The sequence below is a fragment of the Pseudomonas farsensis genome (genome assembly GCF_014268805.2).
Lineage (GTDB): Bacteria > Pseudomonadota > Gammaproteobacteria > Pseudomonadales > Pseudomonadaceae > Aquipseudomonas > Aquipseudomonas farsensis.
The window spans coordinates 1,034,744-1,092,414 of sequence record NZ_JABWRF020000002.1 but is presented as its reverse complement, the minus strand read 5'-3'; the positions used below and the strand labels follow the sequence as shown (position 1 = coordinate 1,092,414).

Here is a 57,671-nt window from a genome sequence, read left to right as displayed (position 1 = left end):
CGGCCAACGGATTTCCGCCAACCAGCTCAGCAGCGCCTCCGGGAAGCTCTGTTCAAGCGCCACCGCCACGCTGCCCACGGCAAACAGCACGGCAAAACGCGCCAGCAGGTCCTGGGCCAGGTGGGTGCGCTCCTGCCACGCCGCGAACAGCCCGAACAACGCCGGCAGCAGCAGGCACACCAGGTGGAAGATCACCGCCGCGTCCTCACGGACCCGGCCGTTATCCCGGTAATAATCGGTCTGTGTATCGAGCAGAAAATAGGCGATGTACACCGTGACCATCAGAAACAGCTCACGCTGACGACGGTAAACAGCGCAATAGGCACCGCCCAGCAGCAGCACCAAGGTGGGCAGCACATTGAACAGCGAGGTGAAGAAGACGCTCAGGTCTCTTACATAGGCTGCTGCAAGCCCCAGCACCAATAGCACAAGCGACGGCAGAAAGTGGCTTGCGCGTACAGCGGATAAACGAAACAAGGGTAATCTCCGACCCGGCAGATCAATAATGGCATTGTGCCCTTAGTTCTTCGTCGGTGCACATGAATAGATAAATATTGACGTCGGTTTAACGGCAGGTGGGGCCGGATGCTTGAGGCGTGTTCGTTACTGAATACGTCTCGGCCGAGGAAATATCCTACATACGGCGCTAATGCCTGAGCGTGCGGGCATTCTTCAGCCGCAAAAAAAACCGCCTGCCGGTGAGGGCAGGCGGTTTTTTGTACAACGCCGAAGTTTAGATCGACAGACCGAAGTCTTCTTCTTTCATGGCCATCAGGTTGTCGGCGCCCGACAGGATCGCCGCCACATGGGTGCGGGTGCGTGGCAGGATGCGCTGGAAGTAGAAACGCGCAGTCTGCAGCTTGGCGGTGTAGAACGCCTCCTCGCTGGTGCCAGCGGCCAGTTTCTCGGCTGCCAGGCGGGCGATATCGGCCCAGAAGTAGGCAAGGCAGGCGTACCCGGAGTACATCAGGTAGTCCACCGATGCCGCGCCGACCTCTTCACGGTCCTTCATGGCGGCCATGCCGATCTTCATGGTCAGCTCGCCCCACTCTTTGTTGATCGCAGCCAGCGGCTCGACGAACTCCCGGGTGGCTTCGTTGCCTTCCTGCCCCTGGCAGAACTTGTGCACGATGCGAGTGAAACCTTTGAGCGCCTCGCCTTGGGTCATCAGCACCTTGCGCCCGAGCAGGTCGAGGGCCTGGATGCCGGTGGTGCCTTCGTACAGCATCGAGATACGGCTGTCGCGCACGTTCTGCTCCATGCCCCACTCGGCAATGAAGCCGTGGCCGCCGTAGATCTGCACACCGTGGTTGGCGGCCTCGAAGCCGACTTCGGTCATGAACGCCTTGGCGATCGGGGTCAGGAAGGCCAGCAGTGCATCGGCCTTTTTGCGCTCTTCTTCGTCCTGGCTGTACTTGACGATGTCGACCTGCTTGGCCGTGAAGTACACCATCGCCCGGTTGCCCTCGGCGAACGCTTTCATGGTCAGCAGCATGCGGCGCACATCGGGGTGCACGATGATTGGGTCAGCGGCTTTGTCCGGGGCTTTAGGGCCGGTCAGGGCGCGCATCTGCAGGCGCTCTCGGGCGTATTTCAAGCCGCCCTGGAACGCCACTTCAGCGTGCGCCAGGCCTTGCAGCGCGGTGCCCAGGCGCGCGGTGTTCATGAAGGTGAACATGCAGTTCAGGCCTTTGTTGGCCGGGCCGATCAGGTAGCCGGTAGCGCCGTCGAAGTTCATCACGCAGGTGGCGTTGCCGTGGATGCCCATCTTGTGTTCCAGCGAGCCACAGATCACGCCATTGCGCTCGCCCACGCCGCCTTCGGCGTTGGGCAGGAACTTGGGCACGATGAACAGCGAAATGCCTTTGGTGCCGGCCGGTGCATCGGGCAGGCGGGCCAGGACGATATGGACGATGTTGTCGGCCATGTCGTGTTCGCCGGCCGAAATGAAGATTTTGGTGCCCGACACTTTGTAGCTGCCATCGGCCTGTGGCTCGGCCTTGGTGCGCAGCATGCCCAGGTCGGTGCCGCAGTGCGGCTCGGTCAGGCACATGGTGCCGGTCCATTCGCCGCTGACCAGCTTGGTCAGGTAGGTGTGCTGCTGCTCGGGGGTGCCGTGCTCGGAGATGGTGTTCATGGCGCCGTGGGACAGGCCTGGGTACATGCCCCACGACCAGTTGGCACCCCCGACCATTTCACTCAGGGTCAGGCCCAGGGACTCAGGCAAGCCTTGGCCGCCGTGCTCCAGGTCGTGCGCCAGGCTCGGCCAGCCGCCTTCGACGAACTGCTTGTAGGCTTCCTTGAAGCCGGTCGGCGTCTTCACGCCCGACTCGCTCCAGGTGCAGCCTTCCTGGTCGCCGACACGGTTCAGCGGTGCCAGTACCTGCTCACAGAACTTCGCGCCTTCTTCCAGGATTGCATCGACCATGTCTGGCGTGGCGTCCTGGCAGCCCGGCAGGCTCTGATAGTGCGCCTCATAGCCAAGCAGTTCGTCGCGCACGAAGCGAATATCACGCAAGGGGGCTTTGTAATCAGGCATTGCGATGAACCTCTGTGATGAGTTCGGTAGGGAGACCGCGCATACCGACCAGCTCTAGGTGGCTTTCGGTCAAACAGTTGTTTGAAACTTACGTTTAGGTGGCTGCAAAGTCAAGGACATGCCATAGCGACATTTATGCCGCCGAACAGGGCATTTACGCCATTGACCGCTAAACGCAACGCGGGGCAAGCGCGCTCCCGCGCAGCTGCTGTACAGGCTGCGCATGGAGCGGGCTTGCCCCGCGTGGGTAAGCGGTTGGATCAGGCGTAGGTGTCGATGAAACGACCGAGCAGTTCGTCGGATGCCTTGGCAACCTTCACGCCCAGTTCGACATCTTGCTTGCCCAGCGCCAGTTGCACGGTGCTGGTGGCGAGGTCCATCTGCTGGCTGCGGTCGACAGCGCGCAGGCGCTCGGACTGGAAGTCGGTGGATTGGCTGGTGGTGCTGGCGATCTGCTGTGCAGCCTGATCGACGCGGTTCTGCCCGGCCTGGATGGCACCGAAGCCCGCGTAGAAGGCGGAGCTGGTGTTGATGTCCATGTCAGTAACTCCGTGACGCTGGATGAATTGGGCCAATTAAAGCAGGCCCCCAGGAAAAAAGCCCGTTTAAATCCCTAATAGCCCTGTGCCACCTGATAGAGCGGGGTGATCTTGCGCGGTGTTTGTAGGAGCGGCCTTGTGTCGCGAAAGGGCCGCAAAGCGGCCCCGGCGACATCAGCTTGAAGCCCCAATCGTGGGGGCGCTACGCACCCCTTTCGCGACACAAGGCCGCTCCTACAGAGAACGCGTCCAGCTGCGAAGTGGCCGTTAGTCCAGCACATCCAGATGCAGATATTCCGCCACCGCTTCGGCGCTGGCTTGCTTGAGCCATGGCACCCGCCCCAGGCACGGCGCCGGCAGGCGTTCGGCCAGGCTGGCAAGGTTCTCCTCGAGCCGCGAGGTGCGTGGGTCGACGATGTTGGCCACCCAGCCAGCCAGCGGCAAGCCATCGCGGGCAATCGCCTCGGCGCTGAGCAGCGCATGGTTGATGCAACCCAACCGCACCCCCACCACCAGAATCACCGGCAGCTTCAGGGCAATCGCCAGGTCCGACAGGTAGGCATGCCCCGACAACGGCACGCGCCAGCCACCAGCGCCTTCAATCAAGGTGAAATCGGCGCGCTGCTCCAGCACCTGGCGCATCAGCCCGAGCAGCACGTTCACTTCAAGTGCCACACCCGCCTCACGCGCCGCTACATGCGGAGCAATGGCCGGCTCGAAGGTGAACGGGTTGACCTGTTCATATGCCAGTTTGATCGAACTCTCATCGATCAGCGCCAGCGCATCGCTGTTACGCAGCCCTTTGGGCGTAGGCTCACACCCGGAAGCCACAGGCTTTGCCGCCAAGGTGCTGAGGTTCTGCAGACGCGCCGCCCGCAGCAGGCCGGCGGCGATGGTGGTCTTGCCGACATCGGTATCGGTGCCGGCAATGAAGTAGGCCTGGCTCATCTCAGCGCCCTTCGCTCATGGGTTTGCGCAACACGCCGTAGACCACCTGATAAGTGGCCGGCAGGCCCTGGGGCTGGCGGAATTGTTCATAGGCCTGCAACAACTGCTGCATGCGCGCCCGCCCAGTGAGCCCGGACGGCCTGCCGGGGTTGAGGTTGTGCGCGCCCAACGCCTTGAGTTCATGGGTGAGGCTGCGCACATCCGGGTAATGCAGCACATGCGGGCGACGCTCAAGGTCGACTACTTCCAGGCCACTGCCAGCGCACAGCCGCTGGTACTCCTCGAAACGGCGAAAGCGGTTGACGTGCACCAAGCCATCGACCGCCTGCCAACTGGCACGCAACTCATCCAGGGTGCCCACGCACAGGCTGCTGAAGGCCATCACCCCGCCAGGGCGCAGCACGCGCCGAGCTTCGCTGAGCACACTGGCAAAGCGCTCGCACCATTGCACGGCCAGGCTGCTGAACAGCAGGTCGACACAGCCGTCACGCAGCGGCAGGCGCTCGGCATCGCCGGCCACATGATGGCGCGCACCACCGGCTTGGCGGGCATGGCGCAGCATGCCTTCGGCGATATCCACCGCCACGCCTTCGGCGCCGGCGAAACGCTCGCCCAGTAAGCGGCTGAAATACCCTGTGCCGCTGCCCAGGTCCAGCCAGCGGCCCACACTGCCAGGGTGTTCGAGCTGGTCAAGCAAGGCCACGCCGACCGCCCGCTGCAAGGCTGCAACGCTGTCGTAACTGGCCGCAGCGCGGGAAAAGGAAGCCGCCACCTGGCGCTTGTCCGGCAGTGCGCCGGGCAGTGTGGGGTGGGAAAGGTCAGTCATCGCCACTCTCATGCAGGAAACTCTTGATGCCCGCCGCCAAATCCTGGGGGTATTCCAGCAGGAAGGCGTGGGAACTGTCTTCGACGAGGCCGACTTCCACGTCCGGCAACAGGTTGCTGAGGGCCTTGGCGGCTTCGGCCGGCACCAAGGCATCGCTGCCGGCGAACAGGTGCAGCTGCGGGCCGCCGTAGTGCTCCAGCGCCTCGCGGGTGTCCAGGGCGCGCAGCACTTCCAGGCCATTGGCCAGGTACAGCGGGTCGGTGTCGGGCACCCCAACCCCCAACTGGCGCAACAAGGTGCGGGGTTGCTGCGCACCGTCACTGCACAGGGTGCGAAAACGCTTGAGGGTCACTTGGGTGTGGCTGCGGCAACCGTCGAGGAAGGTGCCGAAGGTGTCTGGTGCCATCCCGTGGGGCCAGTCACCACGGGCGACGAAGCTTGGGTTGCTGGCCAGGGTCACCAAACCGCAGCAGTGGTCGCCACGCTTGTGGGCCAGGGCGCTGGCGAGCATGCCGCCCAGCGACCAGCCGCCGAGCCACACGTCGGTCGGCAGCTTGCGGTGAAGATAGTCGACCCAGGCTTCGGGGTCGGGCTCGGCAAGTTCGGGCAGCGGCATCAGCTCGACCTGCAAGCGCGGGTCCTGGGCACGCAGGCTGGCGGCCAGCGGTTGCAGAGAGGCAGTGCCCAGGCCCCAGCCTGGCAGAAGGATCATTCGGTTACGCATCGGCAGGCTCCAGCTGTGAATAACACTCGGCCAATGCATTCAACAATAGCTGCACCTGCGCTTCACTGTGCGCGGCGCTCAACGTCACCCGCAGGCGCGCACTGCCCGCAGGCACGGTGGGTGGGCGGATGGCGGTCACCAGCAGGCCACGCTCGCGCAACATTCGCGACAGCGCCATGGCCCGTGCGGCATCGCCCACCAGAATCGGCTGGATGGCGGTGTGGCTGTCCATCAGCGTCAGGCCGAGCTGCTGCGCCCCGCCACGGAACTGCTGGATCAACGCCGCCAGATGCTCGCGGCGCCAGGTTTCATGGCGCAGCAGGGCCAACGCCTTGAGCGTGGCGCAGGCCAGTGCCGGGGGCTGGCTGGTGGTGTAGATGTAGGGCCGGGCGAATTGCACCAGCGCCTCGATCAGTTCTTCACTGCCGGCCACGAATGCCCCGCTGGTGCCGCACGCCTTGCCCAGGGTGCCGATCAGAACCGGCACGTCATCAACGCCAAGCCCATGTTGCTCGACCAGCCCGCCGCCGCTGCGGCCCAGCGTGCCGAACCCGTGGGCGTCGTCGACCATCAACCAGGCGCCGCTGCCCCGTGCCACCTTTGCCAGCGCCGGCAGGTCGGCGCAGTCGCCGTCCATGCTGAACACACCGTCAGTGACCACCAGGGTATTGCCGGTGGCCTTGCTCAAACGGCTGGCCAGGCTTGCCGGGTCATTGTGCAAATAGCGGTTGAAGCGCGCGCCGCTGAGCAGCCCGCCATCGAGCAGGGAGGCGTGGTTGAGGCGGTCTTGCAGCACCGTATCGCCCTGCCCCACCAGCGCAGTGATGGCGCCCAGATTGGCCATGTAGCCGGTGGAAAACAGCAGCGCCCGCGGGCGCCCGGTGAGTTCGGCAAGCGCCTCTTCCACCTGATGGTGCGGCGTGCTGTGGCCGACGACCAGGTGCGAGGCGCCGCCGCCGACACCCCAGCGTTCAGCGCCCTCGCACCAGGCCTTGACCACCTCGGGGTGGTTGGCCAGGCCCAGGTAATCGTTGCTGCAAAAGGCCAGCAGCGCCTTGCCATCGACCACCACCTGCGGCCCTTGCGGGCTCTGCAGCAGTGGCCGCTGGCGGTACAGGTCGGCGGCGCGCCGTTCGGCCAGCCGCGCGGCAAGGTCGAAGGCCATGCTCAGGCCGAGGCTGCGTCGTAGAACAGCTCGCTGCTGCGTTGCTCGACCAGCGCCTGCTCGATGGCCGCCTGGTGCACTTCATCGGCGTGCTCTTCACGGGCCTCAGGCTGGATGCCCAGACGGGCGAACAACTGCATGTCCTTGTCGGCCTGCGGGTTGGCGGTGGTCAGCAGTTTCTCGCCGTAGAAGATCGAGTTGGCGCCCGCCATGAAGGCCAGGGCCTGCATCTGTTCGTTCATCTGCTCGCGGCCTGCAGACAGGCGCACATGGGACTTAGGCATCAGGATGCGGGCCACCGCCAGCATGCGGATGAAATCGAACGGGTCGACGTCTTCTTCTTCGGCAAGCGGGGTGCCCGCCACTTTGACCAGCATGTTGATCGGCACCGACTCGGGGTGCTCGGGCAGGTTGGCCAACTGGATCAGCAGCCCGGCGCGGTCGTCCAGCGACTCGCCCATGCCCAGGATGCCGCCCGAGCAGATTTTCATGCCGGCATCGCGCACATAGGCCAGGGTTTGCAGGCGCTCGCCGTAGGTGCGGGTGGTGATGATGCTGCCGTAGAACTCCGGCGAGGTGTCGAGGTTGTGGTTGTAGTAGTCCAGGCCGGCCTGGGCCAGCGCTGCGGTCTGCTCCTGATCGAGCTTGCCCAGGGTCATGCAGGTTTCCAGGCCCAAGGCCTTGACCCCTTTGACCATCTGCAGCACGTAGGGCATGTCCTTGGCGGACGGGTGCTTCCAGGCCGCGCCCATGCAGAAGCGGGTCGAGCCGATGGCTTTGGCGCGGGCGGCCTCTTCCAGCACTTTCTGCACTTCCATCAGCTTCTGTTTTTCAAGCCCGGTGTTGTAGTGGCCGGACTGCGGACAATATTTGCAATCCTCGGGGCAAGCGCCGGTCTTGATCGACAGCAGCGTCGACACCTGCACGCGGTTGGGGTCGAAATGCGCGCGATGCACGGTCTGCGCCTGGAACAACAGGTCATTGAACGGCTGCTGGAACAGCGCCTTGACCTCGGCCAGGGACCAGTCGTGACGTGTTGTTGCAATTGTGCTGGCGCTCATCGGCGTTTCCTTATCTAGGGTCTGACTGACGCCGGGGCAGCCATCACCCTCGTGCGCATCACGGATAGCTCGCATATTTACGGAAGGCCCATGACCTGTCAACCAAGCCTTAGATCACTGGTTTACAAGTGGCTAAATAACAACCAAACGTGTTTATTGTGCGACGCACCAGCAGGCCAGCCATGGCCACTGTGCCTGGCCTGTGAACATGAACTGCCCTGGCTCGACGAACAATGCCGGCGCTGCGCGGTACCCATGCCACTGGACGGCCTCACCTGCCCACGCTGCAAGCGGCGCTCTCCGGCGTTTCGGCGGGTGATTGCACCATGGCATTACGGCTTCCCCATCGATGCGCTGGTCAGCCGCTTCAAGCACAACAGCCAATGGCCCCTGGGGCGGCTGCTGGCAACCCTGCTTGGCCAGGCGTTGGAACATCGCTACCACGAGGGCCTGGCGCGCCCTCACCTGCTGTTGCCAGTGCCGCTGGCCAAAGGTCGACTGCGCCAGCGCGGCTTCAACCAGGCCGGCATGCTGGCGCGCTGGCTGGCTAGCCACCTGCAGTTGCCTTGCAACGAGCAGCTGCTGCTGCGCACGCGCGATACCCAGGCGCAGCAGGCACTGGGCGCCGGGGCGCGTTTGCGCAACTTGCACCAGGCGTTCGCGCTTAGCCGCTCGGCAGACGTCCAGGGCCTGCACCTGGCCGTGGTCGATGATGTGCTGACTACCGGTGCCACCGCCCAGGCCATCGCCGCCCTGCTGCGCAAGCACGGTGCGCGGCGTGTGGATGTGTATTGCCTGGCGCGCACGCCCCGCCTTGGCCAGGCTTGACTTGGCCGCACTGTGGCGGCAACGTCGGGCCACGTTCACAGCCCTGATACCCGCGCCATGTCCCTGCCCGCCCCGCTCACCCAGCACATCGCCCGCCGCCCGCAGCGCATCGCCCTGCTGCAGCATGTTGCCGAACAAGGCTCGATCACCCGCGCAGCCAAGGCTGCCGGCATCAGCTACAAGGCCGCCTGGGATGCCATCGACGAGCTCAACAACCTGGCCACGCAACCGCTGGTCGAGCGCAGCACTGGCGGGCGAGGCGGCGGCGGGGCGCGGCTGTCCGCCGAAGGTGAACGGGTGCTGCGCCTGTACCAGCGCCTGCAAGCCTTGCAGGCCGAGTTGCTTGAAGCCGCCGAGCACAGCAGCGACCTCGACCTGCTTGGCCGCCTGATGCTGCGCACCAGCGCACGCAACCAGTTGCAGGGCGAGGTCAATGGCGTGCACCGCGAAGGCCGTCACGACCGGGTCAGCCTGGCCCTTGGTGGCGGGTTGCAGATCGATGCCTTGATCACCCCCGACAGCACCGAGCGCCTGGGCCTGAGCGTTGGCAGCACGGTGGCGGCCTTGCTCAAGGCTGGCTGGGTGCACCTGCTGGCGCCCAGCGATACCCCGCCTGTGGGCAGCAATTGCCTGGCGGCGACCGTCAGCGAGGTACTGCCCAGCGCCGAGGGGCCGCACGAGGTGCGCCTGAGCCTGGGCAATGGCCAGACCTTGTGCGCGTTCGCCGATGCGGACTGGCTGGCGCAGCATGGCGTGAATACAGCAAGCCAGGTGCGCGTGCATTTTTTGCCGTCGTTCGTGCTACTGGGGGTGCCGGCGTAGGTCGCATTCCTTTCACGGTGATCGCCGAAAAGTCGTCAGCGCCCATGAGATCGGGCGCCACTTGCGCGTCGCATCGCGGGGCAAGCCCGCTCCCACGGCCGCGCTCAACAGCACATTGCTGGTTGGACCCAATCCCGTGGGAAATGATAGAGAGTTGTGGTGAGCGGGCTTGTCCCGCGTTGGGCTGCGTAGCAGTCCTGAGGTTTACCCTTGGGCTTTCAGGGGCTGCTGCGCAGCCCAACGCGGGGCAAGCCCGCTCGCCACAAGGAGATGTGTCTGGCGAGAACAGGCTTGCACAAAACCATGGAATCTCCCCCGCGCATGGCCTAGGGGGCGCAACACCTCGACAGCAACGTGCGGCAGTCAAGTGACATTGTTGAAGATACCGGTGACCGGCGAAATATCGCCGCCGTAAGGCACCGAGGTGCCGGCCGCCTTGGCGATGGTCGACCAGATCCGCTGCATGTCGACATACTTGCCACCGGTCCAGTGCGAGCGGTCGCCCTGGCTTCTGATGTTGAGATAGCGCCCATTGCCGGAGCCATTGCGTAGCAGGCCGCTGGCGCCGCCCATCAGCAACAGCGGCATATTGAGCATATGCTCAGGCGCGCCGTCGGCCATCTCGCTGGTCAGTACCACCAGGGTGTGCTGCAGCAACTTGTCGCCCGGTACATCAGGGTCGTCATAACGCGCCAGCTCGTCCATGAACAGCTTGGCCTGGCGCACGTACCACTGCCGCGAGCCCTTCCAGACCTCCTCTCCGGCATAGCGATGCGCACAGTCATGGGGGTTGGTCGCCGCGCTGACATCAAGAATGTTCAGCGACTCCGCCGAGCGCCCGACCTGAACCGTGGCCACCCGCGTTACCCCACAGCCCAGCGCCGCCGCGACCACCTTGTGGTGGCTGGCCTGGACCTGGTTGCGGTACTGCGCCGAGCTGATCGGGTGGTCGTCCAGCGCCAGCGGCTCACACACCGAGGGCACTGCGCTCTCCAGATCCTGGGCAACCTGCTCCAAGGCATCCAGGTGGGTCACCAGCTTCTCGCGCTGGGCACCGCCTACCCGCGAGCGCAGCTCGGCAATATCGGCGCGGATCGGGTCGAACACATGGGCATTGCGCACCAGCCCCTGGCGCGACGCACGTGTTGCGCCGCCGAACACCGACTCGTACAACCGCACCGGGTTTTGCTGCGGTGTCCGAATGGCACCGCCTTCCCACGACACATACCACGGCGTGCCGTCCACCCCGGCATGGGGGCCTGCAAACAGGCTGCGGTGGGTCGGCTGGTTGCCGGGCAACGCATCGCCAAGTACCCGGTCAATCGAACTCATGCTGCCCTGGCTGTCGCGCAGCGCGTACATCCAGCCGTTATGGCCGCCAGTGCCAGTGGCCAGGATCAGGCCTTGCAAGTACAGCGACTGGCTGCGGTACGCGGCAAGCTCCTGGCTGACCTCGTTAAGTTCGAAGGTGGTGGTGTCTTCGCCCTGGGCCCTTGGAAACCACAACCCGTTGCCGTTGTGTTGTACCGGGTCGCTGTAGGAATCCACCGCAAGCCCGTCAGGAATGATGAAAAATACGACTTTCAGGCGCGCCGCCGCTTGCTCGGGCTGCAGCAGAAACTGCGCAAGCCCGCTACCGCTGAGCGGCACCAGCGCACCCGCTGCTGCCAGTTGCATCAAAAAGCGCCGACGACTTTTCAGCAGGTCCATGTCAGTTCTCCTCTTGCCGGTTGAGAAACACCGGAGATGTCGTCATGTCGCGGATCATCTGGATCAGCGAGCCGTTGGCATTGAGCGCCTCTGAGGCGGATTTGAGCGTGCTCACCGAGCCTGCCGAAACCTTGTTGCCGAACATGAAGCGGAAGTAGCTGTCGGCCATGCAGGTCTGCGCCGTGGCATTGCCGGGCAACAACTCGGCAACATCACGCAGGTTGTTGACCTGTGCCCAGTTTTCCAGCCCGGTATTGCTGATGAACGGCCCGGCCGCGTTGATCGGCATGTTGACCGGGTACTGCGCGTGGTTGTACGCCTGCTCGACCTCGCGATAACGGCCAGAGGCGTCGTAGTTCTCCATGCTCGACCCGGTGTCGTTCATGTACTGGTGGCACTGCCAGCAGCGCCCTTCGGAGGCGTTCTGGCCGTTCACCAGGTCCCAGCGCTCGCGGGTGGTGATGGCCCTTGGCGGGTACGCAGGCTCGTTCGGGTCGGCTTCCACCGGCGCGCCAAACTCGCGGCACAGCAACTGCTCGCGGATCATGATGCCGCGCTTGACCAGCGACGTGGCTTGGTAATCGGAGTTGACCGCCTGGGTCATCCCCAAGTGCAGCAGCCCACCGCGGCGCGGGTCGACGCTGACCTTGCGCATGCTGTCACCACTCACGCCAGCAATGGCGTAATGCTGGGCCAGACGCTGGTCGAGGAAGGTGTAGCCGGGGTTGAACAAGGCATTGAACGAGCCGCCGTCGCGCAGCACCTGGCCCACCAGTTGCGCCTGCTCCTGCACCATACTGTCGATAACCGCTGGTGTCAGGCCTGGCTTTTCCTGGGCGCCGCGATAGGTCTTGAGGTAGTAGCTGATGAAGCGGTTGAACTGCGCCTGGCCCTGCTCGCTGAGCAGCATGCGTTGGGCAGCAGCGCCGATCTGCTCGGGTGTCTGCAGTTGGCCCTGCTCGGCCTGCAGCAACAGCTCTTCACTTGGCGTGGTGCCTAGCAGGCTGTACGACAGCGCCGTGGCGCGCTCACTGGCGCTGAGCTGATAGATGTCGCCCTCGGCCGGCGCTTCACCGAGCTCGGAGCGGTAAAGGAAGTTGGGCGACAATAGCAATGCTGCTACCAGCGCATTGGCCCCGTCCTTTGTCCTCAGCGCATCGTAACGCTGCACTTCGCTGGCGGTGAGCGCGCGGCGGAAGACCCGGCGCCCCAGTTGCGCCGTCGGCTGGGCATCGAGCCAGGCTGTATCGACCTCTTCAGCCACTTGCCAAGCCACGTCGTACAGGGCTTTGAGGTCCTCGGCCTGGATTACGCCAGCATCGGCGTCGCCGGGGTACTTGAAATGGCCCTTGGATTTGTCGGCCGGCAGCGCGTCCTGCTTGACCGCAACGCTGAACAGGTCGCGCACGCTATTGGCGTACTCGTCGCGGGTCAGCAGGCGCAGTTGGCGCTTGCCATAGGCCTGCTTGGGGTCAAGGTAGCCAGCCCACAGGTCGTTGTAGAAGTAGTCGGCGATCTGGCTTGAACATGAGCTGTCGCACTGGCCACGCACCGTCATGCCGAGTATTTGCTGCACCAACGCTTCCTTGCCTGCCAGGCTCCAGTTGATGGCCCGGTTGGCATCCTGGAAATACTGCACGGTGTGGCAAGCCGCGCAGGTGGTAGCAACCACCTCTTGGCCGAGTGCCGGCGTATGCCGGTAACTCATCTGCAATGTGATTGGCTCGTTGCTCAGTTCATCGACGCTGACCTTACGCTGGGTCGGTTCCGGCAGCTCGCCCGGATAGTAGGGGTAGTTGAATACGTGCTCGCCGGCTCCCAGCAAGATCATCTGGCTACCGCCCCAAGGCACCTTGACCTGCGAGGTTTTACCCTCCGACAGGTGAGTGACCTCCCAGTACTCAGGCGCGCCGCCGGCAAATGCGGGTTTTTGCGGAGCAACCAGCGTCGCCTTCACCGGCTCGATAGGAGGCCGTTCCATGTAGCCCAGCTCGACCGTCTGATCATTCGTCGACGCACTCAGCGTTACCTGCTGCTGGCGCACCTTGGGGATAAAGTCTCCAATGTTATCCAGCGCGACGGTGTAGGTGCCTTCATCCAACGCCCGAATAATCAGTGGTGTCTGCCCCCATGCGACATCGAAACGGCGGGTACGCCCCTGGCTATCAGTGAGCGTGCCGCTGAACATGGTCGGGGCCAATTCTGGCACTGGCGCCGCGGTGGGTTGCAACCTCAAGGTGGTCTTGTCGATATTCACTGGGTCGAAGGTGAACCTGTAGATCACCCCCGCCACGTCATCGGAGACCAGTATCGAGTTGTCAGCCAGCTCAAGTATGCCGGCAGGCCGACCCAGGCAAGAGCCATCCAGGCAATACACGTTGAAGTCGCCCGGCCCGCCGCTCCAGCCGGTCGCCAACGGTATCTGGCTGACTACCCGAACGCCGTCCTCGATAGTCAGCATGCGCAACTCCATGCCCGGCGATGCTTGCGTGCCGGTCCCGTGCACAGCTACCAACAGGCGGGCGAGATCACCGGGTTCGTTGTGGAAACCTTTCCAGAACGCGATGCCAAGCGGCGCGGTATTGCTGCCCAGCTCATAGGCCGGCGCCTGGTAGTTCTCTGGTTTGATCTGGTTCAGTGGCAGATCCGAGACGATCGCGCCTGGCAACAATGGCGGAGCGATGTTCCCGGGCTGGGTGTACTCCTCCTGGGTAAAGCCCAGGGTGTCACGGCCATAAAGGTAGGGTACCCCGAAGTGCATTTGCTTGCCGGTGGCGCCTTTGGCGATCCGGTTCACTTCATCACTGTTGAGAAAGCCCTGGCGGTTGTTGTCACTGAACCACAGGTCGCCATTGCTGGCCCACGCCAGGCCAACCGCATTGCGTACCCCTTTGGCCAGGATGCGTGATTCACGCGTTTTCAGGTCGTAGCTCAGTACAGTGCCATAGCGCTCGTCCTTGGTAACCATGCAGTGATTGCAGGGGATGCCCACGGCGGTGTAAAGCGCCTGATCTGCCGCATCGAACGGGTTGAAGCTCAGCGGATGCTTCTGGTGCCAGACCCTATGCGAGCCGTTTGGCAGCCGAAACTGGTCCTGATCAGGCGGGAAGTCCAGGACGACCTCGGGGCGCGGGTCACGGTAGGTTTGATCGACATTCGCAACCCGGTACAACTTGCCGGTGGTCGAGTAATACAGGTCCCCATCGCGATAGGCTACGCCGTGCGGCTCTTCTTCCCCAGAGGTGATCAGATGGATGCCGGTGGGCCGTCCAGCCTGGTCAAGCGGGATCGCATAAATGAAACTTGCGATACGGGCATTATAGGAATAATTGGGGATAGCACTGGAGCCGACGTAGAGCACGTTGTTGCCCATGACCATCTGCCGAGGCTGGGACAACCCGGTAGCAAACAGCTCGACCTTCACCCCAGGTAAAGTCAGCAGTTGAGTCAAGTCCAAAGGCTGGCGGTACTTGACCTCAAGGCTCAGCTTCTGCGATTGGCCGTGCATGAACTCGACCACGGTCGGCGTGGTGAGCGGCAAGTAGCCTTGCGCAGCATCCATGATCACCGCGTATTTGCAGGGTGCCAGGTCGGTGAGCGTGAGCACTTGGTCGGACCGGCCGGAGAACGGGATGGCCTGCGCGTTGCACCGCAGTACGCCGCTGACCTCAAGGTCGCGCCGCGCCTGAGGGCCGACGCCCCGGCTAGCGGTAGTAAACGGCACTTTGCCGCTCACCGTACTGAACGACAGCTCCAAGGTATTGGTCTGTGGCGTTGCGCCGCACTCGCCAAGGTCATCCCAGGCTTCCTTCCAGAATTCAGCCCCGTTGAAGGGTTTGCCCGGTTCATACTCCGCAAGGTTGCACCAGGCCTGGCCCGGGCCGGGCTTGCAAGCGTAGGCATGACCGACGTTGGTGACCAGTGAGCCGGCCTGGTAAGACTGGTTCAGCGCATAGGCAGGCGCCTGGCACTGCTCAGGCGTAGCCGCGCGGATGGCTGCCGGGAGGCCGGCCTTGACGCTGGCGGTAGACAACTCATAAGCCACTGCCAATCCGGCAATCAACAGCACTGCCAGGCAACACGCAACGAGACGGCGCATGGGGTTTCTCCCTGTCTGGCCCACCGAAACCCGGTGGGGTCAGGCTCGATGCAAACTTCTGCGAGCCACTTGACCGTTCGAACGCCACTGCCGATATGCGCGAGCGATTGCCTCGTACGCTATGCCTGAATCGCTGTGGCCGGTACTGGCAAAAATGTCAGGTAGCCGGCAGACCTTGCACCCTGCCACCGATTGCGGGACGCTAACGGCCTTGTACGGCGGGCTTCACCGCCCAAGCGCCCCGGAGCCTCCATGTCCCACCCGTTCTCCACCCTCACCCCCGACCTTGTGCTGGACGCCGTCGAAAGCCTTGGCTTTTTAAGCGATGCCCGGGTGCTGGCGCTCAACAGCTACGAAAACCGCGTGTACCAGGTGGGTATCGAAGATGGCCAGCCGCTGATCGCCAAGTTCTATCGCCCCGGCCGCTGGAGCGATGCGGCCATTCTCGAAGAACACGCTTTCAGTGCAGAACTGGCCGATTGCGAAGTGCCGGTGGTTGCGCCAATGCAGCACCAAGGCCGTTCGCTGTTCGAGCACGCAGGCTTTCGTTTTGCGCTGTTCCCGCGCCGTGGCGGCCATGCGCCGGAGCCTGGCAACCTCGACCAGTTGTATCGCCTGGGCCAACTGCTCGGGCGCCTGCACGCGGTGGGCGCAACCCGCCCGTTCGAGCACCGCGAAGCCCTGACTGTGGATAACTTCGGCCATGCCTCGCTGCAGACGCTGCTGGACGGCGGCTTCGTGCCGCGCGAGTTGCTGCCGGCATTCGAGTCGGTGGCCCGCGACCTGCTCAAGCGGGTCGAGGCCATCTATGCCCGCTCCCCGCATCAGGTGATCCGCCTGCATGGCGACCTGCACCCCGGCAACCTGATGCACCGCGACGACGCCTACCACATGGTCGACCTCGACGACTGCCGCACCGGCCCCGCCGTGCAAGACCTGTGGATGATGCTGGCCGGCAGCCGCGAGGAACGCCTTGGCCAACTGGCCGAACTGATCGACGGCTATAACGAATTCCACGATTTCGACCCGCGCGAACTGGCCCTGATCGAGCCGCTGCGCGCACTGCGCCAGTTACACTACAGCGCCTGGCTGGCGCGGCGCTGGGATGACCCAGCGTTCCCGCCGAGCTTCCCCTGGTTTGGCCAGCCGCGGTATTGGGGCGATCAGATCCTCGCCCTGCGTGAACAGATTTCTGCACTGGATGAACAGCCGCTGAAATTGTTCTAAAAGTGTTGCAAGCAGTGTCTACAATGGGGGCCGCTTCGTTCGCTTCCCAAGCAAGGATTCTCCATGCACGCCGCCAACCCGCGCCGCGGGTACATTCTGGGCCTCGGCGCCTACATCATCTGGGGCCTGTTCCCCCTCTACTTCAAAGCCATCCAGAGCGTCCCCGCGGTGGAAATCATCGTCCACCGGGTGCTCTGGTCGGCGCTGTTCGGCTCATTGCTGCTACTTATGTGGAAGCACCCAGGCTGGTGGCGCGAGCTGCGCGACAACCCGCGGCGCCTAGCCATCCTGGCCCTCAGTGGCACGCTGATCGCCGGCAACTGGCTGACCTACGTATGGGCGGTGAACAACGGGCGCATGCTCGAAGCCAGCCTGGGCTACTACATCAACCCGTTGATCAACGTGCTGCTCGGCATGCTGCTGGGCGAGCGCCTGCGCCGCCTGCAATGGCTGGCGGTGGCGCTGGCGGCGCTGGGCGTGGCGCAGCAGGTGTGGCAAGTGGGCAGCCTGCCGTGGGTGTCGCTGGCACTGGCGCTGACGTTCGGCTTCTATGGGCTGATCCGCAAACAGGCGCCGGTCGCGGCGCTGCCGGGGCTGGTGGTGGAAACCTGGATGCTGGTGCCGCTGGCCATCGGCTGGTTGCTGCTGCACCCCGCCGCCAACAGCGCCAACCTGGCGTTTTTCAGCAGCAGCGAAGCGCTCTGGCTGATCGCCGCCGGCCCCGTGACGCTGGTACCGCTGGTGTGCTTCAACGCCGCCGCCCGGCACCTGCCCTACACCACGCTGGGCTTCTTGCAATACCTGGCGCCCACCTTGGTATTGCTGCAGGCGGTGCTGCTGTTCGACGAGCACCTGACGTCGAGCAACGTGCTGGCGTTCGCCTGTATCTGGGCGGGCCTGGCGCTGTACAGCGTCGATGCCTGGATGTCGCTGCGCAAGCGCACCTGATCACTTATTGATCAATACGCTACAGGCCTTGTTGTGCGTGGCCTGTAGCGATGTCTCCAGAGGTTATCCACACCCCCATCCCCGGCGTTTGTGCACAAGCCGCCGCTGACTGAGCGTTTTTTGCTCAATAGCCGCCGGGCCTTGCCAGCGCTGGGCTGGCGCGGTACACCCCCAGGTTATCCACAGGGGCATCCCCGTTAAACCGGGATAACCTGAGAAGGCGCTCAACCCTCGGGGCGCAGGTGCAGTTCCACCATCAGGTCATCGGCCAGGCTCTCAAGGCTCTGCTGCAAAACCTCCAGCGACAACTCCGACGGCACCGCCAGCAATGCCTCGGCATGGAACAGCGGCTCGCTGCTCATCGGTGCCGGGCGCACCTCGGTGGTGAAGCGTTCAAGGTTGACCCCTTGCCCCGCCAGCAAGCGGGTGATATCACGGACGATGCCTGGCCGGTCGTTGCCCACCAGTTCCATGGCAATCGGCTGCCAGGTACTGGCAGGCTCGCTGCCGCCTTCGGCAATCAGCACGCGGATGCCGAAGGCGACGAGATTTTGCAGCGACACCACCAGGTCACCGTACTGCTCCGCCGGCACCGCCACACGCAAGATGCCGGCGAACTGGCCGGCCAGGCGCGACATACGGCTTTCAAGCCAGTTGCCGTCATGCTCGGCAATGCATTGCGCGATACGTTCGACCTGCCCGGCCTGGTCGGGGGCGATCACGGTCAGTACGAGATGATCCACAGCGGGCTCCTTGTGATGCCGCAACACGCGAATCACATGAGTATAGGCAAGGCGTGGCAACCTGCCGCAGGGGCAGTCGCGCAATCTATCGTGTACCGTTTCAAGATTTATCTGGAACAATCCACAGGTTTTTTGCGAACATACCGTTTCCCAGCGTGACCCCATGCGACCGTTTGGTCGCGCGGCGACGCTTTTAGTCTGATATTCCCGCGCCTGCTGCTTCATGTAGTATGCGTCGGCGCAGACTACAAAACGTCGTCAGGATGTCTGCCAAGGCGCCTGTGCAAAAACAAGACTCGCCGCCAGCCCGTCTGGCGCGCTGCACCCAGCCGCCCACCCTGCGTGGGCACGCACTGGTGCCGTGTTTAGTGAAGCGCCACAGGCTTAATACAGAAGAGCGAAGCGAAATAGCTGAGCAGAGGTGAGGCAAGCAATGACTGGATACGTTCAAGTCGGTGGCCTTCAGGTCGCCAAGGCCCTGTACGACTTCGTCAACGACGAAGCGATCCCAGGTACCGGCATCAAGGCCGATGCATTCTGGGCAGGGGCAGAGAAGATCATCAATGACCTCGCTCCCAAGAACCACGCCCTGCTCGCCAAGCGCGACCAGCTGCAAGCGCAGATCGACGCCTGGCACCAGGCCCGCCAAGGCCAGGCCCATGACGCCGCCGCCTACAAGGCATTCCTGCAAGAAATCGGCTACCTGCTGCCGCAAGTCGACGATTTCCAGGCCAGCACGCAAAACGTCGATGAAGAAATCGCCCAGATGGCCGGCCCGCAGTTGGTCGTGCCGGTGATGAACGCACGCTTCGCCCTCAACGCCGCCAACGCCCGCTGGGGCTCGCTGTACGACGCGCTGTATGGCACCGATGCCATCAGCGAGGAAGGCGGCGCCGAAAAAGGCCCAGGCTACAACAAGGTGCGTGGCGACAAAGTCATCGCCTTTGCCCGCGCCTTCCTCGATGAAGCCGCGCCCCTGGCTGCCGGCTCGCATGTAGATTCCACTGGCTACCGCATCGAGGCTGGCAAGCTGGTGGTTGCTCTCAAAGGCGGCAGCAACAGCGGCCTGCGCGACGACGCCCAACTGATCGGCTTCGTTGGCGATGCCGCAGCGCCCACTGGCGTGCTGCTCAAGCACAACGGCCTGCACTTCGAAATCCAGGTCGATGCCTCGACGCCTGTGGGCAGCACCGACGCTGCCGGGGTGAAAGACATCCTGATGGAATCGGCACTGACCACCATCATGGACTGCGAAGACTCGGTCGCCGCCGTGGATGCCGACGACAAGGTAATCGTCTATCGCAACTGGCTGGGCCTGATGAAAGGCGACCTGGCCGAAAGCGTCAGCAAAGGCGGCAAGACCTTTACCCGCACCATGAACCCGGACCGCGAGTACAGCGCCCCTGACGGCGGCAGCGTGACCCTGCACGGCCGTTCGCTGCTGTTCGTGCGCAACGTCGGCCACCTGATGACCAACCCGGCCATCCTTGACGCCCAGGGCAACGAAATCCCCGAAGGTATCCAGGACGGCCTGTTCACCAACCTGGTCGCCCTGCACAACCTCAACGGCAACACCAGCCGCAAGAACACCCGCAGCGGCAGCGTGTACATCGTCAAGCCGAAGATGCATGGCCCTGAAGAAGTGGCCTTCGCCGCCGAAATCTTCAGCCGTGTCGAAGACCTGCTGGGCATGCCGCGCAACACCGTCAAGGTCGGCATCATGGACGAGGAGCGCCGCACCACGGTCAACCTCAAGGCCTGTATCAAGGCGGCTGCCGAGCGCGTGGCGTTCATCAACACCGGTTTCCTCGACCGCACTGGCGATGAAATCCACACCTCGATGGAGGCCGGCGCCGTAGTGCGCAAAGGCGCCATGAAGAACGAGAAGTGGATCGGCGCCTACGAAAACAACAACGTCGACGTGGGCCTGGCCACCGGCCTGCAAGGCCGCGCGCAGATCGGCAAAGGCATGTGGGCCATGCCTGACCTGATGGCAGCGATGCTGGAGCAGAAAATCGCCCACCCGCTGGCCGGTGCCAACACCGCCTGGGTGCCGTCACCGACTGCCGCCACCCTGCATGCCCTGCACTACCACAAGGTCGACGTGCAGGCCCGTCAGCGCGAGCTGGCCTCGCGTACGCCGGCCTCGGTCGACGATATCCTGGCCATCCCGCTGGCGGCCAACACCAACTGGTCGGCGGAGGAGATCCGCAACGAACTGGACAACAACGCCCAGGGCATCCTGGGCTATGTGGTGCGCTGGATCGATCACGGCGTGGGTTGCTCGAAGGTGCCGGACATCAACGATGTCGGCCTGATGGAAGACCGCGCCACGCTGCGTATTTCGGCCCAGTTGCTGGCCAACTGGCTGCGCCATGGCGTGGTCAGCCAGGAGCAGGTGCTCGAAAGCCTCAAGCGCATGGCTGCAGTGGTCGACAAGCAGAACGCAGGTGACGCGCAGTACCGCGCCATGGCGCCGAATTTCGATGACAACATCGCGTTCCAGGCGGCAGTGGAGTTGGTACTTGAAGGTGCCAAGCAGCCAAACGGCTACACCGAGCCGGTGCTGCACCGCCGTCGTCGCGAGTTCAAGGCGCGCAACGGGTTGTAATTTGCCGTAAACGCATCGCGGGGCAAGCCCGCTCCCACAAAGCAGTGTTCATGCATGTGGGAGCGGGCTTGCCCCGCGATCGTTTTCAGCCTTGCTCCAGCCTCAGCTCCCGCTTCACCAGTTCCAGCAGCTTCCCCAGATCCACCGGCTTCAGCAAAAAATCCACCACCCCTAGGTGCATCACGTCCACCGCCTCCTTCACATCGGTGTCGCCCGACACCACGATGATAGGAAGAGCTGCCCGCTCGGTGTGGCGAACCTTGTCGATCAGGCCATGGCCATCCACCGGCCGCATGCGCAGATCGGTGATGATCAGCGCGATACGCGGCTCCCAATCCAGCTTGAACAGCGCCTCCTCGGCTCCGTCAGCCTCCATGCACTCGACCCGATGGCTTTTCAGGTACAAACACAAGGCCTGGCGGTTGACCGGGTTGTCGTCTACTACCAACACCACTGGCCGTGCCGCCACCGGCGCAGTCACCATGGCCAACGCTGCACGCTCGGCGTCAGTCAGAATATCTTCATGTTCAACCATGGTCTTCTCGTTATAAATCTCTCGCTCACGCGGTTGGACCGCAAGAACCGGGCTATCCGGCTGACCTTTCGTCGGCTTTTTGACAACGTTTTCTAGACTTACGTCCAATGGGCACCACCGCACGGCCAGCCGACCATGGGGCCCGAGAACAACAAAGCCGAACCCTATAGATAGATATATATAGTTCGGCGTAGCGATACGGTCAGTTGCATGAGCAAAAAGGACGCCTATACCCAGGCCGGAAGGACTGCGGTACTACAGAACATTCAGGGCACGCTGCAGTTCTTGCAGCGTTTCCCGCCGTTCAATCAGATGGAACAGGGCCACCTGGCGTACCTGGTGGAACAGTGCCAACTGCGTTTCTACGCCGCCGGCGAGAGCATCATCAAACCGGCTGACGGCCCGGTGGAGCACTTCTATATCGTCAAGCAGGGCCGGGTGATCGGCGAGCGCCAGCACGTCACCCGGCCCGGTACCGAAACCACGTTCGAAATCGCCGGTGGCGAGTGCTTCCCGCTGGCGGCCCTGCTGGGCGAGCGGGCGACCCGCACCGAGCACCTGGCGGGCGAAGACACCTTCTGCCTGCAACTGAACAAAGCCGCGTTCATCCGTGTGTTTTCGATGTCCGACGTCTTCCGCGACTTTGCCCTGCGCGGGGTGAGCAGCCTGCTTGACCAGGTCAACCAGCAGGTGCGCCAGCGCGCCGTGGAAACCCTCGGCACCCAGTATTCGCTGAACACACCGTTGGGCGAGCTGGCGTTGCGCCACCCCGTGGTGTGCAGCCCGGCCACACCGCTGCGCGAGGCGGTCGCGGTGATGCATGAACAGCAAGTGGGCAGCATCGTCATTGTCGATGAGCTGCGCGCGCCGCTGGGCATCTTCACCCTGCGTGACCTGCGCCAGGTGGTGGCCGACCCCGGCGCCGAACTGACCGCGCCGGTCGAGCGCTACATGACCGCCCGGCCCTTCCACCTGAGCCCCCAGGCCAGCGCCTTCGACGCCGCCATGGCAATGACCGAACGGCATATCGCCCACGTGTGCCTGGTGGACAACGGCCGCCTGTGCGGGGTGATTTCCGAACGCGACTTGTTCTCGCTGCAACGGGTCGACCTGGTGCACCTGGCGCGGACCATCCGCCACGCGCCGCGCCTGGACAACCTGGTGGCGCTGCGCGGCGAGATCGGCCAATTGGTCGAACGCATGCTGGCCCACGGCGCGTCGTCGACGCAGATCACCCAGATCATCACCCTGCTCAACGACCACACCGTGTGCCGGGTCATCGAGCTGGCCATCGCCGAACGCGGCGACCCCGGCGTGCCGTTCAGCTGGCTGTGTTTCGGCAGCGAAGGCCGCCGCGAGCAGACCCTGCACACCGACCAGGACAACGGCATCCTGTTCGAGGCCCAGAACAGCGCCGAGGCCGAGACCATTCGCGCCCGCCTGTTGCCGCTGGCGCAGTACATCAACCACAACCTGGCGCAATGCGGCTTTACCCTGTGCAAGGGCAACGTGATGGCCGGCAACCCCGAGCTGTGCCTGTCGCGCAGCGAGTGGGCGCGGCGCTTTGCAGGCTTTGTGCGCGAGGCCAGCCCGGAAAACCTGCTGGGTTCGAGCATCTATTTCGACCTGCGGGTGGTCTGGGGCGACGAGCAGGGCTGCGAACAACTGCGCCGTGGGCTGCTGGAGCAGGTCGCCGACAACCGCATCTTCCAGCGCATGCTGGCCGACAACGCCCTGCGCCAGCGCCCACCGGTGGGCCGCCTGCGCGAGTTCGTGCTGACCCGCCAAGGCGACGACAAAGCGGCCACCCTGGACCTGAAAGTGCAGGGCCTGACGCCCTTCGTGGACGGGGCTCGACTGTTGGCTCTGGCCCACGGTATTGGCGCCTGCAATACCCTGGAGCGCCTGCGCGAGCTGGTGGCCAAAGGCGTGATAGACGCACTCGACGGCGCCGCTTATGAAGAGGCCTATCACTTCATCCAGCAGACGCGCATGCAGCAGCACCAGCGCCAGACCCGGGACAACCTGCCGTATTCCAACCGTGTCGACCCCGACAGCCTCAACCACCTCGACCGGCGCATCCTGCGCGAGTCGTTGCGCCAGGCCCAGCGCCTGCAAGCGAGCCTGGCGCAGCGGTACCAGTTATGAACCTGCTGGCCTGGCTACGCCCGCATGCGCCCGAACTGGGCGCCAATCTGCGCCAGCGCATGGCCGCCTTGCCGGCGCCTGCACCACTGGGCGTATGCTCCCTGCGTGAACAGCGCTGGGTGGTGCTGGACCTTGAAACCAGTGGCCTTAACCTGAACCGCGATCAGGTGCTGTCGATTGGCGCGGTGGCCATAGAAGACGGCGCTATCAACCTTGGCCAGCCGTTCGAACGCACCCTGCACCGCCCCGAGCAGAAGACCAACGCCAGCGTGCTGATCCATGGCCTGGGCCCCAGCGCCCTGGCCGCAGGTTGCGACCCGGCCGAGGCGCTGCTGGACCTGATGGCGTTCATTGGCGACAGCCCGGTGCTGGCGTTTCACGCGCCATTCGACCAACGCATGCTCACCCGCGCCCTCAAGGACAGCCTGGGCCTGCGCCTGCAACATGACTTTATCGACGTGGCCGAGCTGGCACCGCTGCTCAACCCCGACACGGTGTTGCGCGAAGCTGGGCTGGACGACTGGATCGCGCGTTTTGGCCTGCAAGTGCAGGCCCGCCACCACGCCGTCGCCGACGCCCAGGTGACCGCCGAGCTTGCGCTGATCCTGTTCAGCCAAGCCCGGCGCCAGCAGTTGGACAGCCCACTGCAACTGGCGCAACGGCTCAAGCAATGGCGCCGGCGCAAGGCGCAGGGCCATGGCCTTTGAGGCACGAGGGAGATCACCCAGCCCTTCCGGGCTGCGCGGTAGCGAAGAGAACTGGGCAGCGTGGGAGATTCTATGGTTTTGTACAAACCTGTTCCCGCCAGACATATCTCCTTGTGGCGAGCGGGCTTGTCCCGCGTTGGGCTGCGCAGCAGCAGCCCCTAGGGTTTTCAGGGCTGCTGCGCAGCCCAACGCGGGACAAGCCCGCTCGCCACGACTCCCTATTGAGCACGGCCCGCTCCCACGTTTTTTTAGTTAACTCAAACAACCGCAAACCGATAAGCGTCAATTGCACCCGCCCCGCGCCTCTGCCACAATCGCGAATAATTATCGTTAGTTAACGCATTCTTTTCAGGGGACGTTCCTTGGCGCCTGCGCAGAGCCCACATGCCCATCTGGTCGGCGCGCTGTACCGCGACCACCGCGGCTGGCTGCTGGCCTGGCTGCAACGCAGTACCGCCTGCCGCCAGCGCGCCGAAGACCTGAGCCAGGACACGTTCGTGCGCCTGCTGGGCCGCGAGCGTCTGGACACCCCGCGTGAACCGCGTGCTTTTCTCGCCGCTGTGGCCAAAGGCCTACTGTTCGACCATTTCCGCCGCGCAGCCCTGGAGCAAGCCTACCTCTCGGAGCTGGCGCTGATGCCCGAGGCCGAACAGCCGTCGCCTGAGCAGCAACTGCTGATTCTCGAAGACCTCAAGGCCATCGACCGTTTGCTCGGCAAGCTGTCGAGCAAAGCGCGCGCCGCCTTCCTGCACAACCGCCTGGACGGCATGGGCCACGCCGAAATCGCCGAGCGCCTCGGCGTGTCGGTATCGCGGGTACGCCAGTACCTGGCCCAGGGCATGCGCCAGTGCTACATCGCCCTGTACGGTCAGCCCACATGAACAACGCCCCGGTTTCCAGCTCGGTGCTCGAGGCTGCCATTACCTGGAAGCTGTGCCTGGACCAGGGCAGCGGCACGCCCGATGAACGCAACGCGTTCATGCGCTGGCACGCCGCCCACGAAGAACACGCCCGTGCCTGGCTGCAACTGGGCCTGCTCGACCAGCGCGTCACCGCCGCTGCCGGCCCTGCCCGGCATGCCCTGCAACAGTCGCGCAGCAGCATGCGCCAGCGCCTCGGCGGGCTCGCCGGCATGCTGGTGTTGGGTGGTTTGCTGGCCTGGGCTGGGCTGCCGAGCCTGTCGGCAAGTTACTGGCTGGCCGACCAGCGCACCAGCACCGGCGAACTGCGCACGTTGCGCCTTGAGGACGGCACGCTGCTGAGCCTGAATACCGGCACTGCGGTCGATATCGACTTCCACGGCAGCGAACGGGTGATCGTGCTGCATCAGGGCGAAATTTCCGTCGAAACCGGGCATGAAGACACCCGGCCACTGCTGGTGCAAACCGACGATGGCCGGCTACGGCCGCTGGGTACACGCTTTTTGGTCAAGCGCGAGGCCGCAGGCACACGCCTTGAGGTGTTGCAGGCACAGGTTGCGGCCAAACCGCGCAACAGCGGCGATGAGCAGGTGCTGGCCGAAGGCCGTCAGGTGTTGATGAGCGCCGATGGGCTGGGGCCGGTAGAGGCGGTCGCGGTGGGCGCCGACGCCTGGACCCGCGGCATGCTGGTGGTGGACAACGTGCGCCTGGCAGACCTGGTGGCCACCCTAGGCCAGTACCGCAGTGGCCACTTGGGTGTGGCGGACGAGGTTGCCGACCTGCGCATCAGCGGCAGCTTCCCACTGACCGACACCAACCTGGCACTGGCCTCGCTGCTGCCGGCCCTGCCGGTGAAAATCGAACAACACACGCCATGGTGGGTGACTATCAGCGCCAAGTAATCCGGGCTGCCGCCCGAGGGCATCTGTGGGAGATTCTATGGTTTTGTACAAGCCTTTTCTCGCCAGACACATCTCCTTGTGGCGAGCTCCGTTGTGGCGAGCGGGCTTGTCCCGCGTTGGGCTGCACAGCAGCCCCTGGGGTTTTCAGGGCTGCTGCGCAGCCCAACGCGGGACAAGCCCGCTCGCCACAACTAACTATCGTTTCCCACAGGATTGGGGCCAGCCAGCAATGTTGCGGTTGGGCACTACCTCCGTGGGGCGATAGCCTGCGATGAGGCCATGAAGGCTTTATCCATCACCGGCAAGAATATTTTTCATCCACCCCTGTCACTTTCTCAATCTCGCTCGGCAAGGAAGCAATTAGCACCCTTTTTGTCGAGGAGCCGCTGCATGTCCCGCGCTGTTGATGCTTTGCTTCGCCCCCGCCTGATGGCCCTGGCCATCAGCCTGGCCGCGCCATTGGCCAGCCCAGCCCTGTTCGCTGCCGAGCAGTCCGCCGTGCGCGCCTATGACGTACCGGCCGGCCCCTTGGCCAGCACCCTGAACCAGATCGCCAGCCAGGCCGGCATCGCCCTGGCACTGGACCCGGCACTGGCCAGCGGTCGCACCTCGGCACCGGTTAACGGCCAGTACAACGGCGTCGGCGCCTTGCAGGCCGCCCTGCTGGGGACCGGCCTGCAACTGCAGCAAGGCAGCGCCGGCAGTTACAGCCTGGTGGCAGTCGAGAACAACGCAATCGCCTTGCCCACTACCGACATCAACGCAAGCAGCGACAGTGAAAGCGCCTGGGGCCCGGTGAATGGTTACCTGGCCAACCGCACCGCCGTCGGCAGCAAGACCGACACCGCGCTGGTCGAAGCCCCACGCTCGATCTCCGTCGCCACTCGCCAGCAAATGGACGACCGCAGCGTGCATAGCCTGGACGACGCAGTGCGCTACATGCCCGGTATCGTCTCCGCCAGCTTCGGCAGCGATACGCGCTACGACTGGATGCGCGTACGTGGCTTCGAGCCCACGCACTTCCTCGATGGCCTGCCACTGCCGCGCGGCGTTTATGCCAACCCCAAACCCGAGACCTGGAACCTGGACCGCCTCGCCCTGCTTCGCGGCCCGGCATCCTCGGTGTACGGCCAGACGCCACCTGGCGGCCTGTTGGATATCGTCAGCCGCAGGCCGCAAGCCGAAAGCGCCCACGAGATCCAGGTGCAGTACGGCAGCGACAACCACCGCCAGATCAATTTTGCCAGCACCGGCAAGATCGATGACCAAGGCCAATTTCTGTATGGCTTGAGCGGGGTGGTCCGCGACAGCGGCACGCAAATCGATCACGTCGAGAACAAGCGCTACAACATCGCCCCCAGCCTGACCTGGAACATCGACGACGACACATCGTTGACCTTGTTGACCCAGTTCACCCGCGACGATACCGGCGTCACCAGCCAGTTCTACCCGCTGCAAGGCACCAAGATCGACATGCCCTTCGGCAAGGTCTCGCGCCACAAGAACCTCGGTGACCCGGACTACGACTACTACGACCGCACCTACTACGCGCTGGGCTACACCTTCGAACACCGCCTGAACGACACCTGGCAGTTGCGCCAGAACCTGCGCTACACCAAGTCCGACCTGTCGTTCCAGACGGTCACCGTCAACAGCTATTACCCGAGCATTGGCTACGTCGTGGACGATCAGGGCAATACCGGCCGTGGTACCACCAATGTTGATGAAGACATCAGCCAGTTCGCGGTCGACAACAACCTGCAAGGCAACTTCGACACAGGCGCCATCAGCCATACCCTGCTGCTCGGCCTGGACCACCAGCGCATGAACAACAACTTCCTGGCGATCTTCGGCACCGCGCCGCCCATCAACGTCAACAACCCGGTGCACGGCTTGCCCATCACCCGCCCGCCTCGCGCCGATGCCCTCTACGACTACAACCAGAAAACCCGCCAGACCGGCGTGTACATCCAGGACCAGATGGCCCTCGATAAATGGCGCCTGACCCTGGGCGGTCGTCAGGACTGGGTGCACACCGACACCGAGTTCCACAAGAACAACACCAATAGCACCCAGCGCAATCGCAAGTTCAGCGGCAATGCCGCCCTCAGCTATGTGTTCGACTCAGGCCTGGTGCCTTACCTGTCCTACGCCGAGTCATTCCAGCCGGCCAGCAAATCCGACGTCACTGCCACCAACTCGCTCAAGCCTACCGAGGGGCAACAGTGGGAGCTGGGCATCAAGTACCAGCCGCCCGGCTCGAATACCCTGCTGACGGCTGCGGTGTATGAGCTGACCCAGAAGAACGTCTCGGTTACCAACAACGTCGGCAACGTACCGGTCACCAGCCAGACCGGCGAAGTGAAAGTACAGGGTCTGGAGCTTGAAGCCGTTTCCGAGGTGAACGAAAACCTCAAGGTGACCGCGGCCTACACCCTGGCCAAGTCCGAAGTGCAGGACGGCCTGTATAAAGGCAACCGCCTGCAATTGATGCCCAATCAGCAGGCGTCGCTATGGGCCGACTACACCTGGCGCACCGGTGCGCTGGACGGCTTTGGTATCGGCCTGGGCGCACGCTATACCGGCAACACCTACGGCGATCAGGGCAATACCTGGCTTGGCAAGGCCGATGCCTACACCGTGTTCGATGCGGCGGTGCACTACGACCTCGGGCGCCTGGACAACAGCCTCAAGGGTGCTTCGGTGGCAATCAACGCCACCAATCTGCTGAACAAGGACTACATCTCCACCTGCGACGGCTACTACTGCTACTTCGGTGACCAACGCAGCGTCGTCGCCAGTGCGACCTACAAGTGGTGAGCATCCCAGGTCGCAGAACAAAGGCTGAACCGTGAAAAGCCAAACCATCCGCCGCTGGTCGTTCATCCACACCTGGAGCAGCCTGGTCTGCACGCTGTTCCTGTTGCTGCTGGCCCTGACCGGCCTGCCGCTGATCTTCCATCACGAGCTTGAACACCTGCTCGGCGATGCCCCGCAGCTGCGCCAGATGCCCGCTGACACCCCGCATCTGGGCCTGCAGCAACTGGTGCTCAAGGCCGAACAGCACCGCCCAGGCGAGGTCATGCAGTACTTCGGCTACGACGAAGACGAAGCCAACGGCGTGGTCGCTATCACGGCCGCCACCGCCGCTACCGAGCCCAATTCATCGCACACGTTCATGCTCGACGCGCGCACCGGCGAAGCGGTGGCGATGCCTGCGGCCAATGGCGGCCTGATGATGACGCTGCTGCGCCTGCATGTGGACATGTTCGCCGGGCTGCCGGGCAAACTGCTGCTGGCGTTCATGGGGGTGCTGTTCATCGTCGCTATCGTTTCAGGCACCGTGCTGTACGCACCGTTCATGCGCCGGCTGAAATTTGCCAGCGTGCGCCACGACAAATCGCCCAGGCTGCGCTGGCTCGACCTGCACAACCTGATCGGCATCGTGACCCTCAGCTGGGCGCTGGTGGTCGGTGTTACCGGGGTGATCAGCGCGCTGTCCGACGTGGTGATCGCTGCCTGGCGCAACGACAGCCTCGCGGCCATGGTCGCGCCCTACCGTGATGCCCCGCCGCTCACCGAGCGGGCGCCAGCCACGCACCTGCTCAGCATTGCGGCGCAGGCTGCGCCCGGCATGCGCCCTGACTTCATCGCCTTCCCAGGCACCCGGTTTTCCAGCGAACACCACTATGCGGTGTTCATGAAAGGCGCCAGCCACCTGACCTCGCACCTGCTCACCCCGGTACTGATCGATGCCCGCACCCTGCAGGTCACCGCAGTCGGTGAGCGGCCCTGGTACATGGACGCCATGGGCCTGTCGCAACCGCTGCATTTTGGTGACTACGGCGGGCGGCCCATGCAGATTCTCTGGGCGCTGCTCGATGTGCTGACCATCATCGTGCTCGGCAGCGGGCTGTACCTGTGGTGGGGCAAGCAACGCAAAGCCCGGCAGGTGAGCCAATGAGCCATAAATCCCAAGGCACGCTACGTATCTTCGCCTGGCCAGCGTTGCTCGCCGTGCTGGGCCTGGCCGGGCTGTTCGCCGCGCTGCTCGGTGATGGCGCCTGGGATGCGCTGGCCTGGCTGGGGCTGGGGCTATCGGCGGCCATCGGTTTTTCCGGGTTCAGGCGCTAGCCGACTACCTCCTGCGCAGCGCGTTATTACCCGAGGCTCCCTCTCCCTGCACAGGAGCCTCAACATGACCCCACTGGAACAACTCGAAGCACTCGATACCCGGCTTGCCGACCTGCAGCGCGGGTTTCCGACCCTGCAAGCCGGGCTCGCCCCTCTGCCCATGCGCCAGCAATTGTTCGGCGACCTGGCGCAGTTCTGGGCAAGCACCGACGACAATGGACGCACCCAGCAGCAGGCGTTGCGCCAACTGCGCCACGAGCAACTGCTGGCCCAGCTTGAACTGCGTCTGGCCGACCAGACCTTGGGCAACGAGCATGTGTTCCTGCTGCGCACCTGCCTGGAATTGCCGTTGTCCTGGCAACGCCAGCACTTGCCTGGCGAACAGCGGGCGCAGGCCTATCGGCTGCTGTTCAGTACTACCTCGCCCAACCGCCGGCTGTACCTGCCAGGCGCCTTCGTGCTGATTGCCGACGGCCCGCAAGGCAGCGACGCGGTGCCCGGCGAGGCCCTCGGCAAGGCCATGATGTGCAGCCTCAGTTACGGTATCGAAACCTTCGACAGCCTGGCTGAACTGCATAACGAGCTGTGTGAACGCATCGACGACCCACTGCAGAGCCGCCCGATCCTCAACCTGCTGGCAGACCCTGAAGATGCCTCGCTGATCCAGCGCGCCGACCGGCTGCGCTACGACTGGTACGCCGATGACATGGTCGAATATCAGGTCAGCAGCATGATCGACACCCAGCGCAAGCGCCTGCACCGCGCCTGGCCGCAGGCAACCGCCGCGGACGACAACATGGTCAGCAAGGCTTTGGACCTGGTCGGCAGCATGGGCAGCCCGCCGGTGCTGGCCACCCGCTACGCCCTGTTGCTGGAAAAGCACATGCCGGGATGGATGCGCAGTGCCCCGGCCCAGGCCATCACCCACATCCTGCAAACCATGCAGGAGTTGGGCAGCGCGGTGGAACGGGCGCGCGCCCCCGGCATTCCCGACCTTGCCCAGTTCAGCCAGCGCCACACCTTGCTCGGCTGGGTTCGCCAACGCCTGGCCGAGCGCCTGCAACGGGACCTGCGGGTGGCCACAGCGCCCCAGGACATCCGCATCAGCGTCACCCTGGCGCGGCGCATAGGCCCACTGCTCGACCCACTCAACCCCTCCAGCTACATTGCCGTGGCCAGCCGGCCGCAAGTCGGTGACACCATCGAGATGGTGCCGGTCAGCTACCAGTTGGACGAGCTGGCCCTGCTCAACGTGGCGTGGTTCGATGTCGATTACTGGCTCACCGCACGGGTGCAGCACGCCGACGGCAGCCTGATCGATGGCCTGGGGCCGGATCAGGTCAAGGCTATGGTCCGCGAGCTGGATGCCGGCGCCAGCTACAGCCAGTTCGTGCGCAAGCACCTGCTGCAAAGCGCCGAGGCGCGCTGGCGCATGGAAGCCCACGGGCGCATCAACCGCGCCCGGATGCGGGCCGAACTGGCCAAGGCGCGCTACGCCAGGCACCTGCTCCAAGACCCGTTCGAACGCGGCTACACCTGGGCGAAAACCGTGCTCGACCACCCGGACAGCGCGCAGCGTGCCAGCCTGGAACAACACCCTTTCGCGGTGCGCCAGGTCGTCATCGAAGGCCACACCCTGCAAGGTGTATTGCTGATCAACAGTTCCGTAGCCAACATCGACTCGCTCATGCTCTACACCCCGGATGCCCCAGACCGTCGCGCCTGGCGCGAATGGCACAACGCCCGGGCGTTGCTACGCGAGATCCGCAGAAACACGCCGCTGCGCACTTACCTCAAGGGGCGGGCCCCGGCAGCCAGCGCGGCGCGCCTGGAACAGCTGCTGGTCAAAGGCGGACTTAGCCCGCACCTGCGCCTGGATAGCATCGAGGGCAACCTGTTCGACGCCTGCTACCGCGCCGAGGTGCACGCCCTGATCGCCGAGGCCGACGCCAGTACCCGCAGCAATAGCGAACTGCTGGGCGAGTTCGGCCTGAACACCTTGCGGGTGATTCTCGACCTAGTAAGCCTCGTGTTGCCGGCGCCCGCCATGACCGCACTGGCCTTCGGCAGAATGGCAATCTCGATCTGGGATGGCCTTGAGGCCATGCACAAGGACGACCGCGAGGCAGCGCTGCACCACGCTATCGCGGCCATCAGCCATGCCACTGACGGTATCAACAGCTTCGCCGGCTCAGCCGTCATCCGTCGTGCCATGCGTGGCTTGCCACCGACCCCACCCAAGCCACTGCCGGCCAGCCATCAGGTGGAAGCGGAACTGGCCCGCTTGCGTTACCGCATCGACGGCGTCCATGACGCCAAGGTCTACGAGCAGGTCAACAGTGGGCCCGGGCCAGACCGCTATTTCATCCGCGACCTGCAAGGCCGCTTCTACCATGTCGAATTCGATGGCCAGCGCTGGCGGGCCGTCGACCCCAGGCAGCCGAGCGCTTACAGCCAACTGCCGGTCAAGCAACTAAGCAGCGGCGAATGGGTGGTGGATTCACCCGTGCTGTGGCACGACGGGCTGCCAGACTTGCAGGCACTGTTGGACGACTGCCAGCTTGAGCCCGCGCGGGAAGGCGAGGCTCTCCCCGAGGAAGAAGGGCTGTTCGATGCCGACGGCGAACTTTACCTGCGACTGCACAACTGGCAGTTGCCCGTACGCCGGCATTTGCTGGCAGGCCATTACCACTTGCAGTTGACTGAGGCCCGCGCCCCGGCCTGGGCGGTGTTGCGCCTGCAGCAAGGGCAGTGGCGCATCCGCGTGCGCCAGCCAGGCCTGAGCAGCGACTGGCTGGCGCTGCCACAGGCTGGGCGCGGTTAGTCGGCCAGGCGTGGCAGACGCTGGTCCAGGCGCTGATACAGCGCGCTGCTGCTCGGCCAGTTGCGCAGCAACCGGGCACGGTCACGGGCAAACGCTTTGGCAAAGCTCATCTGGGTGGCGTGCTGGCACATGGCGTCGAGGTCGATCAGCGACCAGCGCCCATCCACCCAGAACAGGTTGTGGCCTTTGAAGTCGCCGTGGCTGATGCGCTCGCGGATCAGCTGCTGCATCAGTTGCGCCAGAGCGTCGACCTGCTCGTCCGGGGCCTCGCCGCTTTCGACGAACGGGGCAAAGCACGCGGTCAGGTCCGGGCCGTCGATGTACTCGGTCAGCAGGTAGGCGCGGTTGCGCAGGCCAAGGGTGCGGGTTTCCAGCAGCGCCAGCGGGCGGGGCGTGGCGATGTCGAGGAACATCAGGCGATGGCCCTCGATCCAGGAGTGCCAGGCCCGGCTGGGGCGCCAGAAGCGTTTGAACCAGTGCGCGGTGTTCTTGATGTTGTAGCGTTTGAGCACCAACGGGCGACCGTCGACATCAATGCGCGCCACGCTGGCGGCGCCGCCGGTCTTGTACAGGTGGCCCTGATCCAGGTAGGTGTCGGCCTGCTCCAGCACCGGGGCCAGTGCCTGCACTTCACTGCGGCAGATGGCCCGCAGCCCCGACAGGCTGCGCTCGACACTGAACAGCGTGCACTCGCGCCCGGCCTTGTCCAGGTAATCTTTCAGGCGCCAGCTGCGCACCTTGTCGACCTGCTTGAGCAACGCTTCCAGCGGCAGCGCATGCTCGGCATTGGCCAGCAGGTAATGCACCAGCGCTTCCTCGATGAAGGGCTCCAGGCGCTTGGGCAACTGCGCGAAGAACACCCCGAGGTTTTCCAGCACGCGCTGGCGCGACAACTGCTGGCCTGGGGTTTCAGCCTTGATGCCGGCGCCGTCGATCAGGTACAGCTGGCCGCCTTGACGCAGCAGGTTGTCCAGGTGCAGGTCTTGCTGCCACAGGCCTTTGGCATGCATTTGCGCAACCGCCGTCAACGCCTCGCCGAGCACCAGGTGCTGCTCATCGGCAAGCATGGGCAAGTGCTCGACCGCGGCCCAGGCGTCGCCCAGGCTTTCGGCGTTTTCTATGAACTCGAACAACAGCCAGCCGCCTTCGCCTTCTTTCAGGCCATCGGCCAGCAGGCGTGGCGTGGTCAGGCCCTGGGCCGCCATCAGCCGGGCGCCGTCCAGCTCACGCTGGAAGTGGCGCGCAGCGTTGCCGCCGACCAGCAGCTTGGCCAGCACCTTGGTGCCCCGCCAGATACCCGCGCCCACGTAGCGTTGGCCAGGCAATACGCGCAGCAGGCTGAGCAGTTGCAAGTCTGCGGCGCCAGCGGCATCGGCCAGGGTGATGGTCAGCGGCACTTGCGGGCTGCGCCCGGCGGCTTTCAGTTCGGACAGGCGCATCAGCGGCCCTCCTTGTGGCGGCGGCGTTGCGTCAGGCGTTGCAGCCAGGTGTCGAGCACAGCGCTGCCTTCGGGCTGGGCCAGATAGGCGGCCAGCAGTACCCGTATATCAGCGTCGCTCCAGATACTGGCGCGGCGCAGCAGCGGCTCCAGGTCCTTGACCCGGTCGCGCATGCCGAACAGCAGCGGGCGGGTTTTCTCGAGGTCGATCAGTTGCGCCTGCCAGCCTTCGCGGCGCTCGCGCAGGAAGATGTGCTTGGGATAGAAACACCCGTGCATCTGCCCGGCAGCGTGCAGCGTGCGCGCCAACTGGCCGCATCCTTGCAGAATGCCGTGGCGCTGCGCCGGGACGAGCTGCGGCCACTGCGCCAGCAGGCGGTCAAGGTCGGTCCATTCGTCCAGCGCACGGGTCATCAGCACTGCGCGGTGCTGGCCGGCCTGCTTGCGCTCGCCGTAGAACACCGCCTGCAAGGCCGGGATGCCCAGCTTCTGGTAGCGGGTGATGTTGCGAAACTCACGGGCGAAGGTGGGCTCGCCAAACGGACGGTGCAGGCTGCGGGTAAAATAGTTGCTCTGGCGCTTGAGGTAGTAGCCCTTGCCTTCGAGTTCCAGGCGGAACACGCTGCTGAAACCGCCACGGCCGGTGTTCGGCTCGTCCACGGCCTCCAGTTGCAACGCCCACAACGCCTCGAAGTCGCTCAGGCCATGGCGCTTGAGCAGCGCCTGGTCGGCGCTGGCCAGGTAATCGGTCATTCCCTTCCCTCGAAAAAGCTCAGTACCTGGCGAACCCGGCGTTTATCCCGAGCGGTCAGGCGATCGTGCTGGCGGTACTGCAGGTAGAAGCGCAGGCGCTGCGTGGCCGACAGGTGATATTTGGCGACCTTGTCCAGGCACGCCAGGTCCTTGATCAGGCGGTGGCGCAGCATGAAGCCACGCCAGAAATCACCCGTTGGGCAATCGATGAAGAACAGCGTGCCCTGGTCATCCACCAGCAGGTTGCGCCACTTCAGGTCATTGTGGGCGAAGTGGTGGTCATGCATCTGCCGGGTATGCCGCGCCAGCTGGCGGCTCAGGTGGTCGACCCAGGCCCGGTCGCGCAGGCGCGGGTCGTTGCGCTCGGCCAGTGCCGAAAGGTCTTCGGTATTCGGCAGCTCACGGGTGATCATCGCCCCACGGCCAAACGCCAGGCCGTGGCGTTCAAGGCCCCAGGCCACCACTTCTGCCGTGGGAATGCCCCACTTGGCGAACTGCTTGAGGTTCTGCCACTCGGCCTTGATACGCGGGCGGCCAAGGTAGCGACGCATGTGCTTGCCGGCGCCGGTGTAGCGCTTGACGTAGTAGTTGACCCCATCACGCTCGACACGCACGACCTCGCTCAACGGGTCGCGGGTCAGGCGCTCGCCCTGCAGGGCAAACACCGCCTCGAGGCTGCCGAAGTCTGCTGCCAGGGCCTCATAGCCCGGCGCCAGTGTCCAACCCGCCATCAGAGTGCGTCCCCATAGCGTTGCTTGCGGTCGTAGAGTTTCTGCGCCTTGCGCTCAAGCCAGGCGAGCAGTGCCGCTTCGTCCTTGAGCACCTGGCGCAGCGGCTGCTGGAAGTAACCGCGCAAGAAGCGCAGTTTGTCGCGGCGGGTGAGGCCGATGTCCAGCGCCGAGAAATACAACGCCGCCAGGTCTTTGTCACGCCAGCGGCGGGTTATACGCGCGCGGGTTTGTGCGCGGTGCAGGTCGATCACCGACAGCCTGAAGTCGTCTGCGGTGACCGGGCGGTCGGTGTGCAGCAGGAAGTGGCAGATGTAGCAGTCACGGTGGTTGACCCCCGCACGGTGCATACTGCCGGTCATCTTCGCCACTTCGGCAATCAGCGCGTGCTTCAGGCGCGGTGCTGGCGGCTGCTTGACCCAGTCCAGGCTGAAGTCTTCCAGGCTGACGGTGGGCGCCAGCTCTTCGGTGACGATGAACGAATGCTGGGTCGCCGGGTTGCTGCCCCGCTCGCCGTAGGCCACGGCGGTCATGGTCGGCACACCGACCTGGTGCAGGCGCTCGATGGCGCGCCATTCCTGGCCGGCGCCGAGCACTGGCAGCTTGGCGCTGAACAGGTTCTTGAAAATCTCGCCCCAGCCAATGCCGCGGTGAATCTTGACGAAGAAACCTGCGCCCTCGACTTCGGTACGCAGCGTGCGGCGGCCTTCAAGCTCGCGGTACACCTCGCCCTGCAACTGCTCGACGGCGTCGAACGGGTCGCGCCCGGCCCACAAGCGCTTGAACGGCTCGGCCAGTATCAGCTTCATGCCTGCTCTCCAGCCAGAATCACGTCGGCGGCATGCTGCGGCATGCTGTACAGGTCGGCCGTGTCGGCAAACGCCACGCCGTTGTGCGACCACGCAGCGCGGGCCGCGTCGTCTTCGAGCATGCGTTGCAGGTAGCTGTTGAGCTGCTCCTGGGCGAACGGATCATCCAGCACCAGGCCGCAATCGGCCTCGGCGATGTAATGGGCATAGCCGCACACTTTCGAAACCAGCACCGGCAAGCCTGCGACCAGCGCCTCAAGCAGCACCGTGCCGGTGTTTTCGTTGTACGCCGGGTGGATCAGCAGGTCGGCGCCGAGCAGGAAGCGCGGGATATCGCTGCGGCCCTTGAGGAACTGCACCTGATCGCCCAGGCCCAAAGCTGCGCTCTGTACCTGGAACAGCTTGGGGTCGTCCTGGCCGATTACCATCAACCGGGTGCGCTTGCGCAGGTGGGCCGGCAGCGCAGCCACAGCCTTGATGCTGCGGTCCACGCCCTTGGTCTTGAATCCCGAGCCGATCTGCACCAGCAGCAGCTCGTCATCGGCCAGGCCGAACTCACGGCGAAACTCGGCGCGAATGGCATCTGCGTCAGCCGGGCGGCGACGGTCCGGGGAAATACCAGGCGGCAACAGGTGGAAGCGCGCCTCGGGCGTGCCGTAATGCTTGATGAACAGCGGCTGCTGGACCTCGGAGATCATCAGCACCTCGGTGCGAGCATCCTTGGCGAATACGGCGCGCTCGTAGTCGGCAAAGTGGCGATAGCGGCCCCAGCGCCGGTACAGGCCGCCGCGCAAGGTCTGGGCTTTGTCTTCGAAGCAGCCGTCGGCGGCATAGTAGACATCCAACCCTGGCATTTTGTTGAAGCCGATCAGGCGGTCGACCGGGCGCTTGGCAAGGTCGGCCTGCATCCAGGCGGTGAGCTTTTCGTTGCGTCGATGGTTGAACAGCGCCTTGACCGGCGCCACCAGCACTTCGAAGCCCGGCGGAATGTCGCCTTCCCAGATCAGCGTATACACGCGGATCTGGTGGCCACGCCGTTGGCATTCGAGGGCGATGCGCATGAAGTCGCGCTGCAGCCCGCCAAACGGGAAATATTTATAGAGCACAAAAGCCAATTGCATCAACGCACATCCTCAGCCAGCAGCAGCGCGCTCAAGCGGCCCGCAACATGCTCGGGATTCAAGCGAGTGAAGCACAGCGGCCACTCGCGTTTGAGATCGAACCGGCGCAGATCCTCGGCGCTCGGTTTATAGGTGCACTTCTTCTGCAAGCACGGGGCGCAGGGGAAGTTGCTTGCCTGGTGGATCTGGGCGCGTCCGTAGGCACCGGTCAAACCAGGGTTGGTAGGGCCAAACAGCGAAATGGTCGGCACATCCAGGGCGGCGGCCAGATGGCCCAGCCCGGTGTCCACCGCCACGCAGGCCTTGGCCGCTGCCAGTACACGGGCAACACCCGCCAGGTTCAGCTTGGGCAGCACCTGGCAGTTGCCCAGGCCTTGGGCAATACGCTCGGCCCGGGCCTTTTCTGCGGGGTTGCCCCAAGGCAGCATCACCTGCAGATTGCGCCGGCCCATCCGCTCGGCCAGCTCGCGCCAGTAGGCCTCGGGCCAGTGTTTGGTGGCCCAGGTGGTGCCATGCAGAAACACCACATAAGGCGCGGCAGGCGGCAGTTGCAGGCGGTTCAGGTCAAGGCCGTAATCGCCCAGCCCTTCGGGCAGGTCGTAGGCCAGGGCCAGGGCGAACAGCTGGCGAACACGCTCCACGGCATGCTGGCCAACGGCGACCGACAGGCGCCGGTCATAGAAACGGCTGGCCCAGCCTTCACGGGCCGAATAGCGGTCAAGGCCCGCGACCGGCGCCTTGACGTAGCGGGTCAGCCAGGCCGACTTGACCAGGCCCTGGGCGTCGATCACCAGGTCGTACTTGCGCTCGCGCACACGCTGCTTGAACGCCTTCCACTCACCGCTCTTGATGGTTTGCCAGATGTTCTTGCGCCAGCGCCGGATCGCCACCGGGATAACCTGGTCGACCGCCGGGTGCCAGCTTGGGATTTCGGCAAAGCCCTCCTCCACCACCCAGTCGAAACGGATGCCGGGGATGGCCTGTGCGGCGTCGGTAATGGCCGGAAGGGTGTGAATGACGTCGCCCAACGACGACGTCTTGATGATCAGTACCCGCACTCAGTCGACCTCGGCCACGGTGTCGATCAGGCTCGGCCCGCCCAGGCTGTGCAGGGCGGCGATGACTTTTTGCGGCTCCAGCAGGCGCAGGCAGTTGTAGTGGCCGAAGCGGCAGGTGCGGTCAAAGCACGGGCTGCATTCGATACCGGTACGCACCACCTCGACCTGGTCGGCCAACGGCGGGGTGAAGCCGGGCGAGGTCGAGCCGTACACCGCCACCAGCGGGCGGTTGAGCGCCGCAGCAACGTGCATCAGGCCCGAATCGTTGGACACCACGGCGCTGGCGCAGGACATCAGGTCGATGGCTTCAGCCAGCGAGGTTTCGCCCGCCAGGTTGACCGACTCTTCGCGCAGCCCCGGGATCAGCCGCTCGCGAATCTGCTCGCCCACCGGGTGGTCGTTTTTCGAGCCGAACAGCCACACTTGCCAGCCTTGGCGGACCATGGCATCGGCCACCTCGGCATAGTGCTCGGCCGGCCAGCGCTTGGCCTCGCCGAACTCGGCGCCGGGGCACAGGGCCAACACCGGGCGGTCCAGGGCCAGCTCGAACTTGGCCAGCGCCGCGTCGCGGCTGGCGGCTTCGATCTGCAGGGTCGGCCGTGGGTAGGGCTGCGGCAGTTCAGTGCCCGGCGCATAGGCCAGGGCCATGAAACGCTCGATCATCAGCGGGTAGCGCGCCTTGTCGAGCTTGCGCACGTCGTTGAGCAGCAGGTAGCGCATCTCGCCGCGCCAGCCGGTGCGCTTGGGGATACCGGCAAAGTACGGCACCAACGCCGACTTGAGCGAGTTGGGCAGCAGGATCGCCTGGTCGTACTGGCCAGCCAGCGATTTGCCGATGCGCCGGCGCGTGGCCAGTTCGAGCGCGCCATGGCCGAGCGGGAAGCTCAAGGCCTGGCGCACTTCGGGCATGCGTTCGAGGATCGGCCGGCTCCACTCGGGTGCCAGCACATCGATCACGCAGTCGCGATGCTGTTGTTTCAGGCACTGGAACAAGGTCTGCGCCATCACCATGTCGCCGACCCAGCTGGGGCCAATGATCAGTATTCTCATGCTTTATCCAGAAACATTCGGGGAGGCTGCAGGCTGATCTGCAACCTGGCCTCCCCTCTTTATATTCAGGCTATGTGGCCGACAGTGTACCACTGGGGTCCAGATCGCGGTGCAAGCCCCACGCCGAGGTTGTCGGGCATGGTTGCGCGCAGGCTTGTTGCGCCCTCATCGCAGGCTGTCGCCAGCTCCCACAGGGCTCTGGGCCAAACCGCAATAATGCGGCTGTGCGCGGTCTCTGTGGGAGCTGGCGACAGCCTGCGATGAGGCCCGGACAGGCATGTAATCTCCCACGAGCCACGACGCCTTAACTCAGCCCCAATTCACCCCAAATCCGCCGTACTTGGCCACGCTCGTCGACAAATTGCGCAGCGTCGATAACCCCGGCCTGCTTCTGCAACGCCTGGCGGTGCGAGGCGGCGCGGAATGCCTTGTACACCTCACGCAGCAGCACGGCATCGCTTGCAGGCAGCAAACCGGCTTGTTCGAGTTCTTCGAGGATGCGGATGTTATCGGTCCAGCGCAGTAGCTCTGGGTGCTCGTGGGACCAAGCCAAAGCCGCGTATTGCACCATAAATTCGAGGTCCACGATACCGCCGGCATCCTGCTTGATGTCGAACGGCTGGCCGGCGTCAAAGGCATTGGCGGCGGTGCCTGCAGCGGTGCCCTTGGTGCCGAGGTTATCGCGCATCTTGGCGCGCATCTCGCTCACCTCGGTGCGCAACGTGGCAAGGTCGCGGGCCTTGCCCAGCACCCGCGCGCGCACGCCTTCGAACGCACTGCCCACCTGCTTGCAGCCCACCAGCACGCGGGCGCGTACCAGCGCCTGGTGCTCCCAGGTCCAGGCCTCGCTTTGCTGATAGCGCTCGAACGCGCCCAGCGAACTCACCAGCAGGCCCGCAGCGCCGGACGGGCGCAGGCGCATGTCGACGTCATACAGCTGGCCCGAGTTGGTCTGGGTAGTCAGCAGGTGAATGATGCGCTGGCCCAGGCGGGTGAAGAACTGCGCGCCGTCGATGGGCTTGGCGCCGTCGGTCTCGGCATTCGGGTCGCCGTCGTGGATGAACACCAGGTCCAGGTCCGAGCCGTGGCCCAGTTCGATGCCGCCCACCTTGCCGTAGCCGACAATAATGAACCCGGGGTCGCACAGGCTACCGTCGCTGCGCTGCGGTTGGCCGTGGCGGGCGACGGTCTGGCGCCAGGCCAGGGCCAGCACCTGATCGAGGATCGCCTCGGCCAGCCAGGTCAGGTAGTCGCTGACCTTCATCAGTGGCAGGTTGCCGGTGATCTCGGACGCGGCCACCCGCAGGCTGTGGGCCAGCTTGAAATGGCGCAGGGCTTCCATTTGCTGCTCAAGGTCATCCTCGGGGATGCGCGTCAGGCGTTCACGCAGCTCGGCGGCAAGCTCCGGGGCCAGCGGCGGGCTGAACAGCCGGCCTTCGTTGAGCAGTTCGTCGAGCAGCAGCGGGTAGCGGGCGATCTGTTCGGCAATCCACGGGCTGGCCGCACATAACGTCAGCAGCCGGCGCAGGGCGCCGGGGTTTTCGGTCAGCAGCACCAGGTATGCCGAACGCCGGGCCACCGCCTCGACCAACGGCAGCACCCGCTCCAGCACCAGGTCAGGGTCGTCGTGCTCGACGGCTTGGGCCAGCAGGCGCGGAATGAACGCATCCAGCCGTTCACGGCCGATACGCTGGATCGAGCGCAGCGACGGGCTGGTGCGCAAGCCGTTGAGCCGGCGCAGCGCATCGGCCGGCTTTTTGAAGCCGGCTTCTTCAAGCTGCCGGCAGGCGGCCTCTTCATCCTGGGCCTGTTCCCACAGCGGCGACCACTCACCGCCCACCACCAGTTCACCCTCGGCATCATCTTCGTCTGGGTCGGCGATCACCTGGCGGAAGTGCCAGTCGATGCGCCCGCGCCAGTGCATCAACTGCTCGTGGAAGCTGGCCCAGCCGCTGAAACCGAGCATATAGGCGATACGCTCGCGGTCGGTAGCGTCGTCCGGCAGCATCTGCGTCTGGCGGTCGGCGATGGCCTGGATGGCGTGCTCGGTGTAACGCAGGAATTGGTAGCCTTCGCGCAGTTCAGTGACCACTGCCGGCGGCAGGTAGCCCTGCCCTTCCAGGGTGGCCAGCACTTTCAGCAAGGGCCGCTGTTGCAGGCTGAGGTCGCGCCCGCCGTGGATCAGCTGGAAGGCCTGGGCGATGAACTCGACCTCGCGAATACCGCCAGCGCCCAACTTGATGTTGTCGGCCATGCCTTTGCGCCGCACTTCCTGCTGGATCAACTGCTTCATGGTGCGCAGCGCTTCGATGGCCGAGAAGTCCAGGTAACGCCGGTAGACGAACGGGCGCAGCATTTCCTGCAATTGCGCGCCGGCAGCCTGGTCGCCGGCCACCACACGCGCCTTGATCATCGCGTAGCGTTCCCAGTCGCGGCCTTGGTCCTGGTAGTACTGCTCCAGGGCATTGAAGCTCAGCACCAGCGCACCGGCCGAGCCATAGGGGCGCAGGCGCATGTCGACGCGGAACACGAAGCCATCGACGGTCACCGGGTCCAGCGCCTTGATCAGGCGCTGCCCCAGGCGGGTGAAGAACTCCTGGTTTTCCAGCGAGCGCTTGACCCCCTCGGTTTCGCCGCCTTCGGGGAAGGCGAAGATCAGGTCGATGTCCGACGACAGGTTCAGCTCCACGGCGCCCAGCTTGCCCATACCCAGCACCACCATGTGCTGCGGCTGGCCGCTGCGCTGGCCGATGGGGGTGCCGAACTGCTGGCAATGGCGCGGGTACAGCCATTGATAGGCTTCGTCGATGGCCGCATCGGCCAGGTCCGAGAGGTCGCGGCAGGTTTCGCCCAGCGCCGCCTGGCGGGTGATGTCGCGCCAGATGATGCGCAGTTGCTGGCGATTGCGCTCGCGGCGCAGGTTGCGCGCCAGTTCATCCTCGCTCTGCGCCGCTTGCGCCACGGCGCTGACGTGCCCGCGCAACTCGCCGGGGGCGTAGGCGCGGTCCATCTGGCCGCTGCCCAGCAGCTCGAACAGCACCGCCGGCTCACGCTGGGCGTGGGTGAGCACGAACTCGCTGGCCGCCGCCACCTGATCGAACTGGCGGCGGTGCTCGGCGCTCAGGCTATCGAGTTGCAGATCAGGGTGGCCGGCCAATGCCTCGCGAAGGAACTGTTGGTTACGGGCGACCAGTGGTTGCAGGGCTGCGGGCAGATCGGACGGCAAAGGCAGGCGCATGGTCTATCCTTGATCGGCGTGAAAGAGAGAGGTTGGGGTAGAAAAAACACTCATGGCTGACGGTTGGACTGTCGTACAAAAGTTGTAAATAGCTGAAAAAGCCACATTCATGGTTGAAAACATCACGTTTTACCTGCTCGTGGCACACAGCCAACCAACATGAACGATTTTCTCCACAACCCGGAGTGCGACCAAACGTCGCATTTGTGTAGTTTTACTACTACCCATGGCGCGCAAAAGCATGAAATGCGAATCCATTTGTAGTAAAACTACACCGCGCCGGATGACTGTCCGGTATTCCAAGAATTCACGACGTCTGCCCATAAGGCCAGTCGCAAACTCAGGCCATCGATTCTGGTGGCCTTTCCGCCCTGGAGCAAGCCATGCAAGACCTCGATCCAATCGAAACCCAGGAATGGCTGGATGCCCTGGAGTCGGTCCTCGACAAAGAAGGCGAAGACCGCGCTCATTACCTGATGACCCGTATGGGCGAGCTGGCCACCCGTAGTGGTTCGCAGCTGCCATATGCCATCACCACGCCATACCGCAACACCATCCCTGTCACCCACGAAGCACGCATGCCTGGCGACCTGTTCATGGAACGCCGCATCCGCTCGCTGGTGCGTTGGAACGCCTTGGCCATGGTCATGCGCACCAACCTGAAAGACTCGGACCTGGGCGGCCACATCTCGAGCTTCGCCTCCAGCGCCACGCTATACGATATCGGCTTCAACTACTTCTTCCAGGCCCCGACCGAAGAACACGGCGGCGACCTGGTGTTCTTCCAGGGCCACGCCTCGCCTGGCGTCTACGCCCGCGCCTTCATGGAGGGCCGCATCAGCGAAGACCAGATGAACAACTTCCGCCAGGAAGTGGACGGTAACGGCCTGTCGTCGTACCCGCACCCTTGGCTGATGCCTGACTTCTGGCAGTTCCCGACCGTCTCGATGGGCCTTGGCCCGATCCAGGCGATCTACCAGGCCCGCTTCATGAAGTACCTCGAAGCGCGCGGCTACATCCCGGCCGGCAAGCAGAAGGTCTGGTGCTTCATGGGCGACGGCGAGTGCGACGAGCCGGAATCCCTGGGCGCGATCTCCCTGGCTGGCCGCGAGAAGCTGGACAACCTGATCTTCGTCATCAACTGCAACCTGCAGCGCCTCGACGGCCCGGTTCGCGGCAACGGCAAGATCATCCAGGAACTCGAAGGCGTGTTCCGTGGCGGTGGCTGGAACGTCAACAAAGTCGTCTGGGGCCGTTTCTGGGACCCACTGCTGGCCAAGGACACCAACGGTGCCCTGCAGCGCCGCATGGACGAAGTCATCGACGGCGAGTACCAGAACTACAAAGCCAAAGACGGCGCGTACGTTCGTGAGAACTTCTTCAACACCCCGGAACTCAAGGCCATGGTCGAAGACCTGTCCGACGACGAGATCTGGAAGCTCAACCGTGGCGGCCACGACCCGTACAAGGTCTACGCGGCGTATCACCAGGCGGTCAACCACAAAGACCAGCCAACCGTGATTCTGGCCAAGACCATCAAGGGTTACGGCACCGGTGCTGGCGAAGCCAAGAACACCGCGCACAACACCAAGAAGGTCGACGTCGACAGCCTGCGTCACTTCCGTGACCGCTTCGACATCCCGGTCAAGGATGCCGACCTCGAAAACCTGCCGTTCTTCAAGCCAGAAGAAGGCTCCGCCGAAGCCAAGTACCTGGCCGAGCGCCGTGCTGCCCTGGGCGGTTTCGTGCCTCAGCGCCGTGCCAAGAGCTTCAGCATCCCGACCCCGCCACTGGAAACCCTCAAGGCAATCCTGGACGGCTCGGGCGACCGTGAAATCTCCACCACCATGGCTTTCGTGCGCATCCTGGCGCAGTTGGTCAAGGACAAGGAAATCGGCCAGCGCATCGTCCCGATCATCCCGGACGAAGCCCGTACCTTCGGTATGGAAGGCATGTTCCGCCAGTTGGGCATCTACTCGTCGGTCGGCCAGCTCTACGAGCCAGTCGATAAAGACCAGGTGATGTTCTACCGCGAAGACAAGAAGGGCCAGATCCTCGAAGAAGGCATCAACGAAGCCGGCGCCATGTCGTCGTTCATCGCTGCCGGTACTTCGTACAGCTGCCACAACCAGCCGATGCTGCCGTTCTACATCTTCTACTCGATGTTCGGTTTCCAGCGTATCGGTGACCTGGCCTGGGCCGCTGGCGACAGCCGCACCCGTGGCTTCCTGATCGGCGGTACCGCCGGCCGTACCACGCTGAACGGCGAAGGCCTGCAGCACGAAGACGGTCACAGCCACATGATGGCGGGCACCATCCCGAACTGCCGCACCTATGATCCGACCTACGGCTACGAGCTGGCGGTGATCATCCAGGACGGCATGAAGAAGATGACCGAAGAGCAACAGGACATCTTCTACTACATCACCGTGATGAACGAATCCTACCAGCAGCCAGCCATGCCGGCCGGTGTCGAGGAAGGCATCATCAAGGGCATGTACCTGCTCGAAGAAGACACCAAGGAAGCGGCGCACCACGTCCAGCTGATGGGCTCCGGCACCATCCTGCGTGAAGTCCGCGAAGCGGCGAAGATCCTGCGTGAAGAGTTCAACGTCGGTGCCGACGTGTGGAGCGTCACCAGCTTCAACGAACTGCGTCGCGACGGCCTGGCCGTAGAGCGCGCCAACCGCCTCAAGCCTGGTCAGAAGCCTCAGCAGAGCTATGTTGAAGAGTGCCTGACCGGCCGCAAAGGTCCGGTTATCGCGTCCACCGACTACATGAAGCTGTTCGCCGAACAGATTCGCCAGTGGGTGCCGAGCAAAGAGTTCAAAGTCCTGGGTACCGACGGTTACGGTCGCAGCGACAGCCGCAAGAAGCTGCGTCACTTCTTCGAAGTCGACCGCCACTTCGTGGTGCTGGCTGCCCTGGAAGCCCTGGCTGACCGTGGCGAGATCGAACCCAAGGTTGTGGCTGACGCCATCGTCAAGTTCGGCATCGACCCGGACAAGCGCAACCCACTGGACTGCTGAGGAGTATTTTTAAGTGAGCGAACTCATTCGCGTACCTGACATCGGCAGCGGTGAAGGTGAAATCATCGAGCTGTTCGTCAAGGTCGGTGACCGTATCGAGGCCGACCAGAGCCTGCTGACCCTGGAGTCCGACAAGGCCTCCATGGAGATCCCGGCGCCCAAGGCCGGTATCGTCAAGGAACTGAAGGTCAAGCTGGGCGACCGCCTGAAAGAAGGCGACGAGCTGCTGGTTCTGGAAGCGGAGGGCGCTTCGGCGTCCGAAGCGCCGGCTGCTGAAGCCGCGCCTGCCCAGGCTGCTGCACCTGCACCTGCCGCCGAAGCCGCACCGGCCCCAGCACCTGCTGCAGCCCCGGCTGCTGCCAGCGTGCAGGACATCCACGTGCCGGACATCGGCTCGTCGGGCAAGGCCAAGATCATCGAAGTGCTGGTCAAGGCCGGCGACACCGTCGAAGCCGACCAGTCGCTGATCACCCTGGAGTCCGACAAGGCCTCCATGGAGATCCCGTCGCCTGCCGCTGGCGTGGTGAAGGAAGTGATCTGCAAGCTGGACGACGAAGTCGGCACCGGCGACCTGATCCTCAAGCTGGAAATCGCAGGTGCTGCACCTGCTGCTGCCCCGGCTCCGGCCGCTGCTGCCGCTCCGGCCAAGGCTGAAGCTGCGGCACCTGCCGCTGCTGCCCCGGCTGCCCCGGCTGCTGCTCCGGCTGCAACCGCGCCGGCTGCTGGCAACAACGCCAAGGTGCACGCCGGCCCAGCCGTGCGTCAGCTGGCCCGTGAATTCGGCGTCGAACTGGGTGCTGTGTCGGCCACTGGCCCGCACGGTCGCATCCTCAAGGAAGACGTGCAGGTTTACGTCAAAGCCATGATGCAAAAGGCCTCGGCCGCACCGGCAGCTGCCGGCGCAACCGGCGGCGCTGGCATCCCGCCGATTCCGGTGGTCGACTTCAGCAAGTTCGGCGAAGTCGAAGAAGTGGCCATGACCCGCCTGATGCAGGTCGGCGCCGCCAACCTGCACCGCAGCTGGCTGAACGTGCCACACGTTACCCAGTTCGACTCGGCTGACATCACTGAGCTGGAAGCTTTCCGCGTTGCCCAGAAAGCCGTTGCAGAGAAGGCCGGCGTCAAGCTGACCGTCCTGCCACTGCTGCTCAAGGCCTGCGCCTTCCTGCTCAAGGAACTGCCAGACTTCAACAGCTCGCTGGCACCAAGCGGCAAAGCTGTCATCCGCAAGAAGTACGTGCACATCGGCTTTGCCGTGGACACCCCGGATGGTCTGCTGGTCCCGGTGATCAAGAACGTCGACCAGAAGAGCCTGCTGCAACTGGCTGCCGAAGCTGCGGCGCTGGCTGAAAAAGCCCGCACCAAGAAACTCTCGGCCGATGACATGCAGGGCGCCTGCTTCACCATCTCCAGCCTCGGCCACATTGGCGGCACCGGCTTCACGCCGATCGTCAACGCGCCGGAAGTGGCGATCCTCGGTGTTTCCAAGGCAACCATCCAGCCAGTCTGGGATGGCAAGGCCTTCCAGCCCAAGCTGATGCTGCCGCTGTCGCTGTCGTACGATCACCGTGTGATCAACGGCGCCGCCGCCGCACGCTTCACCAAGCGCCTGGGCGATGTGCTGACCGACATCCGCACCATGCTGCTGTAACCAGCAGCCAACCGGCCTGCCACTGCGCAGGCCGGTCCTGTTTCGAGCTGCCACGCTCGTACCTCAACCCCGCCAATTGGCGGGGCTTTTTTTGCCTGCCGCTTTCACGCCCGCAGCGCAGCCTAAAACCCCGCGCACGAACTACAGATGTCGCCCACTTGGCCGACAACCTGTTCACAGCATCCCTCATGGCCGCTTGCCAGCGCTGGGGGACATGATGCACCCTTGCCCAAAGCGCCGCCGCATAGCCCGTGGCCCGCCGCGCCAACCGCCTTGTTCAAGCGAGTCTTCGATGAAAAGCCAACCCGATGCCGCCAGCCGAGTGGCGGCCGAGGTCGTCACGCAGCTCCCCGTGCCCTCGCGGCTCGGCATGCTGCGTTTCGAACGGCTCAACGAAGCCAGCTGGGCCATGCTTTACGTCGACCCGAACTGCGAACGGCAATTCGGCCTGGCCGCTGCCGAACTGTGCAACCTGATCAATGCACCGTACGCCAGCCTCATGGAGCCCGAGGCGCGCTACAAGCTGCACGATGACATCCAGTCGCAACTGGCGCAGCGCAACCACTATCGGGTGCGCTACACCCTGCACTGCGGCCCCGAGCCGCTGCGCCTGCTCGAAGTCGGCGAGAGCTACAAGCAGCATAATCGGCAACTGCTGCGCGGCTACCTGACGGTGCTCGACGACCAGCCGATGGACGGCCCGCAACTCGACGCCAACGACCTGGAATCGCGCAACAGCCGCCTGCAACTGGCCCTGCAGCTCAACCAGCATGCGCAGCAGGAACAACTGGAGCACCTTGAGCGGGTACGGGCGCAGCAGGACCTGATCCTGCGCCTGGCGCGCCAGCGCTACAGTGTCGGCAACTCGTTGCTTGAGGCCGCACAGTTGATCACCCGCAGCGCCTGCGAAATCTACAACGTCGATTGCGCGAGCATCTGGTACCTGAACGAGCAGCGGCTGGAGCCGATCAGCGCCTGGTACCGCATCGAACAGCAGCACCGCCTGCCCGAGGCGATCGACGCCAGCCGCTTCCCTGATTACCTCGAAGCCCTGCACGCCAGCCGCGCCATCGACGCGCACAACGCCAGCCACGACCCGCGCACCCGCGAGATGTCCGAGCTGCTGCACGGCGACATCGACAACGCCATGCTCGATGCCAGTATCCGCATCGATGGCCAAGTGGTTGGCGTGCTGTGCCTGGAGCAGTCGGGCAAGGCCCGCGCCTGGCAGTCCGACGAAATTGCCTTTGCCGGCGAGCTGGCCGACCAGTTTGCCCAGGTCATCAACAACCACAACCGGCGCACGGCCGCCAGCGCCCTGCACCTGTTCCAGCGTGCGGTCGAGCAAAGCGCCAGTGCGTTCTTGCTGGTCAATTGCGACGGCGTGGTGGAATACGTCAACCCAAGCTTCACCGCCATCACCCAGTACAGCACCGACGAGGTCCAGGGCCACCACCTGGCCGAGCTGCCGGCGCTGGAAAACCTCAGCGAGCTGCTGTTCGATTCGCCGTCGAGCCTGGCCATGGGCAACAGCTGGCAGGGCGAATTCAAAAGCCGGCGCAAAAACCTCGAACCCTACTGGGGGCAACTGTCGATTTCCAAGGTGTATGGCGACAACCGCGAGTTGACCCATTACATCGGCATCTACGAAGACATCACCCAGAGCAAGCTGGCCCAGCAGCGCATCGAGCGCCTGGCCTATACCGACAACCTGACCACCCTGGGCAACCGCCCGGCGTTCATCAGAAGCCTCGACGAACGCTTTGCCCGCGACAGCGCCAGCCCCATCTGCCTGCTGCTGGTGGACATCGACAATTTCAAGCGCATCAACGACAGCCTTGGCCACCAGACCGGCGACAAGCTGTTGATCAGCCTGGCCCGGCGCCTGCGCAACAGCCTGAACAGCGGCGGCAGCCTGGCGCGCTTTGCCAGTAACGAATTTGCCGTGCTGCTCGATGACACCACCTTGGAAGACGGCCAGCGTGTTGCCCAGCAACTGCTGCGCACACTCGACAAACCGATGTTCGTCGACAACCAGCTGATCAACGTCACCGCCTCCGTGGGCCTTGCGTGCGCCCCGCTGCACGGCGCCGACCCGGCCACGCTGATGAAAAACGCAGGCCTGGCCCTGCACAAGGCCAAGGCCAACGGCAAGCATCAGGTGCAGGTGTTCACCGAGGTGCTCAATGCCGAGGCCAGCTACAAGCTGTTCGTCGAGAACAACCTGCGCCGCGCGCTGACCCAGAACGAGCTGGAAGTCTTCTACCAGCCCAAGCTGTGCCTGCGCAGTGGTCGCCTGCTGGGGCTGGAGGCGCTGCTGCGCTGGAACCACCCGGAGCGCGGCATGATCCGCCCCGACCAGTTCATCAGCGTGGCCGAAGAAACCGGGCTGATCATCCCCATTGGCAAATGGGTGGTGCGCCAGGCCTGCCGCATGAGCCAGCAACTGCGCGAGGACGGCCTGGGCAACCTGCACGTGGCGATCAACCTGTCGCCCAAGCAGTTCTCCGACCCGGAGCTGGTGAATTCCATTGGCAGCATCCTCAAGGAAGAAGCCCTGCCGCCGCACCTGCTGGAGCTTGAGCTCACCGAAGGGCTGCTGCTTGAGGCCAGCGAAGACACCCACCGCCAGCTCGACGAGCTCAAGGCACTGGGGCTGACCCTGGCGATGGACGATTTTGGTACTGGCTACTCGTCGCTGAGCTATCTGAAAAAGTTTCCGATCGACATCATCAAGATCGACCGCAGCTTCATCAACGAGATCCCGGACAACCAGGACGACATGGAGATCACCTCGGCGGTGGTGGCCATGGCCCACAACCTCAAGCTCAAGGTGGTTGCAGAAGGCATCGAGACGCCGGCGCAACTGGCCTTCCTGCGCCGGCACCGCTGCGATGTGGGCCAGGGGTATCTGTTCGACCGGCCAATTCCGGGGCGTGAGCTGAGCGAGAAGCTGCGCCGCTATCCGCGCGGGCCTCTGGCCTGACAGCGGCGTAAAGCTCGGGCACTATAGACACCATCACTTGCTGTCTGGGGCTGCTATGCAGCCCTATCGCAGGCTGGCGCCAGCTCCACAGGGACCGCGGCGCCCCTGTAGGAGCTGGCGCCAGCCTGCGATAGGGCCGCACAGCGGCCCCAGGTTCTTGAATATCAAACAGAGGAACGGCCATGGTCCTGCGTTCGGAAATCCTGGTGAACAAAAACGTCATGCCTACTGCGGAGCAAGCTTTGCCTGGCCGCGAAACGCCAATGACGCTGCCCGAGTTCCACTACGTGTTCAAAGACACCCCGCTGCTGGGCCCATTCTTTGAAGGCAGCGTCGACTTCGCGATCTTCGGCCTGGGCTGCTTCTGGGGCGCCGAGCGCCGCTTCTGGCAGCGTGAAGGCGTGGTCAGCACCGTGGTGGGCTATGCCGGCGGCTTTACCCCTAACCCCACCTACGAAGAAGTCTGCTCGGGCCTGACCGGCCACACCGAAGTGGTGCTGGTGGTGTTCGACAAGGACAAAGTCAGCTACCGCGAGCTGCTGGCGATGTTCTGGGAGCTGCACAACCCAACCCAAGGCATGCGCCAGGGCAACGACGTCGGCACCCAGTACCGCTCGGCCATCTACTGCACCTCGCCTGAGCAACTGGCAGAAGCCAAGGCCAGCCGCGATGCCTTCCAGGCCGAGCTGAGCAAAGCCGGCTTCGGCGAAATCACCACCGAAATCGACCAGGCGCCAACGGTGTACTTCGCCGAGGCGTACCACCAGCAGTACCTGGCCAAGAACCCCAACGGCTATTGCGGCATCGGCGGCCTGGGCGTGTGCCTGCCGCCCAGCCTGCAAGGGAACTGAGCCATGATCCTGTTCCATTCGCCCTTGTCGCCGTTTGTGCGCAAGGTAATGGTGGTGCTGCACGAGACCGGCCAACTCGACCGGGTCACCCTGCAGGCGGTTAACATCAGCCCGGTCAACGGTGACGAGCAGCTCAACCAGGGCAACCCGATCGGCAAGATCCCTGCCCTGCGCCTGCAGGACGGCAGCGTGCTGCACGACAGCCGGGTGATCTGCGAGTACCTCGACACCCAGCACGTCGGCGACCCGTTGCTGCCGCGCGAAGGCTCGGCGCGCTGGCGCCGGCTGACGCTGGCCTCCCAAGCCGATGCGATCATGGATGCAGCCGTGGGTACACGGTACGAAACCTTCCTGCGCCCTGCCGACAAGCAGTGGGACGGCTGGGTGGCGGCGCAGAGCGAGAAGATCCGCCGCAGCCTGGCCAACCTCGAACAGGAGCACCTTGCCGAGCTGGCGTCGGGGTTTGACCTGGCCGCCATCGGGGTGGCCTGTGCGCTGGGTTACCTGGACTTGCGTCAGCCTGAGTTCGGCTGGCGTGAGCGCCAGCCGGGGTTGGCGGCATGGTATGCCGAGGTGAGCCAGCGGGCGTCGATGCTGGCGACCTTGCCGCAGACCTGAAGGCGCTCTTCGCGGGGCTTGCAAGAGAACCTGTGGGATCTATGGTTTCTCTATGGTTTTGTGCAAGCTGGTGGTGGCCTCATCGCAGGCTGTCGCCAGCTCCCACAGGTTCAAGGCAAGGCCTCGATGTTGCGACTGTGCGCGGTCTCTGTGGGAGCTGGCGCCAGCCTGCGATGAGGCCGGTGCAGCGGGCACATAACCGCCGTGAGCTGCATCGCCCCGCGATGGCGTCAACTGGCCCTTACCGGAAACAACTGCCCAATCCTCAGCGCCAACCAGCGCCCCAGTTCGCGATCCTCCCTCATACCCCCCTCCCCACGCGCGACCAGTCCAGACGGCGGGTCAGCACCATGAACACACCCAACAGGCCGAAGCACAGCAGCGAGCCCATCAACAGCGCGTAATCCTCGGCGCTAAGCAAGCCGTAGAGCATGGCGTACAACGCCGATAGCCCCGCGGCAAAGCCCACCCCTCGGCCGACACTGTGCAGCACATGGCTCAGGTAGAAGCCCAGCAACAGCACACAGGCCGATGCTGACAAGCCATACGCCAGGGCAAAGCCCAGGTGCTCGGACAGCGACAGCAACAGCAGGTAGAAGAACGCCAGGGCGGCGCCGACCAGGATGTACTGCACCGCATGCACGCTCAGGCTTTTGAGCACCTCGAACAGGAAGAAGCCGGCAAAGGTAAGGGCAATGAACAGCAGCGCGTATTTGATTGCCCGCTCGCTCTTCAGGTATTGGTCCACCGGGTCGACGAAGCTCACGCCAAAGGTGGTGCCCAGGTAGGTGTTGCACGCCTCCGGGCTTACGCAGCGGCTCAGTGCGTCTTCCAGGTTGGTGGCAAAGAACGAGGTCTGCCAGTGGGCGCTGAAGCCAGTTTCGTCAATGGCGCGACGGGTAGGCAGGTACCTGCCGATGAAGCTTGGGTGCGGCCAGTTGGCGCGCATGGCCACGGTGCTGCTGCGGCCTACCGGCAGCACATGCAGTTGGCCGGTGCCTTGCAGCGCCAGGTCAAAACCGTAGTTGAATTCATGCGCCTGCTTGCCGTCGAGTTGTGGCAGCGCCACGTGGACACCACCGCGCATCCAGTCCAGGCCGGTGCCGGCTTCGAAAGCCAGGCGCTGGTCGTCGATGGTCAGTTCAGGGGTGTTTTCGATGCCACGGATGTCACTGATACCCACCACCAGGTACGGCTTGTCGAAGCGGTAGTCGTCGAAGTCCTTCTCGATGCCCCAGCGCTCGGGCAGCTTGAAGCGGCCCTTGAGGTGGCCCTTGGCGTGGAACAGCCGGGCCTGATAAATGCCCCGGGCGCGCAGTTCGGTCTCGATGCCGAGGTCGGCATCGAAGGTTTCTGGCAGGAAGTACAGGTTGCCGTTGAGGGTGTAGGTTTCCTGGGTGCTCTGGCCGTCCTTTTCGATCCAGCGGCGTTCGTATTTGCGGTAGGGCACGACCAGCATCGGGCCGCTGATCTGTTGCTCGAAGCTTGAGCTGCGGGCGATGTCGCGCACTACGTCGTCGCGTAGTTGCTGGCGTTCATCGATCACCCCGGCAATCATCATCAGCGGGATCAGCAGCAACAACATCAGCACGGCGATGGTGCCGAGCTTGAAACCCAAGGTCTTGTTCATTGGTGAGGCTCCATGTGCGATGCCGGGCAGTGTCTGCCGGCTGCGTGGAGCCAGTGAGGCGGGTTTGTGTGGATTGTGTGGAGAATTTACACCGCTCTGGCCCTATCGCAGGCTAGCGCCAGCTCCCACAGAGCTCGCCCATTCCCATATCAATGCCGTCTACTCGGTCAATGTAGGAGCGGCCTTGTGTCGCGAAAGGGCTGCGAAGCAGCCCCAGCGATTCTGGTGGGAGCTCAGATCCTGGGGCTGCTTCGCAGCCCTTTCGCGACACAAGGCCGCTCCTACACAATCAAAAGCGACTTGCCCGAAACCATAGAATCTCCCACAGAGATCGCACACAGTCGCAAAATTGAGGCCTTGCCCAGTTCACTGTAGGAGCTGGCGCTAGCCTGCAATAGGGCCAGAACCGGCTAGCTCAGCCGCCGCGCAGGCAACCACAGGCGTACGCGCACCCCGCCTTCGACGTTTTCCACCGCCAGCGCCCCGCCGTGCAGCTGCATCACTTCGGCGACAAAGTTCAGCCCAAGCCCGGTGCTCTTACGCCCGGTGCCGGGCCTTGGCAGCGAATAGAAGCGCTCGCTCACCCGCGCCAGCGCATAGTCCGGGATCGCCGGCCCCTCGTTGTACACACTCAATGCCACCCGCTCCCCGGCAGGCTCCAGTGCAATGCGCAGCGCCCCTGCCGGCGGGGTGAAGTCCAGCGCATTGTCGAGCAGGTTGGCCAGCGCCTGGCGCATCAAAAACGGGTCGCACAGCAGTTGCGTGCCTGCTGGCACCTGCTGGCTGACCCGCACCCCGGCAGTGTCGATACGCGCTCCGTGGGCGGCCAATAACTCATCTGCCAGCACCGCCAGTGCCACCTGCTGCTCATCTTCCAGCGCCTGCATCTGTTCGACCCTGGCCAGGTTGAGCAGCCGCTCGATCATCTGCTGCAAGCGCTCGCTCTCGCGCTCGATATTGCCGGCAAAACGCGCCCGCTGTTCGGCCGGCATGTCCCCTTGCAGCAGTTCGGAGGCGCCGCGAATCGCCGCCAGTGGGCTCTTCAGCTCGTGGGTGAGCGTGTGCACGTATCGCTCGACATAGGCTTTGCCTTCAAGCTGGGTACGCATGCGTTCAACGGCGTTGGCCAAGTGCGCAAGCTCGCCACCTTTGTAATAGGGCACTGCCGCCCGCTCACCTTCGCTGACCGCCTGGGCATAGCGCGCCAGGCGCCGCAGCGAGCGCACCAGCCACCAGGACAATGCGGCGCCGACCAACAGGCCCATGCCGATCAAACCCAGACCAAGGTTCAGCAGGCGTTGCTCGGAGCGGTCGATATAGGGCTGTAGCGAGCTGTTGGGCTTGGCCACGGTCACAACGCCGATGATCTTGCCGTCATCGGTGATCGGCGCGGCCACGTGCATCACCGAGGTGCTCTCGTCGTCGGCAACGCTGCGGGTTGAGCGCGCGCCGTATTGGCCGCGCAGGGTCAGGTAGACGTCATTCCACCGCGAATAATCCTTACCGACCGCCTCGCCGTTGGAGTCGAGCAGCACCATGCCATTGGCGTCGGTGACATAGATGCGGTGGCTGACCTGGTGCTTGGCCAGGCCCCAGATCTGCGCGCCGGGGCTGCGCAGGCCGTAGGCCTTGAGCACGCGCGGCAACTGGCTTTGCGCCAGGGTACCGGCCTTGACGTCGTCATGCAGAATCTCGGCCAGCAGGTTGGCGGTGTCGACCAGGGTTTCTTCGGAGGACTGGCGCACCACCGGACGGATCTGTTCGCGCACGGTATTGAGCAAAAAGTAACCTGCCAACCCGACAAACAGGAAGTACACCAGGAAGATGCGAATGCCTAAGCGCATCAGGCGTGTTCCGGGCTGTAGCTATAGCCAAGGCCGCGGTGGGTCTGGATGGGCTCGGCATCGGCGGCAATCAGGCGCAGCTTGGCGCGCAGGCTCTTGATATGGCTGTCGATGGTGCGCTCGTAGCCCACGTCCGAGGCCACGCCCAGGCCATCGAGCAACTGCTCGCGGCTGAACACCCGCCGCGGCTGCTCCAGCAAGCACTGCAGCAGGCGGAATTCGTGGCGGGTCAGGTTAAGCGGCTGGCCCCGGTAGGCGATGCGCATGGCCAGGGTGTCGAGCTGGAACGGCGTGCTTTCAGCCACAGGTTCCAGCCGCGGCGCCATGCGCTTGAGGATGGCGCGCACCCGAGCGGCCACTTCACGCGGGCTGAAGGGTTTGACGACATAGTCGTCGGCGCCGATTTCCAGCCCCAGCACCCGGTCGATTTCAGCGTCGCGGGCGCTGAGGAACATCACCGGCACCTCGCTGAAGCGGCGCAACTGGCGGCAGGTTTCGAAACCGCTGATATCGGGCAGGCCGATATCGAGGATGACGAGGTCTGCCGGGCGCAGGCGATGCTGCTCGACGGCAGCGCTGCCCAGGCTCACCCATTCGGTGCTGTGGCCGTCGGCCTGCAGGGCATAGACCAGCGTGTCGGCGATGGAAGTTTCGTCTTCGACGATGAGAATGTGGGGCATGGCGTCCGGCCTTGCTGGGGCAAAGGCTGGACTTTGAAGCAAGTGAGCTGGCCTGTGCAAATTTTGCTGCAGGCCCGGCCCCGAGGCTGCTGCGAACGGGCGCAAAGCGCCCCCCGACAATCTCAAGCCAAGCGCAATCAGCAGCCCGGCTTGCCCGCGGTGTACTTCTGCGCGGGGTCCACAGCGGCCTTGAATTCTTTCAACGCCTTGGAGCCCACCAGCAGCGGGTAATTGAAGCTGCTGCGGTCAACCAGGTTGACCTCCACGGTACGTTTCACATCACCCAGGCACAGCTCCAGGTCCACTACCGGGCGGTGCGAAAGCTCGGGCGCATCGCCCTCCTCGTCCTCTTCGGCGCGGTTCTTGATTTTGCTGATACGCGACACCTGGTGCTCGTAGACCTTGCCATCGGCGTCCTTGGTCGCCAGACGAAAGCGCACCCACTCCTCGCCATCGCGCTTGAACAGCTCGATGTCCTTGGCCGACAGCGAAGCGGTGTAGGCGCCGGTGTCCATCTTGGCCTTGAGCGTCTCGCCAAGCTCCGGCAGCTTGATGCGCTCGTAACGGCCATACAGGGTTGGGTCGGCGGCCATGACCGGCAGCGCCAGAAGGGACAACAGGGCTAGCAGAGGTTTCACGGGGCAGGCGTCCTTGAAAAGAGTCAGTGCTTAGACTGCGCGGGCAGCATAGGTTCGTTGTCACAGGTTAAACAACACAATGTGAAACATTTGTCCCATCCAGCGGGCACTGGACGTTTGGCGTAGGCCACCGGCGTGCTTATCATTGCCACCTGTATCTTTCACACAACAAGAGTTTCCCTATGCGTCGCCTGCTGACCGGCATCCTTACCTTGACCCTGCTGCTGCTCAACACGTTGGTGATGATCGGCCCGCTGCTGGCCTTCGCCCTGCTCAAGCTGGTGCTGCCCGGCCGCTGGCGCGACCAGGCCTCGGCGGCGGTCATGTGGATCGCCGAAGCCTGGTCGGAAGTCGACAAGGCCATCTTCGCCCTGTGCATTCCCACGCAATGGGACATTCGCGGCGCCGAAAACCTGGGCAAGCACACCTCGTACCTATGCGTCAGCAACCACCAGAGCTGGGTGGACATTCCTGCGCTGATCGAAAGCCTCAACCGCCGCGTGCCGTTCTTCAAGTTCTTCCTCAAGAAAGAGCTGATCTGGGTACCGCTGCTGGGCCTGGCCTGGTGGGGCCTGGACTACCCGTTCAT

Annotated in this window: 43 protein-coding genes (2 of these 43 running past the window's edge); 19 read left to right on the top strand and 24 right to left on the bottom strand. The window is 64.1% G+C overall.

Features of this window, described 5'->3' with window-relative positions; all coding sequences use genetic code 11:
* The 8 genes from HU719_RS14165 to bioB all read right to left on the bottom strand — a co-directional run.
* Positions 1-477, bottom strand: partial view of a GGDEF domain-containing protein gene (locus HU719_RS14165; protein ID WP_186518343.1) — the beginning only. Its footprint begins 807 nt before the window's first position; 477 of the gene's 1,284 nt are visible here — the first part of the coding sequence; its start codon is at positions 475-477; the stop codon falls past the left edge of the window.
* Between the two features lie 256 nt (positions 478-733).
* Entirely contained in the window at positions 734-2,539 is a 1,806-nt protein-coding gene (locus HU719_RS14160) for a phenylacyl-CoA dehydrogenase (protein WP_186535146.1), read from the bottom strand.
* A gap of 260 nt (positions 2,540-2,799) precedes the next feature.
* Positions 2,800-3,078 carry a pyrroloquinoline quinone biosynthesis protein PqqE gene (locus HU719_RS14155; protein WP_186518347.1) on the bottom strand — a complete coding sequence of 93 codons (279 nt, stop codon included), beginning with the start codon at positions 3,076-3,078 and terminating at the stop codon, positions 2,800-2,802.
* Positions 3,079-3,345: 267 nt separating this feature from the next.
* Positions 3,346-4,026, bottom strand: coding sequence for a dethiobiotin synthase (gene bioD, locus HU719_RS14150; protein ID WP_186535147.1), 681 nt, complete (start codon positions 4,024-4,026; stop codon positions 3,346-3,348).
* A 1-nt stretch (position 4,027) separates the two neighbouring features.
* Positions 4,028-4,852 (bottom strand): malonyl-ACP O-methyltransferase BioC, encoded by an 825-nt coding sequence (gene bioC / locus HU719_RS14145; RefSeq protein ID WP_186535148.1) that lies wholly within the window; start codon positions 4,850-4,852, stop codon positions 4,028-4,030.
* Positions 4,845-5,576 (bottom strand): alpha/beta fold hydrolase, encoded by a 732-nt coding sequence (locus HU719_RS14140; protein ID WP_186535149.1) that lies wholly within the window; start codon positions 5,574-5,576, stop codon positions 4,845-4,847. The genes bioC and HU719_RS14140 overlap by 8 nt, the downstream gene beginning before the upstream one ends.
* Entirely contained in the window at positions 5,569-6,741 is a 1,173-nt protein-coding gene (bioF, locus tag HU719_RS14135) for an 8-amino-7-oxononanoate synthase (RefSeq protein ID WP_186535150.1), read from the bottom strand. Before bioF ends, HU719_RS14140 begins: the two co-directional genes overlap by 8 nt.
* Before the next feature lie 2 nt (positions 6,742-6,743).
* Entirely contained in the window at positions 6,744-7,802 is a 1,059-nt protein-coding gene (gene bioB, locus HU719_RS14130) for a biotin synthase BioB (RefSeq protein WP_186518357.1), read from the bottom strand.
* 90 nt (positions 7,803-7,892) lie between these two features.
* On the opposite strand from bioB, the gene HU719_RS14125 reads away from it, so the two are divergent.
* Both HU719_RS14125 and HU719_RS14120 read left to right on the top strand, forming a co-directional pair.
* Positions 7,893-8,630 (top strand): ComFC family protein, encoded by a 738-nt coding sequence (locus HU719_RS14125; protein WP_186535151.1) that lies wholly within the window; start codon positions 7,893-7,895, stop codon positions 8,628-8,630.
* 57 nt (positions 8,631-8,687) lie between these two features.
* Positions 8,688-9,452, top strand: coding sequence for a TOBE domain-containing protein (locus tag HU719_RS14120; protein ID WP_186535152.1), 765 nt, complete (start codon positions 8,688-8,690; stop codon positions 9,450-9,452).
* A 363-nt stretch (positions 9,453-9,815) separates the two neighbouring features.
* Here the strand turns inward: HU719_RS14120 and HU719_RS14115 are convergent, their stop codons facing one another.
* Together HU719_RS14115 and HU719_RS14110 are read right to left on the bottom strand one after the other, a co-directional pair.
* On the bottom strand, positions 9,816-11,162 hold the full coding sequence (locus HU719_RS14115) for a DUF1552 domain-containing protein (protein WP_186535153.1): 1,347 nt from the start codon (positions 11,160-11,162) through the stop codon (positions 9,816-9,818).
* A 1-nt stretch (position 11,163) separates the two neighbouring features.
* Positions 11,164-15,261 (bottom strand): DUF1592 domain-containing protein, encoded by a 4,098-nt coding sequence (locus tag HU719_RS14110; RefSeq protein WP_186535154.1) that lies wholly within the window; start codon positions 15,259-15,261, stop codon positions 11,164-11,166.
* Positions 15,262-15,513: 252 nt separating this feature from the next.
* On the opposite strand from HU719_RS14110, the gene HU719_RS14105 reads away from it, so the two are divergent.
* A complete protein-coding gene (locus HU719_RS14105) occupies positions 15,514-16,488 on the top strand; it encodes a serine/threonine protein kinase (RefSeq protein ID WP_186535157.1) in 975 nt (324 codons plus the stop codon).
* 63 nt (positions 16,489-16,551) lie between these two features.
* Positions 16,552-17,436: an EamA family transporter RarD gene (rarD, locus tag HU719_RS14100; protein ID WP_186535158.1), complete on the top strand. Its 885-nt coding sequence runs from the start codon at positions 16,552-16,554 to the stop codon at positions 17,434-17,436.
* Between the two features lie 224 nt (positions 17,437-17,660).
* On the opposite strand, the gene HU719_RS14095 is transcribed toward rarD, so the two are convergent.
* Positions 17,661-18,179 carry a glycine cleavage system transcriptional repressor gene (locus tag HU719_RS14095; protein WP_186535159.1) on the bottom strand — a complete coding sequence of 173 codons (519 nt, stop codon included), beginning with the start codon at positions 18,177-18,179 and terminating at the stop codon, positions 17,661-17,663.
* A 433-nt stretch (positions 18,180-18,612) separates the two neighbouring features.
* Here HU719_RS14095 and HU719_RS14090 point away from each other — a divergent pair, with 433 nt between their 5' ends.
* Entirely contained in the window at positions 18,613-20,790 is a 2,178-nt protein-coding gene (locus tag HU719_RS14090; protein ID WP_186535160.1) for a malate synthase G, read from the top strand.
* An 85-nt stretch (positions 20,791-20,875) separates the two neighbouring features.
* Here the strand turns inward: HU719_RS14090 and HU719_RS14085 are convergent, their stop codons facing one another.
* Complete coding sequence (locus HU719_RS14085; protein ID WP_186518386.1) at positions 20,876-21,325, bottom strand: response regulator; 450 nt, start codon at positions 21,323-21,325, stop codon at positions 20,876-20,878.
* 210 nt (positions 21,326-21,535) lie between these two features.
* Between HU719_RS14085 and HU719_RS14080 the strand changes: the two genes are divergently transcribed.
* The 8 genes from HU719_RS14080 (at position 21,536) to HU719_RS14045 (ending at position 32,960) form a co-directional block, all read left to right on the top strand.
* Positions 21,536-23,473: a putative nucleotidyltransferase substrate binding domain-containing protein gene (locus HU719_RS14080; protein ID WP_186535163.1), complete on the top strand. Its 1,938-nt coding sequence runs from the start codon at positions 21,536-21,538 to the stop codon at positions 23,471-23,473.
* Positions 23,470-24,180 (top strand): 3'-5' exonuclease, encoded by a 711-nt coding sequence (locus HU719_RS14075; RefSeq protein ID WP_186535164.1) that lies wholly within the window; start codon positions 23,470-23,472, stop codon positions 24,178-24,180. The genes HU719_RS14080 and HU719_RS14075 overlap by 4 nt, the downstream gene beginning before the upstream one ends.
* Positions 24,181-24,542: 362 nt before the next feature.
* Positions 24,543-25,061 (top strand): RNA polymerase sigma factor, encoded by a 519-nt coding sequence (locus tag HU719_RS14070; protein WP_186537498.1) that lies wholly within the window; start codon positions 24,543-24,545, stop codon positions 25,059-25,061.
* On the top strand, positions 25,058-26,002 hold the full coding sequence (locus HU719_RS14065; protein WP_186537497.1) for a FecR domain-containing protein: 945 nt from the start codon (positions 25,058-25,060) through the stop codon (positions 26,000-26,002). Before HU719_RS14070 ends, HU719_RS14065 begins: the two co-directional genes overlap by 4 nt.
* Before the next feature lie 390 nt (positions 26,003-26,392).
* A complete protein-coding gene (locus tag HU719_RS14060; RefSeq protein WP_186536878.1) occupies positions 26,393-28,822 on the top strand; it encodes a TonB-dependent siderophore receptor in 2,430 nt (809 codons plus the stop codon).
* A gap of 31 nt (positions 28,823-28,853) precedes the next feature.
* Positions 28,854-29,966 carry a PepSY domain-containing protein gene (locus HU719_RS14055; protein ID WP_186522663.1) on the top strand — a complete coding sequence of 371 codons (1,113 nt, stop codon included), beginning with the start codon at positions 28,854-28,856 and terminating at the stop codon, positions 29,964-29,966.
* The gene (locus HU719_RS14050) at positions 29,963-30,136 is read left to right on the top strand and encodes a hypothetical protein (RefSeq protein WP_186536877.1); all 174 of its coding nucleotides are present in this window, start codon (positions 29,963-29,965) and stop codon (positions 30,134-30,136) included. The genes HU719_RS14055 and HU719_RS14050 overlap by 4 nt, the downstream gene beginning before the upstream one ends.
* Positions 30,137-30,200: 64 nt before the next feature.
* Complete coding sequence (locus HU719_RS14045) at positions 30,201-32,960, top strand: dermonecrotic toxin domain-containing protein (RefSeq protein WP_186536876.1); 2,760 nt, start codon at positions 30,201-30,203, stop codon at positions 32,958-32,960.
* Here HU719_RS14045 and HU719_RS14040 read toward each other — a convergent pair.
* The 8 genes from HU719_RS14040 to glnE all read right to left on the bottom strand — a co-directional run bounded on the left by HU719_RS14040 (position 32,957) and on the right by glnE (position 43,155).
* Positions 32,957-34,399, bottom strand: coding sequence for a lipopolysaccharide kinase InaA family protein (locus HU719_RS14040; RefSeq protein WP_186536875.1), 1,443 nt, complete (start codon positions 34,397-34,399; stop codon positions 32,957-32,959). The two genes, HU719_RS14045 and HU719_RS14040, sit on opposite strands and share 4 nt — an antisense overlap.
* Entirely contained in the window at positions 34,399-35,151 is a 753-nt protein-coding gene (locus tag HU719_RS14035) for a lipopolysaccharide kinase InaA family protein (protein ID WP_186536874.1), read from the bottom strand. The genes HU719_RS14040 and HU719_RS14035 overlap by 1 nt, the downstream gene beginning before the upstream one ends.
* The gene (locus tag HU719_RS14030; protein ID WP_186536873.1) at positions 35,148-35,882 is read right to left on the bottom strand and encodes a lipopolysaccharide kinase InaA family protein; all 735 of its coding nucleotides are present in this window, start codon (positions 35,880-35,882) and stop codon (positions 35,148-35,150) included. The genes HU719_RS14035 and HU719_RS14030 overlap by 4 nt, the downstream gene beginning before the upstream one ends.
* Positions 35,882-36,688: a lipopolysaccharide core heptose(I) kinase RfaP gene (gene rfaP / locus HU719_RS14025; RefSeq protein ID WP_186536872.1), complete on the bottom strand. Its 807-nt coding sequence runs from the start codon at positions 36,686-36,688 to the stop codon at positions 35,882-35,884. Before rfaP ends, HU719_RS14030 begins: the two co-directional genes overlap by 1 nt.
* Positions 36,685-37,809, bottom strand: a complete 1,125-nt coding sequence (locus tag HU719_RS14020) for a glycosyltransferase family 4 protein (protein WP_186536871.1) — start codon at positions 37,807-37,809, stop codon at positions 36,685-36,687. The genes rfaP and HU719_RS14020 overlap by 4 nt, the downstream gene beginning before the upstream one ends.
* On the bottom strand, positions 37,809-38,867 hold the full coding sequence (gene waaC / locus HU719_RS14015) for a lipopolysaccharide heptosyltransferase I (protein WP_186536870.1): 1,059 nt from the start codon (positions 38,865-38,867) through the stop codon (positions 37,809-37,811). The genes HU719_RS14020 and waaC overlap by 1 nt, the downstream gene beginning before the upstream one ends.
* The gene (gene waaF, locus HU719_RS14010) at positions 38,868-39,917 is read right to left on the bottom strand and encodes a lipopolysaccharide heptosyltransferase II (RefSeq protein ID WP_186522645.1); all 1,050 of its coding nucleotides are present in this window, start codon (positions 39,915-39,917) and stop codon (positions 38,868-38,870) included.
* Between the two features lie 304 nt (positions 39,918-40,221).
* Complete coding sequence (gene glnE / locus HU719_RS14005; protein WP_186536869.1) at positions 40,222-43,155, bottom strand: bifunctional [glutamate--ammonia ligase]-adenylyl-L-tyrosine phosphorylase/[glutamate--ammonia-ligase] adenylyltransferase; 2,934 nt, start codon at positions 43,153-43,155, stop codon at positions 40,222-40,224.
* A 383-nt stretch (positions 43,156-43,538) separates the two neighbouring features.
* Between glnE and aceE the strand changes: the two genes are divergently transcribed.
* From aceE to HU719_RS13980, 5 genes are all read left to right on the top strand, one after another.
* Complete coding sequence (aceE, locus tag HU719_RS14000; protein WP_186522897.1) at positions 43,539-46,184, top strand: pyruvate dehydrogenase (acetyl-transferring), homodimeric type; 2,646 nt, start codon at positions 43,539-43,541, stop codon at positions 46,182-46,184.
* Positions 46,185-46,197: 13 nt separating this feature from the next.
* Complete coding sequence (gene aceF, locus HU719_RS13995) at positions 46,198-47,835, top strand: dihydrolipoyllysine-residue acetyltransferase (protein WP_186522895.1); 1,638 nt, start codon at positions 46,198-46,200, stop codon at positions 47,833-47,835.
* A 292-nt stretch (positions 47,836-48,127) separates the two neighbouring features.
* Positions 48,128-50,821 (top strand): putative bifunctional diguanylate cyclase/phosphodiesterase, encoded by a 2,694-nt coding sequence (locus HU719_RS13990; protein ID WP_186536868.1) that lies wholly within the window; start codon positions 48,128-48,130, stop codon positions 50,819-50,821.
* Positions 50,822-51,003: 182 nt separating this feature from the next.
* Positions 51,004-51,672: a peptide-methionine (S)-S-oxide reductase MsrA gene (gene msrA, locus HU719_RS13985; protein WP_186522891.1), complete on the top strand. Its 669-nt coding sequence runs from the start codon at positions 51,004-51,006 to the stop codon at positions 51,670-51,672.
* Between the two features lie 3 nt (positions 51,673-51,675).
* On the top strand, positions 51,676-52,290 hold the full coding sequence (locus tag HU719_RS13980; RefSeq protein ID WP_186536867.1) for a glutathione S-transferase: 615 nt from the start codon (positions 51,676-51,678) through the stop codon (positions 52,288-52,290).
* A 301-nt stretch (positions 52,291-52,591) separates the two neighbouring features.
* Here the strand turns inward: HU719_RS13980 and creD are convergent, their stop codons facing one another.
* The 4 genes from creD to rloA2 all read right to left on the bottom strand — a co-directional run bounded on the left by creD (position 52,592) and on the right by rloA2 (position 57,082).
* Entirely contained in the window at positions 52,592-53,920 is a 1,329-nt protein-coding gene (gene creD, locus HU719_RS13975) for a cell envelope integrity protein CreD (protein ID WP_186536866.1), read from the bottom strand.
* A gap of 410 nt (positions 53,921-54,330) precedes the next feature.
* Positions 54,331-55,764, bottom strand: a complete 1,434-nt coding sequence (gene creC, locus HU719_RS13970; protein WP_186537219.1) for a two-component system sensor histidine kinase CreC — start codon at positions 55,762-55,764, stop codon at positions 54,331-54,333.
* A complete protein-coding gene (creB, locus tag HU719_RS13965) occupies positions 55,764-56,444 on the bottom strand; it encodes a two-component system response regulator CreB (RefSeq protein ID WP_186537220.1) in 681 nt (226 codons plus the stop codon). The genes creC and creB overlap by 1 nt, the downstream gene beginning before the upstream one ends.
* 137 nt (positions 56,445-56,581) lie before the next feature.
* A complete protein-coding gene (gene rloA2 / locus HU719_RS13960; protein ID WP_186522446.1) occupies positions 56,582-57,082 on the bottom strand; it encodes a retropepsin-like aspartic peptidase RloA2 in 501 nt (166 codons plus the stop codon).
* A gap of 182 nt (positions 57,083-57,264) precedes the next feature.
* Between rloA2 and yihG the strand changes: the two genes are divergently transcribed.
* Positions 57,265-57,671: the 5' portion of a 1-acylglycerol-3-phosphate O-acyltransferase, YihG family gene (gene yihG, locus HU719_RS13955; RefSeq protein ID WP_186522445.1), read on the top strand. The gene runs 502 nt beyond the window's last position; only the first 407 of its 909 coding nucleotides appear in the window; the start codon lies at positions 57,265-57,267; the stop codon falls past the right edge of the window.

Excerpts from the sequence above, each read along its gene's own strand:
- HU719_RS14160 (WP_186535146.1), bottom strand. The coding sequence starts at position 2,539 with ATGCCTGATTACAAAGCCCCCTTGCGTGATATTCGCTTCGTGCGCGAC.
- HU719_RS14155 (WP_186518347.1), bottom strand. The coding sequence starts at position 3,078 with ATGGACATCAACACCAGCTCCGCCTTCTACGCGGGCTTCGGTGCCATC.
- bioD (WP_186535147.1), bottom strand. The coding sequence starts at position 4,026 with ATGAGCCAGGCCTACTTCATTGCCGGCACCGATACCGATGTCGGCAAG.
- bioC (WP_186535148.1), bottom strand. The coding sequence starts at position 4,852 with ATGACTGACCTTTCCCACCCCACACTGCCCGGCGCACTGCCGGACAAG.
- HU719_RS14140 (WP_186535149.1), bottom strand. The coding sequence starts at position 5,576 with ATGCGTAACCGAATGATCCTTCTGCCAGGCTGGGGCCTGGGCACTGCC.
- bioF (WP_186535150.1), bottom strand. The coding sequence starts at position 6,741 with ATGGCCTTCGACCTTGCCGCGCGGCTGGCCGAACGGCGCGCCGCCGAC.
- bioB (WP_186518357.1), bottom strand. The coding sequence starts at position 7,802 with ATGAGCGCCAGCACAATTGCAACAACACGTCACGACTGGTCCCTGGCC.
- HU719_RS14125 (WP_186535151.1), top strand. The coding sequence starts at position 7,893 with ATGACCTGTCAACCAAGCCTTAGATCACTGGTTTACAAGTGGCTAAAT.
- HU719_RS14120 (WP_186535152.1), top strand. The coding sequence starts at position 8,688 with ATGTCCCTGCCCGCCCCGCTCACCCAGCACATCGCCCGCCGCCCGCAG.
- HU719_RS14115 (WP_186535153.1), bottom strand. The coding sequence starts at position 11,162 with ATGGACCTGCTGAAAAGTCGTCGGCGCTTTTTGATGCAACTGGCAGCA.
- HU719_RS14110 (WP_186535154.1), bottom strand. The coding sequence starts at position 15,261 with ATGCGCCGTCTCGTTGCGTGTTGCCTGGCAGTGCTGTTGATTGCCGGA.
- HU719_RS14105 (WP_186535157.1), top strand. The coding sequence starts at position 15,514 with ATGTCCCACCCGTTCTCCACCCTCACCCCCGACCTTGTGCTGGACGCC.
- rarD (WP_186535158.1), top strand. The coding sequence starts at position 16,552 with ATGCACGCCGCCAACCCGCGCCGCGGGTACATTCTGGGCCTCGGCGCC.
- HU719_RS14090 (WP_186535160.1), top strand. The coding sequence starts at position 18,613 with ATGACTGGATACGTTCAAGTCGGTGGCCTTCAGGTCGCCAAGGCCCTG.
- HU719_RS14085 (WP_186518386.1), bottom strand. The coding sequence starts at position 21,325 with ATGGTTGAACATGAAGATATTCTGACTGACGCCGAGCGTGCAGCGTTG.
- HU719_RS14080 (WP_186535163.1), top strand. The coding sequence starts at position 21,536 with ATGAGCAAAAAGGACGCCTATACCCAGGCCGGAAGGACTGCGGTACTA.
- HU719_RS14075 (WP_186535164.1), top strand. The coding sequence starts at position 23,470 with ATGAACCTGCTGGCCTGGCTACGCCCGCATGCGCCCGAACTGGGCGCC.
- HU719_RS14065 (WP_186537497.1), top strand. The coding sequence starts at position 25,058 with ATGAACAACGCCCCGGTTTCCAGCTCGGTGCTCGAGGCTGCCATTACC.
- HU719_RS14060 (WP_186536878.1), top strand. The coding sequence starts at position 26,393 with ATGTCCCGCGCTGTTGATGCTTTGCTTCGCCCCCGCCTGATGGCCCTG.
- HU719_RS14050 (WP_186536877.1), top strand. The coding sequence starts at position 29,963 with ATGAGCCATAAATCCCAAGGCACGCTACGTATCTTCGCCTGGCCAGCG.
- HU719_RS14045 (WP_186536876.1), top strand. The coding sequence starts at position 30,201 with ATGACCCCACTGGAACAACTCGAAGCACTCGATACCCGGCTTGCCGAC.
- HU719_RS14040 (WP_186536875.1), bottom strand. The coding sequence starts at position 34,399 with ATGCGCCTGTCCGAACTGAAAGCCGCCGGGCGCAGCCCGCAAGTGCCG.
- HU719_RS14035 (WP_186536874.1), bottom strand. The coding sequence starts at position 35,151 with ATGACCGATTACCTGGCCAGCGCCGACCAGGCGCTGCTCAAGCGCCAT.
- HU719_RS14030 (WP_186536873.1), bottom strand. The coding sequence starts at position 35,882 with ATGGCGGGTTGGACACTGGCGCCGGGCTATGAGGCCCTGGCAGCAGAC.
- rfaP (WP_186536872.1), bottom strand. The coding sequence starts at position 36,688 with ATGAAGCTGATACTGGCCGAGCCGTTCAAGCGCTTGTGGGCCGGGCGC.
- HU719_RS14020 (WP_186536871.1), bottom strand. The coding sequence starts at position 37,809 with ATGCAATTGGCTTTTGTGCTCTATAAATATTTCCCGTTTGGCGGGCTG.
- waaF (WP_186522645.1), bottom strand. The coding sequence starts at position 39,917 with ATGAGAATACTGATCATTGGCCCCAGCTGGGTCGGCGACATGGTGATG.
- glnE (WP_186536869.1), bottom strand. The coding sequence starts at position 43,155 with ATGCGCCTGCCTTTGCCGTCCGATCTGCCCGCAGCCCTGCAACCACTG.
- aceE (WP_186522897.1), top strand. The coding sequence starts at position 43,539 with ATGCAAGACCTCGATCCAATCGAAACCCAGGAATGGCTGGATGCCCTG.
- HU719_RS13990 (WP_186536868.1), top strand. The coding sequence starts at position 48,128 with ATGAAAAGCCAACCCGATGCCGCCAGCCGAGTGGCGGCCGAGGTCGTC.
- msrA (WP_186522891.1), top strand. The coding sequence starts at position 51,004 with ATGGTCCTGCGTTCGGAAATCCTGGTGAACAAAAACGTCATGCCTACT.
- HU719_RS13980 (WP_186536867.1), top strand. The coding sequence starts at position 51,676 with ATGATCCTGTTCCATTCGCCCTTGTCGCCGTTTGTGCGCAAGGTAATG.
- creD (WP_186536866.1), bottom strand. The coding sequence starts at position 53,920 with ATGAACAAGACCTTGGGTTTCAAGCTCGGCACCATCGCCGTGCTGATG.
- creC (WP_186537219.1), bottom strand. The coding sequence starts at position 55,764 with ATGCGCTTAGGCATTCGCATCTTCCTGGTGTACTTCCTGTTTGTCGGG.
- creB (WP_186537220.1), bottom strand. The coding sequence starts at position 56,444 with ATGCCCCACATTCTCATCGTCGAAGACGAAACTTCCATCGCCGACACG.